The sequence below is a fragment of the Methylocella silvestris genome (genome assembly GCF_002891535.1).
Taxonomy (GTDB): Bacteria; Pseudomonadota; Alphaproteobacteria; order Rhizobiales; family Beijerinckiaceae; genus Methylocapsa; species Methylocapsa silvestris_A.
Genome location: NZ_PDZR01000013.1, coordinates 1 through 57,671, shown reverse-complemented (window position 1 = coordinate 57,671; position 57,671 = coordinate 1). Strand labels below are relative to the sequence as shown.

The following is a 57,671-nucleotide window of genomic DNA, read 5'->3' as shown; positions in this document are numbered from 1 at the left end:
ACGGCGACGTCGGCTATTATTGCGCCGGCATGAACAAGCAGGCGACCGTCATCGTCAACGGCAACGCAGGCCTTGGTCTTGGCGAGAACATGATGTCGGGCCTCATCTATGTGAAAGGCGACGTCAGCCAGGCGGCCGGGGCGACCGCGCATGGCGGCGCGATCGTGATCGAGGGCAATGCCTCCGGGCGCTGCGGCATTTCGATGAAGGGCGTTGACATTCTCGTCAAAGGTTCGATCGGTCCGATGTCCGCCTTCATGGCGCAGGCTGGAACGCTCACTGTCTTCGGCGACGCCGGCGAGGCGCTCGGCGACTCGATCTATGAGGCGAAACTTTACGTTCGCGGCTCGGTCAAGAGCCTTGGCGCCGACTGTATCGAGAAACCGATGGAGGATATCCATCGCGCGGAGCTTTACGAAAGACTGAAGCTCGCCGGCGCGGCGGGCGAGGTCGATATCGGCGACTTCAGGCGCTATGGCTCGGCGCGCGCCCTGTATCATTTCCACGTCGACAATGCGGGGGCCTATTGATGAACGACCAGACTCGCGTCCCGCGGACCCTGCCGCGCTTTTCAGCGACCTTCGATCCGCAGACAACGTCGGAAATCCGGCGCGCGGCGGCGACCGGCATCTACGATATTCGCGGCGGCGGCGCCAAGCGCAAGGTTCCTCATTTCGACGATCTGCTTTTTCTCGGCGCCTCAATGTCGCGCTATCCGCTTGAAGGATATCGCGAGAAATGCGGCACGTCGGTCGTACTCGGCGCGCGTTTCGCCAGGAAGCCGATCGAGCTGAAAATTCCCGTCACCATCGCGGGCATGAGTTTTGGTTCGCTGTCGGCCCAGGCCAAGGAAGCGCTCGGACGCGGCGCTTCCGCCGTCGGGACCTCGACGACCACCGGCGACGGCGGCATGACGCAGGAAGAGCGCGGCCATTCGTCGATCCTCGTCTATCAATATCTGCCCTCGCGCTATGGCATGAACCCTGACGATCTGCGCCGCGCCGACGCGATCGAAGTGGTGGTCGGCCAGGGCGCGAAGCCCGGCGGCGGCGGCATGCTGCTTGGCCAGAAAATCTCGAAGCGCGTCGCGGCGATGCGCACGCTGCCGGAAGGCATCGACCAGCGCTCCTCGTGCCGCCATCCTGACTGGACCGGCCCGGACGATCTCGAAATCAAGATCGAGGAGCTGCGCGAAATCACCGATTGGGAGAAGCCGATCTATGTCAAGGTCGGCGCCTCGCGGCCCTATTACGACACAGCTCTCGCGGTGAAGGCGGGCGCCGACGTCATCGTGCTTGACGGCATGCAGGGCGGCACGGCGGCGACGCAGGAAGTCTTCATCGAGCATGTCGGCATTCCGATTCTCGCGGCGATCCGGCCCGCTGTGCGCGCGTTGCAGGACCTTGGCATGCATCGCAAGGTCCAGCTCATCGTGTCGGGCGGCATCCGCAACGGCGCCGATGTCGCCAAGGCCCTGGCCCTTGGCGCGGATGTCGCCTCGATCGGCACCGCGGCGCTGATCGCTCTTGGCGACAACGACCCGCGTTTTGAGGCCGAATATCAGGCGCTCGGCACGACGGCAGGAGCTTATGATGATTGGCATGAAGGCCGCGATCCCGCGGGCATCACGACGCAGGATCCGGAACTCGCAAAGCGGCTCGACCCCGTCGCGGCCGGCAGAAGGCTCGCGAACTACCTTTCGGTGTTGACGCTCGAGGCTCAGACCATCGCCCGCGCGTGCGGCAAGAGCCATGTGCATAATCTCGAGCCCGAAGACCTCGTCGCGCTGACGGTCGAGGCGGCGGCGATGGCCGGCGTTCCGCTGGCCGGAACGTCATGGATTCCGGGAAGCCCGGTGGGCTAAACTTTGGCGTCGCGAGCAAGACTGCGCATCAACAGGGCGGATCTATCATGTCGAAGCTTCTATCCGAAGTCGCCAAGGAGCGCGGCGTCAAGAATTTCCTCGTTTCCTACACTGACCTGTTCGGCACGATGCGCGCCAAGCTGGTGCCGGCCCGGGCGATCGACAAGATGGCCCGCGACGGCGCGGGATTTGCGGGCTTCGCGACATGGCTTGATATGACGCCCGCCATGCCCGATCTGTTTGCGGTGCCTGATCCCGCAAGTCTGATCCAGCTGCCGTGGAAGCGCGAAGTCGCCTGGCTCGCCGCCGATCTCTATATGGACGGCAAACCGGTCGAGCAGGCGCCGCGCGGGGTTTTAAAGAGCCTGATCGGCAAGCTCGGCGAACTCGGCTATGAGATGCGCGCCGGCGTCGAATGCGAGTTTTTCCTGCTCGCGCCGGATGGGACCTCAATCGCCGACGGCGCCGACAAGCAGACGAAATCCTGCTACGACCAGCTGGCGCTGATGCGCCGCTACGACGTCATCACCGAGATCTCCGAAGCGATGGACGAGCTCGGCTGGAATCCCTACCAGAGCGACCATGAAGACGCCAACGGCCAGTTTGAAATGAACTGGGAATATGACGAGGCGCTGAAGACAGCCGATCGCCACGCCTTCTTCAAATATATGGTGAAGTCGCTGGCGGAAAAGCACGGCATGCGCGCCACTTTCATGCCAAAGCCCTTCGCCGCGCTGACGGGCTCGGGTTGCCACTCGCACGTCTCGCTGTGGCGCGGCGAGGACAACGCCTTCGAGGACGAAAAAGGCGAACTTGGCGTCTCCGACCTTGGCTATCGATTCCTTGGCGGCCTCATGGCCCACGCCGACGCGCTCTGCGCGCTCACCAACCCGACCATCAATTCCTACAAGCGGCTTAGCGCTCCGCGCACCGTGTCTGGGGCGACCTGGGCCCCTGCCTCGGTCACCTACACCGGCAACAACCGCACGCATATGATCCGCATCCCGGAAGGCGGGCGCTTCGAGTTCCGACTAGCCGACGGATCGGCCAATCCTTATTTGCTGCAGGCGGCGATCCTCTGCGCGGGTCTCGACGGTCTCAAAACCAACCGGCATCCCGGCGAGCGGTCTGATTTCGATATGTACGCCGAGCCGCATAAATGCAACGGCGCGAAACGGCTGCCGCAGAATTTGCTCGACGCCCTGCGCCTGTTTGAATCCTCGCCCGTCGTCAAGGAAGGCCTTGGCGAAGCCTTTGTCTCGTCCTACGCCAAGATGAAGCATCAGGAATGGCAGGACTTTACCCGTTATCTGACGGATTGGGAGCGTGAACAGACGCTCGACTGCTGATCGGACGCGGCGGCGATCGCCGCGTATGATCTTCTTCAGGTCTGCTTTCCGCGGGCCATCGCGCCTGCTACGGCGAGGCGCGCACAGGATATGACGCATGACATTCTCCGGCTTTCAGCTACTCAGGAACGCGCTGAACGGCGGGACCGGCTGGACGCCGCACTGGCGCAAGGCCGAACCGAAACCCGCCTATGATGTCGTGATCGTCGGCGGCGGCGGCCATGGCCTTGCCACCGCGCATTATCTCGCCAAGGATTTCGGCGTAAATAATGTCGCGGTGATCGAGAAGGGCTGGATCGGCTCCGGCAATGCCGGGCGCAACACGACCATCATCCGCTCGAACTATCTGCTGCCCGGCAACATCCCCTTCTATGAGCTTGGCATGAAGCTATGGGAAGGGCTGGAGCAGGATCTCAACTACAACGCCATGGTCTCGCAGCGGGGCGTGCTCAATCTCTGCCATAGCGACGCGCAGCGCGACGCCTTCGCGCGCCGCGGCAACGCCATGCGCCTGCATGGCGTCGACGCCGAGTTGATCGACCGCGAAGCGGTGAGAGGCATGGCGCCCTATCTCGATTTCGACAACGCGCGCTTTCCGATTATTGGCGGCCTCGTCCAGCGACGCGGCGGCACGGCCCGTCATGACGCCGTGGTGTGGGGCTATGCCCGCGCGGCCGATAAGCGCGGCGTCGACATCATCGAGAATTGCGAAGCGACTGGGCTCCGGAGCGAAGGCGGCAAGATTGTCGGCGTTGAAACTACCAAGGGGTTTGTCGGCGCAAATCGTGTCGGCCTGTCGGTCGCCGGCAACTCCTCGCGCGTCGCTGCTCTTGCCGATATGCGGCTGCCGATCGAGACCTATGCGCTCCAGGCGTTCGTCACGGAAAGCATCAAGCCGCTGATTGATTGCGTCGTCACCTTCGGCGCTGGGCATTTCTACATTTCGCAATCGGACAAGGGCAGCCTCGTCTTCGGCGGCGACCTCGATCCCTTCCCGTCCTATGCGCAGCGCGGCAGCCTCCATGTCTTTTCCGACGTCGCGGAAAACGCCATGGCGGTGATGCCGATGCTCGGGCGGCTGCGCATTCTGCGCAGCTGGGGCGGCGTCATGGACATGAGCATGGACGGCTCGCCGATCATCGACGCAACGCCGATCGAAGGGCTGTTCTTCAACGGCGGCTGGTGTTATGGCGGGTTCAAGGCGACGCCAGCGGCGGGCTTCTGTTTCGCGCATCTGATCGCCAAAGGCGAGCCACATCAGGCCGCGGCGCCCTTCCGGCTTGACCGCTTCGCGACCGGGCGCGTCATCGATGAAAAAGGCGTTGGCGCAACGCCAAATCTACATTGAGCGCGGCCCGCGCCGCATATCAACAAGGCTAGATGCATGCTGATCAACTGTCCCTATTGCGGACCCCGTGATCTTCTGGAGTTCACGGTCAAGGGAGAAGCGCGCGCGCGGCCGGACGCCGCCGCCGATCTCGATAGCGAGGCATCGCGCGCGGGTTTCGTCGACGCCGTCTACCTCCGTGACAATCCCGCCGGGCGCCACAAAGAGCACTGGCTGCACGCCTCCGGCTGCCAGAGCTGGCTTGTGATTGAGCGCGACACGCGAACGCATGAGATTTTTGGCGCGTCCCTCGTCGCAAGCGACGCGGAAGGCGCAAAATCATGAGCGGCTTCCGGTTGGCGGACGGCGGGCTGATCGACCGCTCGCGTCCGCTGAAATTCACTTTCGACGGCAAAGCCTATACGGGATATGCGGGCGACACGCTCGCCTCGGCGCTCCTCGCCAATGGCGTCAGGCTTTTTGGCCGCTCCTTCAAATACCACCGTCCGCGCGGCGTGCTCTCGGCCGGCCATGAGGAGCCAAATGCGCTGGTCGAATTGCGCGAAGGCGCGCGGCGCGAGCCGAACGTCAAGGCGACGGCGGTCGAATTATATGACGGCCTCGTTGCGCGCAGCCAGAATCGCTGGCCCTCGCTGGCCTTCGACGCCATGGCGGTCAACGGCCTGCTGAAGCCAATCTTCTCGGCGGGCTTCTACTACAAGACGTTCATGTGGCCGGCGTCCTTCTGGGAGAAACTGTACGAACCCGTCATCCGGCGCGCCGCCGGCCTTGGCCGCGCCAGCGGCGTCGAAGACCCGGACACATATGAACGCTCGAACGCTTTTTGCGATGTGCTCGTGGTCGGCGCCGGGCCTGCCGGTCTGATGGCGGCGCTGACCGCCGCGCGAGCCGGGGCGGACGTCATCCTTTGTGAGGATCAGCCGCGCGTCGGCGGCCAGCTTCTGTCCGATCGCGAGTTCATCGACGGCAGGCCTGCGCCCGAATGGGCCGTCTCCGCCGCCGCCGAACTGGCCGCGCTGCCGAACGTGCGGATCATGCTGCGCACAACCGTCACTGCCGCCTTCGACGGCTGCTTCGCGGCGCTGGAGCGCGTTTCGGATCATTATCCGGAGCCGTCCGCATTCCAGCCGCGCCAGCGTTTCTGGCGCATCGTCGCCAAGCGCACGATCCTTGCTGCGGGCTCAACCGAGCGGCCGCTTGCCTTCCCGGACAATGACCGGCCGGGGATCATGTTGTCTTCCGCCGTGCGGACCTATCTCAACCGCTTCGGCGTCGCCGCCGGGCGCGTGGCGGCGATCTACACATCAACCGATGATGGATGGCTCACGGCGCGCGATTTTCTGCGCGCGGGTTTGACGCCTGTTGTGCTCGTCGATACGCGCGCGAGCGCCCCCGCCGCCTTTGCCGATGTGGCGAAGGCGGTTCCCATCATGCTCGAAGGCGCAGTCCTTGGGACGGAGGGCGCCAAAGGCCTCAGCGCGATCATCGTTGCGGCGGGCGGGGCGCAGAAGCGATTTGAGGTCGACGCGCTGGCCGTGTCGGGCGGCTTCAATCCTGCGATCCAGCTTGCCAGCCATTTCGGCGGCAAGCCGAGCTGGTCCGAAAATATTTCGGCCTTCCTCGCAGGCGGGACGGCTCAGGGCGTCGAGCCGGCCGGAGCCGCGGCCGGCGTATTCGGGCTCGCGGAGATTTTCGCCGAGGCGGCGGCGGCGGGCGCCGCGTGCGCGGCGGCGCAGGGTTTTGCCGCGCCCGCGCCAAAGCTGCCGACCGTCGCGCAGACCTCGACGGCCGGCTCGCTCGCAGCATGGCGGCCAAATCCAGCCAAGGACGGCAAGATTTTCGTCGATTTCCAGCATGACGTCACGGCCTCCGACGTCGTGCTCGCCCATCGCGAGGGCTATCGCTCGGTCGAACATCTGAAACGCTATACGACGCTCGGCATGGCGACGGAGCAGGGCCGCACCGCCAATATCTCAGCGCTGGCGATGATGGCGCAGTTGACGGGGCGCACCATCCCCGAGACGGGCGTGACGCTGGCGCGGCCGCCGGTGGTTCCGCTCGCGCTTGGCGCGGTCGCCGGCGATCATCGGCGCGGCGCCTTTCGGCCCGTGCGGGAAACGGCGATCCACGCTCTTTCCAGCGAGGCCGGCGCGCCCTTCGTCGACGTCGGCCAGTGGAAGCGGCCGCAATATTTTCCCATTCCCGAAGACGCGGACCTCGCCGCGACCGCCGCCCGCGAGGTCGAAACGGTGCGCACCCGCGTTGGCGTCACCGACGTCTCGACGCTCGGCAAGATCGAAGTCTTGGGCGCGGACGCCGGCGTCTTCCTCGACCGGGTCTGCGCGACGCGCGCGAGTGCAATCCGGCCGGGCCGCTGCGGCTATTTCGTCATGCTGCGCGAAGACGGCTTCATGATGGACGACGGGATGATCGCGCGCTTCGCGCCGGACCATTTCCTCGTCTACGCCTCGACGGCGCACGCCGCTTCCGTCTACCGCCACATGTTGTTTTGCCGTCAGGCGCTGTGGCCGGAGCTTGACGTCAACCTCGCGGCGGTCACGGACGGCTGGGCGCAGTTCGCCATCGCCGGGCCGCGCTCCCCTGCCGTCGTGCAGGCGCTGGTCGATGCGCCGCGCGCCATCACGCGGACGGTCTTTCCGCCGATGTCGGCGGCAGAGCTCACGATCTGCGACGGCGTCCCGGCGCGGCTCTGCGCGCTCTCTTTTTCGGGCGAGCGCGCCTTCGAGGTCGCGGTCCCCGCCGGCTACGGCGCCGCGCTGTTCAGGCGCATTCTGGACGTTGGCGCCGCCTATGGCATTGCGCCCTATGGCAGCGAAGCGATGGGCGTGATGCGCATCGAAAAGGGCCATCCGGCGGGCTCCGAAATCAATGGCCAGACGACCGCCTATGATCTCGGCCTCGCCCGCGCCCTTTCGAAGGACAAGGATCATATTGGCCGCGTGCTGTCGGCGCGTCCGGCGCTGAACGATCGCAAACGCGCGCGTCTCGTCGGCCTGACGCCGCTCGACCCGAACGATCGGTTGCGCGCCGGCGCCCATGTGGTTGAAACAGGCGTCGCGCCTTCGGCCGCAAGCGATCTCGGCTGGCTGAGCTCTGCCGCCTGGTCGCCGACGCTGCGCTCCTTCATCGCGCTCGGCTTCGTCTCCGGCGGTCCCGACCGGCTCGGCGACGAGGTCCGCATTTTTGACCCCGTCCGTGGCGGCGATTGCGCGGCGCGGATCGTCGCGCCCTGTTTCTACGATCCAAATGGCGAGCGCCCGCGTGTCTGACTCATTTACCCTCCCCGGCCTCGCGCTGGATCTCGTCCCCCATTATCTCCGTCCCGGCCGCAGTGGGCCGCCCGGCGCTTCGGGCGTTGTCCTCACATTGATCGCCGACGAAGACCGCTTCAATATCGAGGCGCGCCGGGGCAGTGCGGCGCAGCTGTTGGCGTCGCTTGCGAACAGCTTTGGCGCGGCCCCCGTCAACGGGCCGAAAACCATCGCGGCGGGCGGCTTCGATTTCGTTGGGGTAGGCCCTTCGCGCTGGCACGCCATTTCGCGCGGCGACGGGCGAGCAGAGCGGCGGGCGGCGCTTGCCGCGGCCGCGCTTGAAAGCGCGACCGTGCTCGACGTCTCGCATGGCTTCGTCACGTTCCAGCTTTCGGGGCGAAGCGTCGTCGAGGCGTTGGCGAAGTTGGCGCCGATCGATCTTGGCGAACAAGGTTTCGCGCCTGGCGCCTGCGCCATGACGCAAATCCACGGCATGAGCGTGCAGCTTCGGCGCAGGCTCGATGGCGGATTTTATGAATGCGCCGTTCCGCGCAGCTTTGCCGGCAGCCTATATCATGCGTTGACGGACGCTGCGCTTCGTTTCGGGTTGACGGTCGAGCCGGCGCAAGCCGTGATCTGATCTTTCGCGAAAGCCGAGGGGCTTCCTGTGGCCGGGTGTTTTCATTCGGCCGGGAAGCAGGCTAAACCGACTCGCGAGTCTTAATGTTTTGGCGAGGGAGACGCATGCATGGCCGATGTCCGCGTGATTTGCGCGATCGGACGGCGGGGACAGCTTGGCCTCAACGGGCGCCTGCCGTGGGAAGGCAACCCCGGCCGCGAATATAAGGCCGACGTCGCGCGCTTCTTCGATCTGACGCGCGGCCATGTGCTGATCGCGGGGCCCCGCACCATCGCCTCTTTTCCCGATTGGGCGCGGCCGGAGCGCACGCTCGTCGCCGTGCGCTCGAGCGATGAACCCGAAGAGGTGATTGGCCGTTTCCCAGGCCGCGTCATATTTATCGGCGGCGGGCCCCCGGTGTGGAGCGCCTATGCCCGCTTCGTCATCCATTGGGACGTGACGAAGCTGCCCTATGACGGCGAAGCCGACCGCTATCTCGATCCGGCCTGGCTCACCGCCGGGTGATCGAACGCAAGGAAAGACAAGGGATGGCCACGGAGCCGACCGGAAAAACGGCGCTGATCGTCGGCGCGTCGCGCGGCCTTGGCCTCGCCATGGCCGAGGCTTTTCTCGCGCGCGGCTGGCGCGTCATCGCCACCTTGCGGGGAACGGCGCGGACGCAACTCCATGATCTTGCCGCCACGGCCGGCGGCGCGTTGGAGATCGAAACGCTCGACGTCACGTCGCAGGATGAGCTCAAAGCGCTGGCGCAAAAATTGGCGGGCCGCAAGCTCGATCTGCTGTTCGTCAACGCCGGCGCGCTCGATGATCCGCCAAAACCGATCGGCGAAGTCACGACGGACGAGTTCATACGGCTCATGTTGACCAATGCGCTCGGCCCGCTCCGGGTCGTCGAGGCGTTGAAAGGCTTCGTTCCGCGCGATGGCGCGATTGGCGTGATGTCCTCCGGGCTCGGCAGCGTCAGCCGCAATGTCGGCGGCGGCTATGAGGCCTATCGCGGCACAAAGGCGGCGCTGAACACCATGATGCGCTCCTTCGCCGCGCGGGCGGGAGGCGAGCGCGCCATTCTTGTCATGGATCCCGGCTGGGTGCGCACGGATATGGGCGGGGCCAATGCAGAGCTTGCCGTCGAGGAGAGCATCCCGCGCCTTGTCGACACGATCCTCGCGAACGCCGGAACGCCGGGCGCAAAATTTCTCAATTATCGCGGCGAAACCGTGCCCTGGTGAGCGGCCTCAACTTGTCCTAAGCCCGGCGGCGGACATCAGGGCGCGCAGCAGAAGCGCGACCACGCCAAGAGCGGCGACGCTCGCGCTCCAGATGAGGACCAGCCAGCCGACCCGGCGCAGCCAGAGCTTTCCCGGGCCGGACACGCGAGACTCCGTCTCGCGGCTCAATGATAGCCGTCTCCGACCTTCACCTTGCCGCGGAAGACGTAATAGGACCATGCGGTGTAGGTCAGAATGATCGGAACAATGAACAACGCGCCGACGAGAGCGAAGCCAAGGCTTTGCGGCGGCCCGGCGGCGGCCCGGATCGAAAGGTCGGGCGGGATGATGTTCGGCCAGAGGCTGATGCCAAGCCCGCTATAACCGAGGAACAGCAGAAGCAGCGCGAGCACGAAGGGGGCGGAATGCGTATCCCGCTTGAGGAAATGGAGAATGCCGAAGGCTGCGGCGAGGACGAGAACGGGAACCGGCGCAAAGAAGAATAGATCGGGCAGAGTGAACCAGCGCTTGAACACGGCCGGATGGGCGAAGGGCGTCCAGATGCTGACGATGGCGATGACGGCGAGCAGCGTCAGGGTGATCGGCCGCGCCAGTTCGATCATGCGCCGCTGCAGATCGCCTTCGGTCTTCATGATGAGCCATGTCGAGCCGAGCAGCGCATAGGCGACGGTGAGGCCGACGCCGGTGAAGAGGCTGAACGGCGTGATCCAGTCGAAGGCGCCGCCAGTATAGGAAGGGCCCTCCACCTTGAAGCCATTGATCAGCGAGCCGAGCGCGACGCCCTGAAAGAACGTCGCCGTGTAGGAGCCCCAGGCAAAGGCGTGGGTCCAGAACCATTTGTGATCCGGGTCCGCCTTGAAGCGGAATTCGAAGGCGACGCCGCGCCAGATCAGCCCGGCGAGCATCAGCACGAGCGGCAGATAAAGGGCGCTGAGCACGAAGGAATAGACGATCGGAAAGGCAGCGAGCAGCCCGGCGCCGCCCAGCACCAGCCAGGTTTCATTGCCGTCCCATACGGGGGCGACCGTGTTCATCATGCAATCGCGGTCCCTGTCGTCCTTGACGAAGGGAAAAAGGATGCCGATGCCGAGATCGAAGCCGTCCATGACCACATACATCATGAGGCCGAAGGCGATGATCACGGCCCAGATGATCGGTAGATCAATGCCCATCGCGTGGTCTTTCAAAAAAGCGCTGGCGGATGATGAATTGCGTCGTCAGATCGAAATGTCCGGAGCGGCCGAGAGCGGCCGCGAGGGCCGCTCATGCAGCGGGGTATTGCCGCTGAGGTCGATATCGGGCGTCGGCCGGTCGGGGCCAAGGTCCTGCGGCCCGACGGCGATCAGCTTCAGCATGTAGTAGAGGCCGGTTCCGAACACGATGAAATACATCACGATGAAGACGCCGAGCGTCAGGCTCAGCGCCAGCGCCGAATGGTTCGACACCCCCTCGGAGGTGCGCATCACGCCATAGACGACCCAGGGCTGCCGGCCGATCTCGGTGGTCAGCCAGCCGGCGAGAATGGCGAGGGTGCCGGACGGACCCATGACCACGGCGAAGCGCAGGAACAGCCGCGAATCATAAAGATCGCCCCTGAACCGCTGCCAAAGGCTCCAGAGCCCGAGCAGCAGCATCAGCATGCCAAGCCCGACCATGATGCGGAAGGTCCAGAATACGACGGTCGAATCCGGCCGGTCGGCGGCGGGGAATTCGGAGAGGCCGCGGATCTGGCCGTCCCATTCATGGGTCAGGATCAGGCTGCCGAGGTGGGGAACCTCCAGCTTATATTCGGTTTCCTGCTTGGCCATGTTCGGCCAGCCGAACAGGATCAGGGGAAACCCCTTGGCGCCCGGCTCATTGCGCCAATGGCCCTCGATGGCGGCGATCTTGGCCGGCTGATACTGCAGCGTGTTCAGCCCATGCTGGTCGCCGATCTCGATCTGGATCGGCGCGACGATGAGGACCATCCACATCGCCATAGAGAACATCTTGCGCACCCGCGCCGTGTTCTCGCCCCTCAAAAGATGCCAGGCGCCCGAGGCGCCGACGAGCAGCGCGGTGGCGAGATAGGCCGCAACCGTCATATGCGCAAGCCGGTAGGGAAAAGATGGGTTGAAGATCACCTTCAGCCAGTCGACCGGCACGACCCGCCCGTCGATGATCTCAAATCCTTGCGGCGTCTGCATCCAGCTGTTCGAGGCGAGAATCCAGGTCGCCGAGACAAGCGTGCCGAGGGCGACCATGAGGGTCGCGAAGAAATGCAAGCCAGGTCCCACCCTGTTCCAGCCGAACAGCGCGACGCCGAGAAAGCCGGCCTCGAGAAAAAAGGCGGTCAGCACCTCATAGGCGAGCAACGGACCCGTGACGCCGCCGGCAAAGGCCGAGAAATAGCTCCAGTTGGTGCCGAACTGATAGGCCATGACAAGGCCGGACACGACCCCCATGGCGAAGTTCACGGCGAAGATTTGCGACCAGAAACGATAGAGGTCGCGATAGGCCCTGTCCTTCGTCCACAGCCAAAGCCCCTCGAGCACAGCGAGATAGCTCGCAAGGCCGATGGTGATCGCCGGAAAAATGATGTGAAAGGAGACGGTAAAGCCGAACTGGATGCGGGCGAGATCGAGAGCGCTCAAGCCAAGCATTAACGGGCCCTTTATTAGCTTCTTCGACGGTCGGTCGCTGCGACGCTTTCGCCCGGGGCGGCCAGAATTTCGCGGACTATAATGGAAGAGTGCGGCCTTGTATCAAGCAGGTCCGCGAAAAAATCGCTCCCGCCGGCAGCGGAGGAGGCCGGCGGCGGTCAACGCCCCCCAACCCGAGGGGAAGATCGTGGACGAAGGCCACGCGCCGCGACGACGGGACGCGGGGCTGGCTTATGTCGATCGATGTCGATCAGCCTTTGCGGATCTTCGCGCGGCGGTTTTTCAGCTTCGTCCGCTCGTTCTGGACGTGCGCTTTCTTGAGCAGGTTCATGCCGATTTCGGGGCTTGGCTCACCGTCGATATTGATGGTGGCGAGCTTTTCATCGATTGCCGCGATCGCCGAGGTGATATCGGCCGCCTCGGCGGCGGCGAAGGCGGCGCTTTTCAATCTGACGCCGACCGCCTCGCCGTTCTCCTCGATAAAAGTGATTCCGGCCTTGTCGAACGCCGCCACAAGCTTGATGGCGATTGCCGAGCCGCCATCGATCTCGGCGTCCTCTACCTGGAGCTGCTTGATTTTGGCCAGCGACGCGCCGGCCTCCTCGGCCAGTTGCTCCTGCGACCAGTCGAGCAGCGCGCGGGCCGCCTTGATCTGGCGGATTGAAATTTTGGAGGGCGTCAAGGCGATGTTCCTTCTGATGCCAAAATATAGCATGAGAGCGCGCGGCAAAGCTGATGTTTTCGGAGCGCGCGCCGCATCCTGCGCCGCGGCCGATCGCTCGCCAATGGCTGGGCGAGAAACTGCGACTAGGGCGCGACTGCGCCGTTCTCCTTTTTCCAGGCGTCAAGGCCGCCCGCAATATGGCGGGCGCTTTTGAAGCCGGCGTCCTGCGCGGCCTGCACGGCCATCGCCGAGCGCTCGCCGAAAGCGCAGTAAAACAGGATTGTCTTGCCCGACGCAGCCAGCTCATGCAGCGCGCCGCCGGGACGGATGCTTTCCTGCAGGTCCGGATAGGGCGCATGCAGCGACCCCGGAATGATTCCGTGCTTTTCGCGCTCGCGCTTCTCGCGCAGATCGACAATCGCAATGTCGGAGCGCCCGACGAGCGCGAGCGCCTCGGCCGCCTGCGCCGCCCAGCCCTTGCGCGCAATCTCCTCCTGGTGGAGGCCGACGCGCATATTGGCCGGGACCGCGACGTCCATCATTTTCGGGTTGGGCAGGTTGAGGTTGTTCATGAGGTCGACATATTCGTCGACGGAGCGGACCTTGAGGCGAGGATTGAACAGTCTTTCTTCGCCGATGGTCGACACGGTGTCCCCCTTATAGTCATGCGCTGGATAGACAAGCGTCTCGTCCGGCAATTTCAGCAGCCGGTCGAAGATCGAGTGATATTGCGCGCGCGGGTCGCCATTTTGGAAATCGGTGCGCCCGGTGCCCCGGATAAGCAGCGTGTCGCCGGTAAAGACGCGGCCCTCAAGCAAGAAGGAATAGGAATCGTCCGTGTGGCCCGGCGTAAAAAGCACGTCGAGGCTCAAACCTTCGATGTCGATGCGGTCGCCTTCGGCGACGCGCATGGAGACCACGTCGGCTTTGGTCTGTTCGCCCATCACCGTTACGCAATGCGTGCGGTCGCGCAATGCGCCAAGGCCCGTGACATGGTCGGCGTGCAAATGGGTGTCGACGGCTTTGACGAGCTTGACGTCCAGCTCGTCAACGAGCTGCAGGTAGCGGTCAACCTTTTCCAGCACGGGATCGATGATCAGCGCCTCGCCACCCGGCCGGCTGGCGAGGAGATAGGTATAAGTGCCGGAAACATGATCGAAGAGCTGGCGGAAGATCATCGGCGGCTCCTGTGATGTTCCGATTCAATAGGTTTGGCGGGAACAAGCATGTTCTATTTCGCCATGGCGGGCGAGAGGTCAAATGCTGCCGGCCGCAGACCTCATCAAGACCGCCCCCGCGCATGCTTGGACGCGTCGCCGAACCAAGGCGTGCTTTAATCGGAAGGCCGCGCGGCCAGGGCCTTCTTCTCCGTCTTCGTCCGCGTTGAGGCGAGAAAGGCAGGGTTCTGCTGATTTTGCAGATAATCAGCGAAGAGGCCGGTAAATTTCTGAAATTTGTACTGCATGATGAAGCTGCGCTTCTTCGCCTTTTTGATCACCGACGAGGGATTGAAAAACCCGCGCGCATTCTCCTTGGTCAGGACGAACGGCGGGTATCCCTCTCTGGCCAGCACGTAGGACATGATGAGCGCGCCGCTCCGGTGATTGCCTTCGATAAAGAGTTGCGGATCGCTGAGGATGCGATTGAATACGCCGGCCGCGCGCCGCCACACGCTCTTGCCGCGATTCAGGGCGTACCAGTCCATCACATCGCCGATGCCGGCGCCGGGCTCGTCGTAGAAGCGCGTCGCCGTGGCTTCAAGCAGGCGGTGGTGACGCTGGACGACCTGCGGATCGGCGCCGCAAAGAACGACGGCGTTCAATTTCAACCAATGGTTCAGCTGGCCCATCGCAAATATATCGACGCGATCGGTCAGCAGCTGATCGACGAGGGCGTAGGCCTGCATCATGTTTTCGATCACCTCGTCGTCGAGGGAATCGCGCCGGTCGAAAAGCTCTTTGTTGATCTGAGGGAAAACACGCTGAACCTCGCGAAGGGCGGCTTCGATTGCGGCGAGATTGAGCACGCTCATATCGCTTGCGACCTCCTGGGCGGGAGCGACGGTCGTCTCCTAAAGATTCGAAACGGCGGTCTTTCCGAATCCAACGCGCGCCCGATCGGCCGGATGGCTGCGGTAGAGCAGGAGCCAGCTGTAAGTGACAATCGGATAGGCCTCCCTGCCGACGGGATTTGTCGTCGCGCCACTCAATGCATCGATTCCGGCATCACAGGGTAACGCAGTTGCCGCGGTCCGGGTTTCCGAGGTCGGCGCGACGAACTGTCCGCTCTTGTTCTGCAGCGTCGCCATCGGCAGGCAAGCCGATGCGCGAAACCATATTCAGCATAGCCGATCGACCCTTCGCTGATCTTGATCCGCGCCCCGACGCCCTCGTTGCCGCGCGCCGGCATCGCGCCACGCGGCCAGGAAACGACGGTCTGAGGGACCGCCTTGACGGCAAGGTTCAGCTGAATTCGCCGCGCAGATATTTCTTGGTCATGTCTTCCCGCGGGGCGTCAAACAATTGGTCCGTGTCGCCGATCTCGACGAGATGTCCCGTGCGCCCGCCTTGCGAAATGTCGACGGAGAAGAACGCCGTCACATCGGCGACGCGCCGGGCCTGCTGCATGTTATGGGTGACGAGCGCGATGGTGTAGTCCTTCTTGAGCTCCAGCATCAGCTCCTCGATGCGCCGCGTGGCGATCGGGTCGAGCGCCGAGCAGGGCTCGTCCATCAAGAGCACCGTCGGCTCGGTGGCGACCGCCCGCGCGATGCAGAGACGCTGCTGCTGGCCGCCGGAGAGGGAAAGACCGCTCGCTTTCAGCTTGTCTTTCACTTCGTCCCAAAGCGCCGCGCGGCGCAGCGCATGTTCGACCTTTTCCTCGGCGTCGCCCTTGAAGCGGTTCAGCCGCAGACCGAAGGCGACATTGTCGAAGATGCTCATCGAGAACGGATTGGGCTGCTGGAACACCATGCCGATATGGCGGCGCACCACGACCGGATCGACGCCGGCGCCATAAATGTCCTGACCGAGGAAATGGACCTGGCCCTCGAGCCGGAAGCCCTTGATGAGGTCGTTCATGCGGTTGAGGCTGCGCAGGACGGTGCTCTTGCCGCAGCCCGACGGGCCGATGAAGCCGGTGATCTTGCCTTTCTCGATCGGCACGACGCTGTCGCGCACCGCGAGAAAGGCGCCGTAGAAGATTTTCTGCACCGAGCAGGAAATTGCGACATCCGGACTAGCCGCCGGCTTTGGACGTTCGAGCGTGGCGACGTCGGACATGAGTTGGCTCCTTAGACCTGCGGACGGCCGATGAAACGGCTGAGAATGTTGAAGCCGAGGACGATCAGGACAAGAACAAGCGAGGCGGACCAGGCGAGTTCGATCTGATTGTCGAACGGCATGCTTGAAAAATTAAAGATGAGGATCGACAGCGAGGCGGTCGGCTCCGTGACGCTGCGCAGCCAGTAATTGCTGAACAGGGCCGTGAACAGCAGGGGCGCTGACTCGCCGGCGACGCGGGCGACGGCGAGGATAATGCCCGTCACCACGCTCGGCAGCGCCGTCGGCAAGGTCACGCTCCAGACCACCTGCGCTCTTGTGCAGCCCATTCCGATCGCCGCGTCTTTCATTCGCTGCGGCACCATCCGCATCGCGCCTTCCGCGGTCAATGTGACAGTTGGCAGCATCAGGACGGCAAGGGCGATGCCGCCGGCCAGCGCCGAATAGGATCCCATGACGATGACGACGGCCGCATAGACGAACACGCCGGCGAGGATCGAGGGGAAGCCGGTGAGGACTTTGGACAGAAACCGCGCCCAATTGGCGAGATGGCTGTCCGGGCGCAGCTCGGCGAGGTAAATGGCGGCGAGAAGCGCCAAGGGTATGCTGAGCGCCGAGGCGATCGCCACAGTGACGAGCGTGCCCTGGATCGCGTTGCCAATGCCGCCGCCGATTTCAAAGCCGGCCGGAGGCAGCTCCGTGAAAAGCTCGGGGCTGAGCCGGGCGCCGCCCTTCACCAAGAGCATGTAGATCACGGAGAGGAGCGGAACGGCGCCAAGCGCGGCGACCAGCCAAGTCCCGCCCGTGAGCAGGACGCTTTGCATCGCGCGCAGCTCAAAGGGATTGCGCTGCAGGTTGATATTGGGAACGACGGCCGAGGCGGCTGCCTGTCCGGCGCTGAGAGGGGGCTCGCTCACGACAGACATTAGGCCTTCACCATCTTCCGCTGTGTCCAAAGCAAAATCAGCGTGCCGATGACATTGACGATCAGCGTGATCGCCAGCAGCATCAGGGCCGCATACATCAGGGCTTGACGTTCGACCTGGGCGGCTTCGGGAAAGTTCGACGCCAGCAGGGCGGCGAGCGTATTCGCCGGAGAGAACAGCGAGAGCGAGATCTGGTTGGCGTTGCCGATCAGCATGGCGAGCGCCATGGTCTCGCCGAGGGCGCGGCCGAAACCGAGCACGAGCGCGCTGGAAATGCCCCCCGACGCCGTCGGCACGATCACCTTGAGGATCGCCTCCCAGCGCGTCGTTCCCATGCCGTAGGCCGCCTCCTTGATCTTGTAAGGCACCAGACCGATGGCGTCCTGCGAGATGGCGGCGACCGTCGGCAAGATCATGATCGAAAGCACGATCACGGCCGGCAGCAGGCCGGGTCCGCTGAGCGAAGTGGAAAAGAAGGGGATGAAGCCGAAGTGATCGTTCAGCCAGTTTGCGCCGGGCCGCACGAAAGGGATGACGACGAAAATGCCCCAGAGGCCGAACACCACGCTCGGGATCGCCGCCAGCATTTCGATCAGGGTGCGGAAAGTGACGGCGAGGCGCGGCGGCAGAAAATCCTGCGTGAGGAAAATCGCGATGGTGACGCCGACGAAGCCGCCGATCAGCAGCGCCAGCAGCGAGCTGTAAAGCGTTCCCCAGATCTGCGGCAGGATTCCGAAGGTCGAGGTCTGCACGTCCCAGCTCGTGCCGACAAGAAAGCCGGCGCCGTTCCGCTGGATGGCAGGCAGCGCCTGATGACCGATCTGGTAAAGGATATAGGCGACGAGAGCAATAATGGCCACGGCGCCCAGCGTCGAGACCACGACGAAAACGCGATCAACCAGATAGGCTGCGGCGGAAGGCGGGCGCGATAGCGACCGGCTATCAGGTAAGACGAACTGGACAGTCAACTGGCGCCCCTCGAAAACTTGAATGACCTGGAAGCCGCGCCGCCGCTGCCAGCGGCGCGGCGTTCATAGACTTATTGGATCTTGGCCGCCGCGGCTTTGACCTTCTCGATCACGCCGGCCGGCAGGGGGATATATCCCATGCTGTCGGCGAGCTTCTGGCCCTCGGTCAAGCCGTAGGCGACGAGCTTGCGCAGGTTCTCAGCCTTTTGCGGATCCTGCTTTTGATAGAACAGCATCCAGGTGAAGCTCGCGATCGGATAGGCCTTGGGGTCCTTCGGATCGTCCACCCAGGCGATCAGATCCGGCGGAAAATCGACGCTCGCCAGCGCCAGCGGTCCGCCTTCGCCGCCCGCCGCGACATAATTGCCGGCCTTGTTCTGCAGCAGGGCGACGTCCGCCTTGGTCAGCTTGGCGTAGCCCCATTCGATATAGCCAATCGCGCCGGGCGTCTGTTTGATGGTGGCCGTCACGCCGTCGTTTTTCGGCGCGGCGACGATCTTGTCGCTCTGCGGCCAGTTCACCGTGGTGCCAAAGCCGACCTGATCCTTGAACGCCGGGCTGATCGCCGAGAGGTGCTTTGTAAAGACGAAGCTGGTGCCGCTGGCGTCCGAGCGCCGCACGACGGTGATGGGCATATCGGGCAGCTTGAGGCCGGGGTTCGCCGCGGCGATGCGCGGATCGCTCCAGTTGGTGATCTTGCCGAGGAAAATCTCAGGGTAGACGTCGCGCGGCAGCTTCAGATCCTTCGGCTGGCCGGGAAGATTATAGGCAAGCACGATTTCGCCGGCGGTCATCGGCAGCAGAACGACGCCGTTGGCGACCTTCGCGATCTGCTCCGGCGTCATCGCCGCGTCGCTGGCGGCGAAGTCGACCGTAGCGTTGGTAAGATCCTGGATGCCGGCGCCGCTGCCCTTGGCCTGATAGTCGACCGTCACGCCCTCGGTCGCCTTGCTGAACCCCTTGAACCATGCCGAATAGATCGGAAAGGGAAAGCTGGCGCCCGAGCCGATGAGCCGCAGGTCCGCCGCGTCGGCCGAAGAGACCTGCGCGGCGAGCAGCAACGCGCCGGCGAAGAGCGACTTAAGTTTTATCGAGCGTAGTTCCATGTTTTGGATGCCTCTGGCGATGAATTGTTCCAGACCGTATTTGCGAGACCTTTCGGGCCGCTCATATCAAGTCCTTGGCGTCGAACATGCCCCGCCCGCGGGCGCGGAGGGAGCAGGCAGTAGTCGCTTCGCCGGCGCTGACGCATCGTTTTGACGCGACAACCCCACGGTACAGCTCAAGTCGATCGTCTTGATTGACCCGTTTTTCGGCGTCGACGCAGCGTCCGCCAGATGCCCCGAACCGTAGCCGCGCCTTATGACAGGTGGATGACAATCAGACCGCTTCGGCGCCGGAAACGGCCGGCCGCCAAGATCGCGGCGCGGCGCTAATCCGCAGCGTTCGCCATTTTCGCCGCGGCTTCCGCCAGCTTGCGGGGCGCGGAGCCAGCCAGCGCCTTGCCTCGGCCGGAGAGGCTCGGATTGGTCATGAAATAGGTTTGCGCGCTGAACGGCGCTTCGCCTTCGCCGCGCATGACGCGCCGGCTCGACCCGTCCGAAAGGATCGTCCAGCTCTGCTCATTGTCGAGAAGATTGGCGAGCAGCACCTGTTCCAGCACCTGTTCGTGCAGGGTTGGATTGGTGATCGGAAACAACGTCTCGACCCGCCGATCGAGATTCCGCGGCATCAGATCGGCCGAGGAAATATAGACGGCGGCGTCGGGATGGGGCAGGCGATGGCCGTTGCCGAAGGCGTAGATGCGGGAATGTTCGAGGAAACGTCCGACGATGGATTTGGCGCGGATGTTCTCCGAAAGCCCAGGAACGCCGGGCCGAAGACAACAAATGCCGCGCACGACCAGCTCGATGTCGACGCCGGCGCCGCCCGCCGCATAAAGCGCGTCGATGATTTCGGGATCGGCGATGGAATTGCACTTCAGCCAGATCGCGCCGGGCCGGCCGGCCGCAACATGGGCGACCTCCGCTTCGATATGCTCGAGGAGCCGGCGCTTGGCCGAAATCGGCGAAATCGCAAGGCGCTCCAGCGCCCCTGGCGGGCTCGAGCCGGTGATGTAGTTGAAGACGCGGGCGACGTCGCGGGCGACGGCGGGATCGGCCGTGAAAGCCGAGAGATCGGTGTAGATGCGGGCGGTGATCGGGTGATAATTGCCAGTGCCGATATGGCAGTAGGTCACGAGGCCGCCGGCTTCCTGCCGCACCGCCATGGAGAGCTTGGCGTGGGTTTTCAGTTCCGGAAAGCCGAACACGACCTGCACGCCGGCGCGCTCCAGCGAACGCGCCCAGCGGATATTGGCTTCCTCGTCGAAGCGCGCCTTGAGTTCGACGAGGGCGGTAACCGACTTGCCGGCTTCGGCGGCCTCGACGAGCGCCTTGGCGATCGGACTGTCCGATGAGGTGCGATAGAGCGTCTGCTTGATTGAGACGACATTTGGATCGCGCGCCGCCTGCTGCAGGAACTGCACGACGACGTCGAATGATTCATAGGGATGATGGACGATGATGTCCTTTTCGCGGATCGCTGCGAAGCAATCGCCGTTGAATTCGCGGACGCGTTCGGGGAAACGCGGCGCGAAGGACGGGAATTTGAGGTTCGGCAAATCGGCGCCGACGAGTTGCGAGAGGGCGCTCAGCGCCAGCATGCCGTCCTGAACGACGACCTCCTCCGGCGGCAGGGCGAGCTGTCCGGCGACGAATTCGCGCAAGGACGCCGGCATGGCGCCATCGACTTCGAGCCGGATCACCGAGCCGCGCCGGCGCGCCTTGATCGCCGCCTCGAACACCTCGACGAGATCTTCGGCCTCCTCGGCGAATTCGATGTCGAGGTCGCGAACGACGCGGAACGGCCCGATTGCGCCAAAGTCGCAGCCTGGAAACAGCCGGTCGGCGAAATGCGCGGCGATCTCCTCGACCCGAGCGAACCGCGCCTCGCCGCCAGCGCCGTCGTCAAGCCGGAAGAAGCGGGCAAGCTTGGCCGGAAGGCGCACGAGAGCCGAGAAGGCGCGCAGATCGGCCCGCTGCACCACTTCGAGCGCAAGCGATAATTCGAGATTCGGAATGAAGGGAAATGGACGCGACGGATCGATCGCGATCGGCGTCACCATGGGGAAGATGGCGTCGGCGAAATAGCCTTCGAGCCGCGCGAGGTCCGCGCCGGTCCAGGCCGCCTGACCGATGATCGCGACGCCCACGGCCTTGAGTTCTTGCCTCAGTTCGCTCCAGACCTGTTCCTGATCGGAGGTAAATTGCGCGGTCGACGTCCGGATCTCGGCGAGCAGCCCGGCCGGCGTCAATCCATCCATGGACGGGTTGGCATGGCCGGCTTCGACCTGTTCGATGACGCCCGACACCCGGACCATGAAGAATTCGTCGAGATTGCTGGCGGAGATCGACAGGAAGCGCACGCGCTCGAGCAGCGGATGGGAGACGTTTGAGGCTTCCTCGAGAACGCGTCGATTGAAGGCGAGCCAGGACAGTTCGCGGTTGATGAAACGCTTCGGATCGTGTGCAATGTCGCCACGGAAGGCCGCGGCGTCGGCGACGCAGTCCGTTTCATCCATGCGCTCGACCGAAGTTGTCATATTGGCTCCATTGCCGCCCCCCAGGAGGCGGGTTCCGGCGGCGGCGGCAATTCACCACGACAGAGTGACAAACGCATGACGGGCTGTCGCGATCGGCTTGCAACGGCTTGAGGCGCCCCAATTCCGATTCTGCGATCTGGCGACCACGCGGAATTTCTTTGGCGCGCCGCGCCCGCGCCGTGTGCCGAGCGAAGACAGTCCTGCCGCGCCGCCGCCGTTCATGGCGTCGAGGAGGCCGGCCCCGGCGAGGAATGACGCTCAGGGTGGACGAAAGACGCAAAATCTGTGCAATAGGCGCTCCATAAAGCAGAATGGTCCGTCGCAACGATGGGGGACCGATGGACGTCAAGACGACAGATTTGCCGGGCGTCCTGGTTTTGAAACCGCGCCGGTTCGCCGACCAGCGCGGCTATTTCGTTGAAACCTACAATCAGCGGACCTTCGCCGAGGCGGGCGTCGACGCACAATTCGTCCAGGACAACCAGTCCTTTTCGGCCAAGGCCGGAACGATCCGCGGCCTGCATTTCCAGCTGCCGCCAGCGTCTCAAGCCAAGCTTGTCAGAGCGGTGCGCGGCGCGATCTTCGACGTGGCGGTCGATCTGCGCGCCGGCTCGCCGACGTACGGGCGGTGGATCGGCGAGACGCTCACCGCCGGCGGCGGCGAACAATTGCTTATTCCACGCGGCTTCGCGCATGCGTTCTGCACCCTCGAGGACGATGTGGAAGTGGCCTATAAGGTCGATGATTACTATGCCCCGACCTGCGAAAGCGGATTGATCTGGAACGATCGCGACCTCAAGATCGAGTGGCCTCTTGAGGCCGGCGGCGCCTTCCTTTCCGACAAGGACGCCAAGCTCGGACGTTTCGCGGATTTCGTTTCGCCGTTTCATTTTGACGCTAGCGCGCCATGAATGACGCGGCGCCGAAACGGATTCTCGTGACGGGAGGCGCCGGCTTCATCGGCTCCGCCGTGGTGCGTGAGATCATCGGCGAGACGGCCCACAGCGTTCTCGTCATCGACAAGCTGACTTACGCCGGCAATCTTGATTCGCTGGAGCCTGTTGCGGCCAATCCGCGCTATGACTTTATCCGCGCCGACATTGTCGACGCGCCGCGAATGCAGGCGGTTTTTGCGCAGTTCCAGCCGGATATCGTCATGCATCTGGCGGCGGAGAGCCACGTCGACCGCTCGATCGACGGTCCCGGCGAATTCATCCAGACCAATGTCGTTGGAACCTTCACCCTGCTGCAGGCCGCCCTGGCTTATTGGCGCGCCCTGCCCGCCGCGCGGCAGGCGTCGTTCCGTTTCCACCACATCTCGACCGACGAGGTGTTTGGCTCGCTCGGGCCGGAGGGCTTTTTTGTCGAGACGACGGCCTATTGCCCGAATTCGCCGTATTCGGCGTCAAAAGCCGGGTCGGACCATCTCGTCAACGCGTGGCGGCGCACCTATGGATTGCCGACGGTGCTCAGCAATTGCTCGAATAATTACGGCCCCTATCATTTCCCCGAAAAGCTGATCCCATTGACGATCATCAACGCGCTCGAAGGCAAGCCTTTGCCGGTCTATGGCGCCGGCGCCAATATTCGTGACTGGCTCTATGTCGAGGACCATGCCCGCGCGCTGTTGACCGTTGCCTTCCGAGGCGCCGTCGGCGGCTCCTATTGCATCGGCGGCCACAATGAGAGAAGCAATCTCGACGTGGTCCACGCCATCTGCGCTCTGGTCGACGAGCTTGCGCCGGATCGCGCCATCGGGCCGCGCGCCGGGCTTGTGAGCTTCGTCTCGGACCGGCCCGGCCATGATCTGCGCTATGCGATCGATCCCAGCAAAATCGCCGCAGATCTCGGCTGGAGGCCGCGTGAGACATTCGAGTCCGGGCTGCGGCAAACAGTTCAATGGTATCTTGAACATCGCGACTGGTGGGAGCGCATAAGGACTGGCGTCTACCGCGGCGAACGGCTTGGCGTCGCATGATCCTGATTTTTGGCGCCGGCGGTCAGGTCGGACAGGAGCTTCAGCGGACCGCATTCGCCAAGGGCGTCGCCTGCAAGGCGCTGTCGCGCCTGGAGGTCGATATCGCCAACGCAGCGGATGTCGCCCGCGCCTTGGACGAAACGGCGCCGACCCTCGTCGTCAACGCCGCCGCCTACACGAAAGTCGATCTCGCCGAAACGGAAATCAACGCAGCGCAGCGCGGCAATGAGATCGGACCGGGCGTCATAGGCAAGGCCTGCGCCGCGCGCGAAACACCTCTGATCCATCTCTCGACCGACTATGTTTTCGACGGGACCAAAATAGGCCCTTATATGGAAAGCGATCCCCTTGCTCCGCTCGGCGTCTATGGCCGCACCAAAGCGGCCGGCGAGTCCGCCGTGCGCGACGCCGCGCCGTTGCACATCATTTTGCGCACCTCATGGGTCTATGGCGAGTTCGGCAATAATTTTTTGAAAACCATGCTGCGCCTCGCAAGAGACCGCGACGAGCTGCGCGTCGTCGCCGACCAGCATGGCTGCCCGACCTCAGCGCGCGATATCGCCGTCGCCATCCTGCGCCTCGCGCCGCGGCTCGAGACGGGCTCCGATTTATATGGCCTCTATCATTTCGCCGGCGTTGGCGCGACGAGCTGGCACGGCTTCGCCAGCCGCATCGTCGAGGCGCAGGCGAACATCACCGGCCGGCGGCCAAAGGTTACGGCGATCGCGACAGCCGACTATCCGACGCCGGCGCGGCGGCCGGCCAATTCCGTTCTCGACTGCAGCCTGTTCGTGCGAAAGTTCGGTTTTGGCGCTCACCACTGGGGCGAGGAAACCGATGCTGTCGCGCAAGCGCTCACCGGCAAGAGTTGAATTTAATCGACCAGCAGTGCGCGGCGCAGACGTCCGGCATTTCATAAGCCCGAATTTCACAAGACCGCGGCGGCAAGAGGCGATCGATCATGCGTAAAGGGATTATTCTTGCGGGAGGGTCGGGGACGCGTCTGCATCCGCTGACGCTGGTGACGTCCAAGCAACTCCTGCCCGTCTACGACAAGCCGATGATCTATTATCCGCTGTCGACCTTGATGCTGGCCGGAATCCGGGAAATCCTGATCATCTCGACGCCGCAGGATCAGCCGGCCTTCCAGCATCTTCTCGGCGATGGAAGCCAATGGGGCATTGAGCTCGCCTATGCCGTTCAGCCGGCTCCAGACGGGCTTGCGCAGGCCTTTCTCATCGGCGCCGAATTTCTGGACGGCAAGCCGGCGTGCCTTATCCTTGGCGACAATCTTCTTTACGGCCACGGCCTGTCGGAAACGCTGCGGCGCGCCGCAGCCTCAATCGGCGGCGCCACCGTTTTTGGCTATTCGGTCGACGAACCGGAGCGCTACGGCGTCATCGAATTCAATGAGGCGGGCGACGTTCTGTCGATCGAGGAGAAGCCGCAAAAGCCGAAATCCAGCTGGGCGGCGATCGGCGTCTATTTCTACGACGCCGACGTCGTCGAACTGGCGCGCAGCCTGAAGCCGTCGGCGCGCGGCGAACTCGAAATCACTGATCTCAACAACCTCTACATTCGGCAGAATCGATTGAAGCTTGAAAGACTGGGACGGGGCTTTGCCTGGTTCGACGCCGGCACGCATGACTCCCTCATGGAGGCGGCCGAGTTCGTCAGAGTCCTGCAAAAACGGCAGGGCCAGCTGATTTCGGCGCCGGAAGAGGTCGCCTATCTCAACGCCTGGATATCGAAGGATGCTTTCGCCCAGCTTGCGATCAAGCTCGGCAAAACCAAATACGGCCAGCGCTTGATCGACCATTTCAAGGCCTGACGCCGCCGCCGTTATTTGACGAAGGAATAGGCGGCAAGGCCGGTCGTCGTCGGGCCGGAGATCAGGCCGACGACTTCCATGACTTTCTGCGCGTCGGTGATCGGCGCATTCGAGACGTAAAGCAGATCGCGGTTCTGGATGCGGAAGCCCTGGGCGACGAACAGGCTCGCCGCGTCGCGCAGGTTCAGCCGGTAGACGACCGGCGTCAACTGATGCGGCGCCGCGATGGTCGTGTTCGGGTTGAGCGCGCGAACGACGCTTTCAGGCTCGAAACGGAAGATGAAGACGCCAGCGGGATCGGAACGAAAATCCAGCAGGCCGCCGGCCTTGGCCAGCGCCTGCGACAGGCTGATGCCTTCGGCGTCGAAGGGAATCTCGGCGTTGCGGCCCGTCGCGCCATAAGCGATGAAGGTTTGCGGATCCCGGATCAACGTCAACACGTCGTTGGGGCGCAGGAAGATGTTTTCTCGTGGATCGGACGAGACGCGCGTCATCGCGACGCGAACTGTTTCGCGCCCGCGCGAGAGCTGAACATAGGTTTCGTTCACCGGAGCGCGGATTCCGCCCGCCGTTGCGATGACGTCCATGACGCGATCGCCCCTGACGCTCAGGGGCACGCGCGCGCCATTGGCCACTTCTCCCGTGACGGTGACGCTATTGCTGACCGACCTTGGCATATTGATCAGAACCTGCGGCTCGATCGCCTTGCCCGCAAGCGCGCGTTCGACAATGATCTGCACCTCTTGCGTCGTGCGGCCCGCCACCCTGACGCGTCCAGCGTAAGGAACGCTGATCGAACCGTCGCGGCCGACGATCTGATCGGGAATGGTCGAACTCTTTGAGCCGGTGCTGAAGCGGTCGCTAACCAGCGGAGCCGAGAATAACCCGCCGGCGCCGGCCTCCCATATAGTCACGGAAACTGTATCGCCAACGCCGATTTTTGGTTCGACCGAAGGTCTGTAATCGCCAAAATGGGCCAGAAAACTGTCGGCTTCGCGGTGGCGCAAAATGTCAAGAACGGAGGAATTGATGTCGACGACTTCGTAGCGTTGGAAGCCGGGATAGGAGGATTGGGCCACGACATCGTCGTTGCTCGGCCCCGCTCCAGGCAGAATCGTCGCGCAGCCGGTCAAAGCGATCGCGATCGCGCCGGAAAGCAGAATGCGCGCGACATTTGCAAAGTCATTCCGCATTCGCGATCCACCCATGACAGCCGAGATTTATCATTGCCGGCGGCTCGAAACCACAGCGAAGCCCCGTCCCTGCGGCGTTAGCGGGAAGCTGTAGCAAATAGGTCACAACAAACCTTTGCTCAAAATATGTCCGCGTTTTGGCCTCCCCTCAGAATGGAATGGTCCAGCCTATTCGACAGACGGGCCGGCGCACTCCATAAAAGCGCTGAAACCGGTTGAGCAAACGCTTCGCGACCATGCCGCTGAAAATCAAGACTCTTAAGGCTCTACCGTATCTTGCCGAGCTGATTGCGCGCAGCCGGATTTTCGACGCGGACTGGTACAGAAAGGAATATCCCGCCTTCGAGACAGGCGAACTCAGTCCCATCATGCATTATCTGGTTGAAGGGGCTTTCGAAGGGGCGCGGCCGCATCTCCTCTTCGATCCCGATTGGTATCGAGCGACGGCGTGTTGCAAAGCCGCCAACCCGCTGATCGATTACATCAAATATGGCGCAGCTGCGGGACGCGATCCGTCGCCTTATTTTTCATCCGCCTATTATCGCAAAAGCGCTGGCGCCCTTCACGGTCTGACGCCGCTCGGCCATTTTATTGCCTATGGCCTGCCCGGCAACGCCTCGCCAACACCGCTGTTCGACCGCGACTGGTATCTTGCCCAAAATCCTGACGTCAGGCGGGCAGGTTTCGATCCCTTCCTGCATTTCGTCGCCTCCGGCGCGCGCGGCGGACGCTCCCCCGGCCCGCTGTTCGACGCGCCCTGGTACCTCATGAAAAATCCCGGCGCGCGCGACGCGGGCATCGAGCCTCTGCGTCATTATCTTTCTCGCGGCGCCGCCGAAGGGCGCAGGCCTCATGAATGTTTCGACCCCCGATTCTATGTCGCTCACGCGCCGCAGGCGTCGGTCACGCTGGAGCAGGCCTTGACCGACTATGCGGATCAGGGGCGCGCAAACTGGCGCAGCGCTGACGCCGCATTGCCGCCGCCTGGCTCGCCTGTCGCTGTTTTTGACGATTTTCCCTGGCGCCGGGCCACGAGGGCTGAGCGTCCTCATGCGCCTTTTCCTGTTCTCATCATTGACCTTGTCGGGGCCGCCACGGCCGCTCTCTGCGCTGTGCTGAGACAATTGCCGCAAGTGGATCTTTACGTCGTCGCCAACATGCCTGACGCGACTATGCGCGAGGGCGTCGCCATGCTCGATCTGTCGCTGCCAAATCTGGCGCCGCTCGAACCCGGCATCGTCCTCGACCGGCTCCTGCGCGCACTTAAATATCGCGATCCCGGAGCCCTCGTCATCGAGGCGAATGGCGCAACCGCATCGCTCTCGCCCCTCTGCACAGAACTTGCTCTTGCGCATCATCAGGTCGACGCCTCGAGGCAGCTGACCACAGCGGATTGGGCCGAGCTTCTGCGCCGCAAAATCGACTATCGCGAAACGCCGCGGCCGACGATTTCCACAATCATTCCGAATTACAATCACGCGCGCTATCTCGACGAGCGTATCGGCTCGATCCTCGCCCAGACCCTGCCGCCCGACGAGATCATTTTCCTCGACGACGCGTCGGACGACGAAAGCCTCGCAATCGCACAACTGTGGCAGGCGAAATCGGCCATTCCATTCACGATCATCGCGGCTGACGCCAACAGCGGCTCGCCTTTCAAACAATGGGCCAAAGGCGCATTCCAGGCCCGCTGCGAGCTCGTCTGGATCGCCGAGAGCGATGACAGCTCCGATCCCCGTTTTCTCGAGCGAATGGTCGCGTCTTTCCGAAATCAAAATATCGTACTCGCCTACAGCGACTCCGAAACGATTGGAGCCGAAGGCGAAACGCTTGCCTCAAGCTGCCGCTTCTACACGGATACGCTGGATGAGGCGAAATGGTTGTCCGGGTATGTGGAAGACGGCGCGCGCGAAATCACGACAGCCCTCGCTGTCAAGAACACAATTCCAAACGTCAGCGCGGTTCTCTTCAAGCGCGCCGCGCTATGCGGCGTCCTCGAAACCATCCAGAGATTTCACTATTGCGGCGATTGGGCGGCCTATGTCGCATGTCTGCGGCAAGGCGCCGTCGCCTTTTGCCCTGAGGCCCTGAACAGGCGCCGGCAAGACCCCCGCAGCGTGACGCAGGATGGCGAACGCGGAATGCTTGCCGTGCAGGAGGCGCTCGCCATCAAGCGGCCGATCCTGCAAGACGCCGCATGCGCGGACCGGATATTTTGGCTGAGCCTCGCTCAGACAATATTCGAATATGAGGCGCGATCGGCTGCGCTGCTTCCTGTACGTCCCGCCTTCACAGCCAATACGGATCTCGCCCGATCGCTTGATGATATGTCAGATATCATCGCAAAGCGACGCTCCGGCTACGCAGAACAGAAGCGGGAGGTCGCCCATTTTCTGCATAATCTGGCTGATTGCGACGTAACGCTGGATAAGGCCGGGCGGCAAGCTCTCATTGCCCGCGTCATCATCGAGTTGGGGGTGCTGGCGAAAGACTTCGGATAGGTCGCTTGCCTGCCCTACTTGCTGCGGGCGACGACGATATCCTGAAAATTATGGATGGCGCCTTCGACATAGGATTCAATGTCGAACCATTGCGTCCAGACGGCGTCGATCCATTTCCGGTTCACGAAGGTAATCCCGTAATCATAAGCCTGCGATGTCAGATGGCCGGACTGAAGCGTAAAGTGAAACCCGTCTCCCTCGCTGAGGGCGAGGCTCGCCGCCTGAAGCGCATCGGGCGAAATGCCCAAAAGACCGAGGATCGCAGGGTCGGCCGACGCCCGTTCGATCGCCTTCTGCCCGTGGAGGGTGAGCATCAGCAACGCGCCGGGCCGCGTGACGCGATGCAACTCCGCAAGATAGAATCGATGGTCTTCCTCGTTCATGTGGGTGAAGACGGAGATACTCACCACAGCGTCGAAGCGTTGATCCCCGCAAGGCAACCGCTGGCGCGGCGTTGTGTGCAGAGCCTTGACCCAGGGCAGATTGGCGCGCGCCCATTGGATCATGCGAGGATCGACGTCAACGCCGACGTAGACGCCGCGATAGCCTTTGAAAAGCCGCGCCACGCGTCCGACGCCGACGCCGAAATCGAGCCACGCGCGATAGGCGTGGAGATCTGTCGCATGGGCCGACGCCAGCGCCCGCATGATGTCGACGCCATGCCGCGCGAAATCCTCCGGGCGGCTCAATCCCGAGGTTGCCTGCATCAGATCGAGCGGCGGGAACGGCGCTATGGTTTCGCGCGCGGCGTCACCCAGATCAAGGGCGGCTTCGTTGTGGGCGAACCATGACTCCAGCGCGCCTTCAAAGCCGAGTTCAACGGCGGTGTTGGCGGGCTCGCCGAGGGCCGGCGCGTCATTCTCATGATCTACGTCAGATAATCCATAAGCGCGATACATCGACAGAACGTCCTTCGCCATGTCGGCTGGCGTATGGTCGTAGAACGTCGCGGCGCTGAGACGCGTCGCCAATGCCGGATCGTCGGCTGCCCTGCACAGGACCTCGGTCAGGCTTGCGACGTCGCCGCGCAAAAAATGGAAACCGTTGCGGCCGTCCTCGACAAATTCCGTCATCCCGGCCACGTCAGAAATGATGACCGGCGTGTGGGTGGCGAGCGCCTGCAGGAGAATGAGCGGGCTGTTTTCGTACCAGGTCGAGGGAATGATGAGATAATCGAGATCGCCAAGCGCATGCGCCAGCTCCGCGCGCGGCAGGATACCGGGGAATGCGACGGCAAGACCCTCGGCCTTTTGCCGCAGCGTGGCGTAGTAGGCCGGATCCTGATCGTCCGGTCCCCAGATTTTCAGGGTCAGATTCGTCCGGCCGCTCGCGCGCAAGGCGTCGAGAAGGAGATGCGCTCCCTTGTGGGGAAACAACTGGCCGATGAAGCCGAGCTTCAGCCCGCCGCCTTCCACGCGCAGAGGTTTTGGAGCGCGATCGATGTCGACGCCGAAATGGCTGACATGCATTGACGCCGGAAAGCCATTGTCTTGATAGGCCTGTTTCAGGAAAAGCGTCGGCGCGATCGCTTCGCAATAGACGCCCATCGCCTCGCGCAGGATATCCGGCCGCGCGACAATGTCATTTGGCGTGAATCCGGCAATGCTGAATGGCTCGTCCTGCCGCTCGCCGAGCCTTGCAAGCTGCTTTGAGACAAACGGGCGCAAACGCGGATCGGCGCCGAGCCGCGTCAGCGGCTTCGCCTCCGGCCTTGCGCCGACAAGCTTCAGGAAACAGGCGATGCAGTTGGCCCGCGCCGCGTCGGGACCGGCGCAGAGTTCGCCCTGTGCGTCTTCAAGCCTGTTGTTGTAGCAGAACCCGAAGAAATCCGTGAGCGTGGCGAATGTAGGAACGCCCATCGCGCCCGCAACGTCAAGCAGCGCGGTTGTATGGCTGATAAGATGGCAGACATGGATGATGTCCGGCGCGATCTTGCGCAACAGACGCTCATGCAGATGACGCAGCGCCGGCTGCTCATAGGTGTCGCGGACGCCGCGATTGGGAAAAAGATTCTTGTCGATCGAGACGACGCGGACGCCCTCATAGATTCGCTCCTCGACAAGCTCCTTTTGCGCCGGCTCGCCCGCGAGCGTCGCCGTCACGACGACGGGCTCCTGGCCAAGCGCGATCAACTCCCTGGCGAGCGTCAGCGTATAGGCTTCGGTGCCATAAAAATGAGTTGGGAAAAAGCAATGGACGTAAAGCGCAATTCTCATCAGTCGCCCTTCACGCCGCGCCGCCCGCGAGGCTTATCAAGGTGCGCGCCACCCCCTCCTCGAACGAAACCCGCGCCGACCAGCCGATTTCGCGCCGCGCGCGCGAGGGATCGAGAATTGAGAGGGGCGTATCGAACGGGCGAGCAGGCCGGCGCTCGACTTTGACGGGTCTGCCAAGCTGTGATTCGAGACAGGCGATGATATCGTTCAACGAGCGTCCTTCTCCGCTGCCAATGTTCAGCGTTCTCGACGAATCTTCTGTTCGCGCGGCGCGGATCAGCGCATCAACCGCATCGTCGATATAGACGTAATCGCGCACCGTCGAGCCGTCGCCGAACAATATGATCGGCGCTCCCGTCAGGGCGGCCTTGCTGAACTGGGTGACGGCGCCAAAAAGCCGCGCGGAATTTTGCCCCGGTCCAAAAAGATTGCCGATCCTGAGTGAAGCCGGGCGCAACCCGACCGTGTCGGCGAAAAGGTCGAGATAAGCTTCGACCGTGCGCTTCGACAGGCCATAGGCCGAGATCGGATTCAGCGGATGATCCTCGCTCGCCGGCGCCTGCCGCAGCCGGCCGTAGATCGCCCCGCCCGACGAGGCGAAGATAAAGCGGGGGGCGGCGCCCGGCGCAATGCTCTCGATGAGGCGCAGGGAGCCGACGATATTTGCGCGCGCGTCCTCGGCGGGGGAAAGGCTCGCCTCCGATGGAACCGTCGACCAGGCCAGATGATAGATGCAATCGACGCCCGACGTGATTTCCCGCAGCGGCGCGGCGGGATCGGCAAGGTCGATGCGGCGCCAGGTCAGACGCGGATGGGCTGCAAACGGGCTCTGCCCGCGCCCGGCGGCGATCACGCCCGCGCCGGACGCAAGGAGAACTGGAACGAGGGCTCGCCCGAGAAAACCGCTGGCGCCGGTAACGAGGGCTTTGCCCATCATGATCGCGGCGCTCGCCTACAAGGGAAAAAGAACGGCGTCAGGAAGGCCGGGCGCCATATCGAAATCCCCCGGCGCAATATCGCGGTAGAGGCTGCAATAGGCGGCCGCCATCGCCCCGACTGAAAAACGCGCCTTCGCGATCGCCTGATTGCGCCGCCCGAGCGCTTCGATCCGGGCGCGGTCGTCAAGCAGGGCCACAATGATCCCGGCCGTTTCATTGAGGGTTTCGCCAAGGGTTTGGCCAAGCGTTTGGCCAAGGGTTTCATCGTCGCCCAGAATTTCCGGCACGGCGCCGATGCGATAGCCCGCCACCGCAAGCCCGCAGCTCATGGCGAAGGGAATGACCTGCCCAAAGCTTTCCTGACGCACCGGCGCGACGAAAATCTTGAAGCGCGCCAGAAAAGCCGGCAACTCCTCATAAGGCGCGTAGCCGGAAAATTCGAAATGCGGCAGCAGCCCTTCTTCGATCACGCGGCGGCGGAAATGCGCAAACAGCGAGCCGTCGCCGATGATGATCGCGCGCGTCGCCGGGCGTTTCTTGACGACCGCGATAAACAGTTCGATCGCCTGTGCGTTGAGCTTGTCATTTTCGAGCCGGTAGATCATGCCGATCGTGTCGAAGGCGCCCGCGGCCGGGACGGTGGGCCGAGCGAAACGGTCAAGATCGATGCCCGGATAAATCACCCTTGCCGGCGCCTTGGAGCCAAAACGGTCGAGGACGCTTTGCGAGACAAAGACGTTGCAGGCGACCGGCGCATCGGCAAAGGGCGTGACCGGCGTGTTGACGTTCTGCACGACGGGACATTCAAACTCGGCCGCGACTTCAAAGATGGCGCGATACCAAGGCTCGTCGACGTCGCCCCAGTAGTGAATATGGACAAGATCCGGGCGGAACCGGCTGAAGGTGGCGCGCACCACATGCCGCGAGACCGGCTGAGGCGCCAGCCGGATGGTCATTCCCTCATGCGCGCCAGACGGCGGCAAGGAGGAGGTTATCGTCTCCATTTCGATGCGATGGCCGAGATGGTCGTAGAGATCGACGACGAGTTGCGTCGATCCTCCAACCCAGACATTGGCGATCGCGTGCAACACTTTCGGGCGGCGCGCGAGCCCCATTCTCTGGCGCGGCCGCACGACGTAAACCGGCGGAGGGAAAAAACCGGACGAGCGCCGCAAATTGCCCCAGAACGCCGCGCGGTCGAGCCGCCGCGTCCAGGCTCCGCTTTCCGGATCAAACGCCAGACGCGTGGCGCGAAAGCGCGCGTCCTCGATCGTTCTCAGCGCCACAGGCCAGCGCCAGAGCAGCGCGACGGTTTTCCAGATCAAGAGACAGAGACCGATTGCCAGACGCGGCGCGAGGCGAAACAAGGACGCCGCCTGCAGTAAGGGCTTCAGCCTCGCGAGGCGGGCCTCGACGTCGGCGAGATGATCCTGCACGATGATAAGCTCGCGCTTCAGCTCCCTCCGTTCGCGGGCCGCGTTTTCAACGGCCTCCGCCTCGGCGCCGACGCGCGGACCTACAGCGAATTCGGCCACCGTTCCTCCATGCCGCTGCTGAATTGGCCGGCGCGACGCGGCGGCAAGATCGAGGCTGCGCAGCGCGTAAAGCTACAGTTTATAACAACGATTTAACGCATTTTGCGAGGGCGCGATATCGGAGCGCGCCTGTCAGGGCGCAAAAGGTCAGATAGCGCTTTTGCGCAGGCGGGGCAACGAACCGGTCGGCTCACGCCAACTGAGGCGTGAGGCTGAACAGGGAAAGGCCGGGATGATAGCAGGGGTCGTCGCGCAGGCGATCGGCCCAGCGGTCAAGCATATAGGCGCGCTCGGCGGCATGGGCGCCGAGCCGGCGGAAGGTCGCTTTGCCCCGACTCGCCGACTCGAAATGGGTGAGGCGCGCGAGGGGCGTCCAGAGCGTCTGGAATCCCCGTTCCTCAAGCCGCAGGCAGAGATCTATGTCGTTGAATTCGATCGGCAGATGGATTTCGTCGAAGCCCCCGACAGCTGCGAATTTACTCTGCTCGACGGCAAGACAGGCGCCGGTGACGGCCGAGACTTCATGAACCGCGTCATTGCGGCCAAGCCAGCCCGGCGCGCTCGCCGCAAGTCCGGCGTCGCAATGGCCGGCGCTTTCGCCCAGGCCGAGTACGATCCCTGCATGCTGGATGCGTCCGTCGGGATAGAGCAAGAGGCAGCCAACCGCGCCGACGTCCGGGCGGCGCGCCTGAAACGCCAGCTCGCCGAGCCAGTCGCCTTCTGTAATTTCAACGTCATTATTGAGGAAAACCAGCACCTCGCCTGTCGCGACGGCGGCCCCGAGGTTGCAAAGACGGGAGAAGTTGAAGGCGCCCGGAGAGTCGATCCGGCTCACTCTTTTGTCGCGCCCAGCCGCGCGCAGCGCCTCCAGCGCGGCAGGCTCCGTGCTGCCATTGTCGACCAGCACGAGATCGAAGGCGGGGTAGCGGGTTTTCGCCAGCAGGCTTTCCACGCTCTGCCGAAGCAGAGGAGCGCAGTCGCGGGTCGGCATGATGATGGTCACATGCGGGGCCCTGGCTGTCGGCGGCCGGGGCGAAGAGGGGCGGGTCGGATTCGCGCGCGGCCGGGTTTCGATCAACGGACGCGGTATGTGGGCGACTTCGTGACGGGTGAGGCCGCGCAGAACCTCTTTGGCGAAAGCCGCCTCCTCGAAGGCGGGTAACGACGCCAGACGCGCGCGGGCAAGAGAAAGCCGCGCCAGCAACAGCCGGCCGACATAGGGTCGCGCCGTTTCGAGATTGCGGCTCCATTCCGGTTTGAAAACCGGCTCCGGCCCAAGATCTTCATCGCAATAGGCGGCTGACGCACGTGCGTCCCGCGCCATCGTTTCAATGAAGCAGGCGAGCGCGTGAGGCGCGAGACGATCGCCGAAGCCGATAAATCCAGCAAGATCGCGATCCTGGCCGTGGAGCAACTGGCCGCCGCAGGCCCCGATCCGGGCGTCCTCCGCCGCCAGCGCCGCGATCTTCTCATCAGCGCCCGCGACCTGGAGCGACCAATGCGGAAACATCTGGCCCCGCAGGCTGTCGAGCGTCGTTTCCACAACTTCCGGCGGCGTATCGGCGTCAAGGCGCGCGTGGAGCCTGACCCTCGGCGCGGCTGTCCAGTCGCAGCGCGGACGCTCCAGTTCGCGCCAATCCGGCGGGGCCGCGAGTCGGTCGCGATAGGCCGGCCACTGTGACCAGGGCGTGTGTTGCGTCGCCCAGCGGAAATTCAGCTCAGCCTCCGGCCGCCAGCCGAGCGCGAAGGTGGCGAGCGCGCTAAAGAACCGGCCACGATCTCCTGCCCAGCCGCGGCGAAGAACATCCGCGGCGGGGACCGGCTCAATCGCTTCCAGAACGAAGCTGAACCGGCCGGCGCGGGCGACAGGCGAGATCCAGACCGCCGTCGTTCCCGCTGGCGCGGTAAGGAGCCCCTCGCCGCGCCCCAGCACGGGACCGGGGAGCAAACGCCATCCGATTTCCGCGCCACCGCGCCGGAAGCTGATGATGGGGCGCACGGGACGATCGAAGAAAGAGAGCCGGTAGCGGAGCCTGAACCAGCCCGAAGGCGGAACTAGCGCCGCAGGCTCGATCGCCAGAAAGGGCCGCCCGCTCAGCGCCTCGAAATGCGGCGCGTCTCCTTCAACGTCCCGCGCGGGCACAAGCGAAGGAACCGGCGCAGGGGTCCGTCGAGGCCCGGCCATCAGCGCGGTCAGGCCGAAGCGGCGGGCGCTGGCGCGAGGACGCGTCTTGCCTCGGCATAAACTTCCAGATCCTGCTCGATCAGGACGCGGGCGGCGCTCATTTCGCGCAAGATGTCGGCAAATCCGGTTACTGTCTTGCTCGGGCCGAGCGCGACGAAAGGCAGCGGCTCCGGCAGGTCGAGAACCGCGCCAACAAGGCCGAGAAAAGAATCGACATCGTCGCGCAGCCCGACAGCGTCAAGTTCGGCGAGAGAATCGAGCGCGGCGGCGGGCGCGGGATTGGGCGGCGGGTCGAAGGCGTTTGGAGCCGCCAGTTGATAGACGAGCGGATTATAGAGCAGCGTGCGCAATTCGTCGGTGGCGCGCAAGAGCAGGCCCTCAAGCGCCACGCTGTCGCTGAGATCGACGTGACGGATATGCCCGGCGCAGCGCTGCAAGGCGGGCATCAAGGCGTTGGCGTTCGCGGCCGCCTCGGGAAGCGACGCCCACTTCAGGATCAGCAGCCGCTCCGACATTTCCTCGAAGGGATCGCGCAGCAGCATGCCGACCTTGAAGCCGCGATCGCGCAAAAGCGGCTCCCAGACGCGCCAGAAAATGCGGCCCGATGCAAAGATGGAATTGCTGAACGGGATGGCGAAAATCGACCGCGTGGTTTCCTCGGGGAGAAGTTCGAGGGAGCGGTAAGGCATCTGAAAGCGGCCGATCAACATTTCGTCGAGGTTGGAGGAACGGAACAATTGCGTTTCGAGGCGCAGGAATTTGCTGTCGATGCGATTGTCCGCCGTATGCCGCCGATAGATCAGCACATTGTTTTCGCCGTCCCTGATCTCGAGATGGGCGGCGGCGCCAATCCCGGGACAGTTCGATTCATCCGCCACAAACCCGCAGACGCCGCTGTTGTGAAGGCCCTGCTCCTTCAGCAAGGGGCGGTAGACGAAAGCGTCGATGGCGATATGATGCTCGGGATCGAGATGAACGATGATCCGCGGCGTCGCCGCCGGATTGTCCGGCATCAGCCAGCCGATGATCCTTTCGCCCATATCTTCGTCGATGCTGAATAGCATTGGCTTCCCGAACTCCTCGGCGGCGCGGCCGCCTACAGGGCTCCGCTTCGCGAGATCGCGACGATTTTGGATTCGGATCCATCCAAAATCATGAAACATGATCGATTCCAACTGTTTGGGTTATTACGCCCCAGCTTTTGGATCTCTACTGATTTCTTGTCGGCCAAATGGGGTCATTCGGTCGGAAAGCGGTCCACAAAACGCTCTAATCCAGATGCATCCGATCCCGAACCCCCGCGATCAGCAGCATCATCACGACCCACAGTCCGAAGGCGCTGACGCCGACGAAGGCGACCGATCTGGCGCGGCGCGGATATTCCGCGATGTCCGGCTTTTGCGGCGGGACGAAGGCCGCGAGATAGACGTGCTGGCGCTCGGCTTCCTCACGCGCTTTCTCATAAGCTGCCAGCGCGACCTCAAGAAGACGCTGCGAAAAGCGCCGCTCCAGTTCTTGCTGTTCGAAAAGCGAGATCGTTCTGGCGGCGGTTTTAGCGTCGCCATTCTGGCTGGTCATCGCCTGAGTCTGCGCCAGGATCTGCGCGTCGAGCGCCTTGATCTGCTCCAAGAGCACCCTTTGTTGCGGCGCATCTGATGAGACAATTTTCAGATTGGCGTCGCGCTGGCGCTCCAGCGCAAGCTTTTCCTTGACGACGCCGAGCAGCGTCTTCGCCGCGAGATCGATCGTCACCTGCGGATCGACCGTTCCTTCCTGATTGCGCACGTCCCTAAGGCCGGTCAGCGCAGCGGCATAGCGGACGCCGGCGCGCTCCACCTCCTGCCCGGCCATCGCGAGGGCGTCCTTGCGCGCCCGCCTGGCGACGTCGTCGATCATCCGTTCGGTCGCTTTTTGCAGCGCCTGCGCAATCGCCATCGCATCGTCCGGAATGAAGGCAAGGACGCGGACGAGGACCAATCCGGAAACGCGATCGACATTGACGGAGATCATCGACTGCCAATAGTCCCACAGCCGGTCGTCATTGCCGGATGCGTCAAAGCGCGACAGAAAATCCGCCTGCGGGCGCGAAAACATGGCGCGCAAGGAGATGCTGGCGTTGAGGTCGCGGACCGCATTGCGGCTGCGCAGATAACTCGCCGCCATATAGGGCAGGCGCCCGATGTCGCTTTGCCCTCCCTTGCCGAGGAGCATCGAGACCATATCTTGATCGGGGACAAGATCGCTCGCCGTGCGGATGCTGAAGCGGAATTCGGCCGCATATTTGTCCGCGGCGATCAGCCCATAATAGACGCCGGCAATCAGAATGGGCAGCGCCACGCAAAGGGCGAAGGACAGTTGATGCCACCGCCACGAGCCGAACTGATCGATTGGAACCGAAACGCGGCGTAAATCCTCGCGCAGGACAAAATGCTCGACGGCGGATTCTTCCGCCGTGCCGGCCGGATGGCGGTCGTCTGGTTGGCGTTCGAGGCGCGTCTCGCTCATGCAAGCATCGCTTCGCCGAAAATCCGGTCTGATTCAATCGCCTGGGGACACTCTTGTCGATCGGACCGAGTCAATCTGCCCCGAATATGCTCCAGCGCGTCACGCGAAGCAGCAGTCATCTCGCGTGATCGCGGACGCCGGCGACGGTCAGGCAGACGACTGACCAGATGGTCAAAGCGCCGATAAAGATCATCAGAATCGAGAAGCCGCGTCGGGGAAACAAAGAACTTTCTGGCGTTGTCGGGTCCTCGATCGAAACCAGATAGATATGATGGCGGTTGGCGTCCTCTCGCGCATTTTCAAGGAGCTTTTCGGCAACCTCAACCCTTTTTTCCGCGATATTCTTGTCAACCTCCAGCCGGTCGTAATCGGCGAGGGCAGCCGAAGCTGTTGTGGGATCGCCGCCGCCAGCGGTTATCCTGGCTTCGAGCGCGGCGACATGCGCCGACAGAATGTCGTGGTCGGATTCCAGAATCTTGATCTGAAGCGCGTTGGCGTCGAGTCCGCGTCGCGCGCTCGTCAGCTTCACTTCGACTTCGATCAGATCGCGGCGCAACTCCGCGACGGTTTCGCTTAAGGAGTGGGCGTCGTCGAGAGGATCGATCGCCATTCGCACATTTCTGAACTGCTCTAGGCGCGCGCGTCCCGCGGCGAGCTTGTCCATCGCCGCTTTCACCTCCGCCTCGCCGCGCTCGGTCAGGTCGCGGCGCATGCCATCGAGCAGCTGATTGACGACGATGTCGCAGCGGGCGCGAATGGCGGCGGCGAGACGGACTGAATCCGCGCGCGCGAAGGTTTTCACCCTGACGGTCACGATGCCGGAGACGATCTCCACTTCCGGAACGACCGCCCGGCGCCAGTATCGCAGAAAATCCTCCCGCGATTGCGCGGGATCGAAGCGCGCGAGAAAGTCGGCGCCGGGGGAGCTGAATATGGCGCGCAGATCGATTTCCGGCGCGAGATCATCGATGATGGTGGGGCTGCGGATATAGTCGGCGACGAGAAAAACGTCCTGATTGGTGTTGAGGGAGGCGAGCGCGCCAAGTCCAGAGGACGCCAGCGCGTCGCCGCCCGGCAGCGTCTCGGTCGCGCCGCGGACGGCGAATCTCATCTCGGAGATAAATTGATCCGACGCCAGAAACTGAAAATAGACGAAGCTGGCAGCGACTGGCAGAACCACAAGAATGATGAAACTACGCCAGAAGAGCCCTCTGTCGTCCTCTTCGGCGTCTTGCGCCACGATTGCTCGGCGCCCAAATCCCGGCCGGGCGCTGACGGCCATGGCGGCAAAGCGCCGAATTGTCAGCCGAACGACTGCAGGGACGCCAAAAGCGCCATCTGGGGCGCCCGCCTGCAACTGCGGGCCCGGCAGTTTTTCCCCCGCAATCTCCGGACTGATCTTGACCATCACAAGAACCAATCGCCTCGCGGCTCCGGAGGCAAGTGATTAAAGATTGCAGTGGAAAAACCGCGGGGAGCGCGACGCTTCAGCAGAATATTTCCGGCGAAACACAATGTTGAAATCTCCGTTAATAAAACTTTACTGACGCGGCAATCTATTCGCATTGATCTGAACATCCACACCCATGTTTGCACCCCCTCACTGCCCGGATTTTACCAATCCGATCGGGTTCGATCTCGCGTCATTTGCCATTTGTATGCTCTGTCTGCCGACATCCTTGTCGCTGTTTAGACACGACCTTTGCGCACAATCTATCAAGATTGATCAACATTTCATCATGCCAGTTCCGGCGACCGTTAAGAAACATCTCAATATAGCCGCCAATGCAGCGATCACAGGACAATCAATCGCATCCATAAGGCAAGAATTTGTCGATTCTTCGCCCTTGACGCTCGCAGAGTTCGTGGGGCAGAAGAAGATATTATTGTAGATTGTCATATCATCAATTTCGTTTTTGCTCCGCTTATCAGGGAGAGCTCCGTCCACATGGACCCACTGAAGGCCGGTTGTGTTTATGAAAAATAGCAAGGGGGACCGACTTACGCGGGCGGCGGAGAATAACGCCGAACCCGTAATCATCGGACGCTCATGCAGACTGCCCGGCGCCAACTCTCCCGCAGAGCTTTGGGATCTTCTGTCGGCGGGGCGATGCGCTGTATCGCGTATTCCCCCGGATCGATGGTCGCTGGAGCGGCTCGGCCATCCGCGCGAGAGGGAGCGCGGCCGTAGCTATACCTGGGCCGCCGGCGTCATCGACGATCCATGGGGATTCGACCCGGCGGTATTCGGCATTTCCCCGCGCGAAGCCGAGCAGATGGATCCACAACAGAGGCTGTTGCTGGAACTCTCTTTCGAGGCGCTCGAGGACGCGGGAATTGCGCCTTCGTCGCTTGCCGGCACGCAGACCGGCGTCTTTATCGGGGGATCATCGCTCGATTACGGCAACATGCGGCTGCACGACCCCGCCGCCGCGGACGCCTACTTCGCCACCGGCAATACGCTGGCGGTGCTGTCCAACCGGATTTCCTATGTATTCGACCTGCACGGGCCGAGTTTCACCATCGACACGGCGTGCTCGTCGTCGCTCGTCGCCCTCGACGCCGCCGCCGCCGCGATCCGGAGCGGGGCGATCGACACGGCGATCGTCGGCGGCGCCAATGTGCTGGTCAGTCCTTTCGGCTTCATCAGCTTTTCGCAAGCCGCCATGCTGTCGCCGACCGGCCTTTGCCGCGCCTTTTCGGCCGACGCCGACGGCTATGTCAGGGCCGAGGGCGGCGTTGTATTGGTGTTGCGCGCGCAACATTGCGCCCGCGCCAATGGCGACCGCGTTCATGCCGTGATCGCGGCGTCAGCGGTTAATTCCGACGGCCGCACCAACGGCATCTCCCTGCCCTCGGCGTCAAGCCAGAGCGCCCTGCTGGAGCAGATCTACGGCGGCATCGATCCAGACGATATCGCCTTCGTCGAGGCGCATGGCACGGGCACCCGCGTCGGCGATCCGGTCGAGGCCGAGTCGATTGGCGACGTGCTGGGCCGTCGCCGCCGCAATCCGCTGCCGATCGGCTCGATCAAGACCAATATCGGCCATATCGAGCCGGCGTCCGGCCTCGCCGGCGCGATGAAGGCGATGCTGGCGCTTGAACATGACGAATTTCCGCGTTCGCTCCATTGTGACGAACTCAATCCCGATATCCCCTTTGCTGATCTCAATCTGTCCGTCAGCGCCCGGCCGGCGTTTTTGGGGAAAACCGGCCGGGTTCGCTACGCTGGCGTCAGCTCCTTTGGCTTTGGCGGCACGAACGCCCATGTCGTGCTCGCCGATCCGCCGACCGCCGCGCCGCGCCGCGCGTCGACCGTCGTCGCAAGGGCGCCCCGGTTCCTGATGCTGTCCGCCCAGAGCGAGACCGCCCTCGCGGAGCTCGCGCGGAGCTATTCTGCGCGGCTGAAGGGCGCAGACCCCGTGTCTTTCCAGCGCATCGTCGCGGCGACAGGACACCGGCGCGAAAGCCATTGCGAACGGCTCGTCATCCCGGTCGAGTCGCCAAAATCCGTGGTCGAGGCGCTCGACAAGGCGGCGCTGGCCCCGACCGTTCAACAGGGCCCGGCCGCGCCGACGCTGATCACCGCCTCCGCGATCAAACGCGACGCTCCGGTCGCTTTCGTCTTTTCCGGCAACGGCAGCCAATGGCCGGGAATGGGTCAGCACGCCTATGAGGCGAACGCGCCCTTCCGCGCCCGCTTCGATGAAATCGACGCGCTGTTTCGGCCGCTCGCCGGCTGGTCGCTCGCGGCGATGATGTTTGATGCCGATATCGCCACAAAACTGCGCCAAACCAGTATCGCCCAGCCGCTGGTGTTCGCCATCCAGGCGGCGACGGCGCATTGCCTCCTCGCGCTCGGACTTCGCCCGTCGATGGCGCTTGGGCACAGCATGGGCGAGGTCGCGGCCGCAGAGGCAGCCGGCGTCCTCGACCTTCCGAGCGCCGTGCAGGTGATCCATTACCGGAGCCTGCGCCAGGAACTCGTGCGCGACGCCGGCGGCCTTGCCGCGGCGTTCGGCTCGCGCGAAACGGTCGAAGCCCTCGTCGCAGGCATCCCGGACCTTGTCATCGCCGCTCACAATTCGCCGCGTAATTTTACGGTTAGCGGTCCGTTTGCCGCGCTTGACGAATTGGCCCGGAGGAGCCGCGCCGCCAAGGCGCGCGTCCGACGTCTTGACCTCGCCTATCCGTTCCACAGCGAACTCATGCAGCCCGTCGAGGCCCCGCTCTACGCCGATCTCGCCGCGCTGGCTCCGACGTCAGGCCGCATCACATTCATTTCGACGGTCGCTCCGGGCCTTTGCTCCGGCCCCGAACTCGACGCCGTCTATTGGTGGCGCAATGTGCGCGAACCGGTCCTGTTCATGGAAGGGATCGAACAGGCGGTCCGCCTCGGGGCCCGCGTCTTCGTCAAGATCGGCCCTGGTGGCACGCTCGTCGCCGACATCAGGGAGACCGCGGAAAACGCCGGCGCGGCGATCGCCGCCTTCCCGGTGCATCACCAAAAACCGACCGGGGAAGACCCCTTTCGCCGCGCCTTCGCCGAAGCCCTGGCGCATGGCGGGGCGGTCGACAAGACCATTGCGTTCGGCGACGATCCTGGCGTCGTCGACGGACTGCCGGCCTATCCCTGGCAGCGCAAATCCTATCGGGTCGGCGAGACCCCCGAAATGTCGGGACTGCTCAGCGTCTGCCGCTGGCATCCGCTGATCGGCGCGCGTCTGTCCGCCGATTCCCTCGAATGGCACGGGCAGATCGATCCGCTGCTCGTCCCGGCCCTGGCCGATCACCGCATCGAGGGCCAAATCCTGTTGCCGGGCGCGGCCTTTGCCGAAATGGCCCTCGCCGTCGCGGCCGACTGGCTCGGCTCGGCGACCGCTGCGATCGAGAACCTCGAAATCCACCAGCCGATGATTTTCCCGGCAAACGCCACGCGCCAGAGCCTCTGCCGCGTGACGCCCATGACCGGCGCGATCGAGATCCTCAGCCGCCCGCGCCTGAGCAACACGCCCTTCGTCCTTCACGCCAAAGCGAAAGCGATCCAGAAGCCGGGGCCAACGCCTGGCGCGCCGATGCCGAAAGCGCGGGACAAGACCATTTCCGGCGCCGAGCTTTACGCCGAAGCGTTGCGGTCCGGCCTCGAATTCGGGCCGGCTTTCCGGCAGGCCGCGTCGGCCGCCCGCAGCGGCAAGACGTCGATCATCGTCAATCTCAAGGCGGCGGCCGCGGACCCGCGTTACGGCCTCGATCCCGCCCGCCTCGATTCCTGCTTCCACGGCCTCATCCTCATCTTTGCGGATTTGACGCGCACGAGCCACACGCCAGCCTATCTGCCGGTCCGGTTCGGCGAAATCAGGCTGGATCGTCCAGGCGCGCCAATCGCAAAGGCGCATATCGAAATCAAACGCTGCGACGCGCGCGCCATCGTCGCCGATTTTACCCTCGTCGACGCCAATGGCGAATTCATCGCCCGGCTGCGCGACGCCAGGTATCAGGCTCTGCGAGCGCCGCAGCATAGCAGTCTCGCGGCGCATTCCGTCGTCCAGTCCCTGCCGCTGGCTGAGGAGCCAACCGCGACGCGCCGCGATCCTTCGCTAACGCCGGGCCTTCTGACGCAGGCCGCGAAGCCGGAGACGGACGTCGCTGCAGCGAGATCGCTGCCGGCCGACCTCGTGCTGATCGAAGGCTGGGCGGCGGCCGCCGCCTATCGTCTTGCCTCGGCGCTCGCTGCGAGCGGCCGGATCGCTCCCGATCAGCTCATCGCCGCCGGCCGCTTGCCCGCCGCGCATCGCGACTGGATCACCAATCTTCTGAAGGCGCTGGCCGACAGTGGTCTCGCCGAGGCGGACGGGGCGGCCTATGATCTCGCCCAAGATATCGATCTTCCGGACCCCGATGAAATTCTGCAAACCTTTGCCGCCGATCATCCAAGACGGTCGGCCGAGCTCCTCCTCGCCGCTGGCGCTGGCGCGGCGATGGAGGCGCTTGCACGTGGCGAGGCGGCGCCTGCCCCGAGCGAGTCAGCGATCGAATCCTTCGAAATTGGTTCGCTCGCCGTCGTCGCCGCCGCCGATCTCCTCGCCGATTTGCTGCACAGACTATCCGACGCCTGGCCACGCGACCGGGCGCTGCGCATCCTGCAGATCGGACACGGGCCGTTGTCCTCGCACGCGGTCAAACTGGCTCTTCGCCATGGCGGCCGGCTCACTATCTTCGAGCCCGATCAGGGCCGTCTGCAGCGCGCGCGGCTCGCTTTTGCGCGCGATGTTCGCGTCATCTTTCTCGACAGCCTCGACGCGGCGCCAAATGGCGGCTTCGATCTTGTCGTCGCCGCCGACGCCCTTCATCGCATTGCCCCGACCAAGGCGATTCTGACGCGCATTGTCGAGATCATGGCACCCGAAGGGCTGATCGCGGCAATCGAACCCGAGGCCTCGCTTTTCCGCGATCTCGTCTTTGGCCTCAAGCGCCGCCAGTGGGTCGGCGCCGACCAAAATGGAAGCGTCCCGACCGCTGGCGAATGGTCCGGGCGGATTGCCTCGGCCGGGTTGAGCGGCAATGGCGCCGAGCCCATCATGACGAAAGCCGGACGGGCGATCCTCATCTCCGGCCAAAAGCCGAAAGCGGCGACAAAGCGGAGCGTTCCAGCGACGGCGCTTATCGCCTCGGACGGAGGCCTGCAAACTGGCGAGATCGCGGCGGCGCTCGCCGCGCGCCTGATCGCAGCCGGCGTCGAATGCGCCATCGAAAATGCCGGGGCGCTTGATCGAAGCCAGCCCTTTGAAGCGATTGTTTTTCTCTGCGGCGTGGCGCGGTCCGGCCAAAGCTCCGTCGACCATCTCGCGGCGCGCTGTCTCTCGCTGAAAACATTCGCCGAAAGTCTTGGTCGCCAAGCAGGCGTCGGCAAGCAAAAGGCGCGGCTCTGGATCGTGACCCATGGCGCGCTCAGCGCGTCCGACGAGGCCTCCCCGGTCGAGGCCGGATTTTGGGCTTTCGCGCGCAGCTTCGCCAATGAATTCCAGGGGCTTTCCATCCGCCGCGTCGACATCGCGCCGGGACTCCCGCCTTCGATCGAAGCGGAGCGCCTTGCCGACGTCATTGTTTCCGGAACCGCTGAAAGCGATATTGTCGTCGATCAGCGTTCGACCCGCGTGGTTAGGCTGCATGCGCAAGACCGCGGCCACGCGCCGGAGCACTGGGAGCCTGCCGCCGCCAGCCGGCTTGAAAAGGGCGAAGGCGCCGGGCTCGACCGGATACGCTGGACGCCGATCGACCGCACGCCCCCGGGTCCAGGGCAGATCGAGATTGCGGTTGCCGCAAGCGGCCTCAACTTCCGCGACGTCATGTGGGGCCTGTCCGTGCTGCCCGACGAGCTTCTCGAGGACGGCTTCGCCGGTCCGACGCTCGGCCTCGAATGCGCCGGCCACGTCGCAGCCGTCGGACAAGGCGTCACGGGCTTCAACGCGGGCGATGCGGTCGTGGCTTTCGCCGGGGGCGCCCTCGCCAGCCATGTCACGGTCGACGCCAATCTGGCGGCGATGGTCCCGGCCGGCCTTTCGCTTGAGGCTGCGACAACGATTCCCGTCGCCTTTCTGACGGCCTATTACGCCCTGATCGGCTGCGCGCGTCTTGCGCCCGGCGAATGGGTGCTGATCCATGGCGGCGCTGGCGCCGTCGGTCTGGCTGCGCTGCAAATCGCGCGCTGGCGTGGGGCGCGGGTCATAGCCACCGCCGGCTCGCTCGAAAAGCGCGACCTCATCAGAACCCTTGGCGCCGAACATGTCTTCGACGGGCGCTCCGGCAATTTCGTCGATGAGGTGCGGCGCGTTTCCGGCGCCGGCGTCGCCGTCGTTTTGAACAGCCTTTCCGGCGAGGCGATGGAGCGCAGCATCGGCCTGCTCGAACCGTTCGGCCGTTTTATTGAACTCGGCAAACGCGACTATCTCGCCAATACCCATATCGGGCTGCGGCCGTTCCGCAAAAACCTGTCCTATTTGGGCGTCGATCTCGATCATCTGATCCTGGCGCAAGCCGAAAAGGGCCATCGCCTGTTCGAGGAGGTAATGGGCCTCATCGCCGAGGGCGAATTCTCGGCGCTGCCCTATCGCAGCTTTCCCGCCAGCGAATTCATCGACGCCATGCGGCTGATGCAGCAGTCGGGGCATATCGGCAAGATTGTCATCACCCCGCCAAAGGCGGACGCCATCCGCATTCCGCCGCAAGGCCGGTTCGCGGTCGCGCCCGACAAAACGCATCTCATCACAGGCGGCTTTGGCGGCTTTGGCCTTGAAACCGCGCGCTGGCTCGTCGAACGTGGCGCGCGCCATCTGGCGCTCGTCGGCCGCAGCGGCGCAAACACCCCTGAGGCGCGCCAGACTCTCGCTGACTTCAAGGCGGCTGGCGTCAAGGTTCACGTCGCGGCGCGCGACATCTCCAACGGCTGGGAGGCGAGGGCGCTGATCCAGACCATCGCCAAAGAGATGGCGCCGCTCGGCGGCGTGTTCCATGCCGCGATGGTGCTCGACGACGCCCTGATCGTCAATCTCGAGGCCCAGCAACTCAGAAAAGTGCTGGCGCCAAAAGTTGCTGGCGCGGAGCATCTTGATCGCCTCACCCGCGGCCTCGCGCTCGATTATTTCGTCCTGTTCTCATCGGCGACAACCGTCATCGGCAACCCCGGTCAAGGCGCCTATGTCGCCGCCAACGGCTTCCTCGAAGGGCTCGCGCGGCAAAGGCGCGCCGCCGGGCTGCCGGCGCTCGCCGTCGCCTGGGGCGGCATCGAGGATGTCGGCCTTCTTGCCCGCAATCATTCGCTGAAGGAGACGCTGGCGAGCCGCGCCGGGGTCAAGGGCATGGGCGCAAGGCGGGCTCTTGATCTGATGAGCGAAGCGCTCTCGCGCTCAAGCTCCGGCGAGGACGACGCCATGCTCGTCATCGCCGACATAGATTGGGCGACGGCGCGGACCCACTTGCCGCTGTTGTCGTCGCCGACCTATGCCGAACTCATTCGCGAAGACGAAGCCGCCGAAGCCGACAAACGCGAAAAGATCGACGTCGCCGCCCTCCTTGCGACGCGCGCGCCGGAAGAAGTTCGCAAGACAATCGTCGAGGTGATCGTCGAGGAGATCGCGCATATCCTGCGGCTGCCGCTGGAAACGCTGAACCGCAGCAAGCCGCTGTCCGAGATCGGGCTCGATTCGTTGATGGCGGTTGAGCTTGGCGTCAGTCTCGAAGAGCGGCTTTCGCTCGAAGCGCCATTGTCGACCTCGGCAGGCGGCTTCAACGTCGGAGAGCTTGCCGATCATATCATCGGGTCTTGCGTCCATGCGACGAGCGAAGAGTCCGCCATCGCCAAAAATCTCGCCGAGAAACATCTCGGCAAGGCGATCGCGGCAAATATGGCGCCGCTGACCGCCATCGTCGAAGACAAGAGCCGCGATCTGACGCAGATCCTACGGTAAATTTGATGGGCTGTCCCGTCGCGTTCGACATTACGAGACTGGCGACGCGCGTTTTGAACCGCACGCCAAACGGCATCGACCGGATCGATTCGGCCTTCGCGCGCCGGTTTCTCAGCGCCCCGGCGCCTGATCGTTTTGCCATGATGATGGCCTTGCAAGGCCCGCGCGTCATCGCCGCCGCCGGCGCCGCCGATATCGTCAATGGCATTTTCGCACATTGGGGTGAAGACGAAGCGCCTGACGCCGACGAAAGCTATCGCCGCATCATCAAATGGATTTCAGGCGAGGCCAACACATTCGAAGGCGCCGAACGCGTGGCGCGCGGGCGCACCGGACAAGCCGCCGGCGTAATCCGCTGGCTCGGACATCATGGCTTTCCCGTCGGCAAATCTCCGGCCGCGGTCTTGCCCAAAGGCGCGCGTTATCTCAACGTCAGCCAGTTTCCGCTGTGGATCCCGAGATATTTTCGCTGGCTGAAGCAGCGCCCCGACGTCCGCGGCGTCTTTTTCATTCATGATCTGCTGCCGATCGAAGCCCCCGAATATTTCCGCAAGGCTGAGTATGAACGCCATATGCGCCGCCTCGCCAATCTGGCGGAGTTCGGCGCCGCGGCGATCGTGACGACGCAGGTGGTCAAGGAGACGCTGCAACGTCATCTCGCGCCGCTCGGGCGAGCCGATATGCAGATTCTGGTTGCGCCGATTCCAGCCTCACCGATTTTTGCAAACCGCGCCGCGGGGCCGCAACCGCTGTCAGGCGCGCCCTATTTCGTCGCCTGCGGCACCATCGAGCCGCGCAAGAACCATCTTCTGCTGTTGCATGTGTGGCGCGAACTTGCGCGCCGCGACGGGGCGGGAGCGCCAAAACTCGTTTTGATCGGCGCGCGCGGGTGGGAGAACGAAAACGTCGTCGACCTCCTCGAACGCTGCCGGGCGATCCGCCCTCATGTCATCGAGGCCTCGGGCCTTTCGACGCCGAGCCTGAAAGCGCTGCTCGACGGCGCGCGCGCTCTGCTGATGCCGTCTTTTGCCGAAGGCTTCGGCTTGCCGATCGCCGAGGCGCTGGCCGGCGGGACGCCGGTAATCGCGTCCGATATCGCGACTTTTCGCGAAAGCGGCGGCGGCTGCGTCACGCTGGTCAGCCCGATCGACGGCGAAAAATGGCTGGAGACGATCCGCGCCTTCGCGGCGGCCGGATCTCCCGATCGCGCGGCGGCGGAAATGCGGGCGAAGCGCTTCGAGGCGCCGAAGTGGGACGATTATTTCGCAACGGTCGAGGCGTTTCTGGCGAGCCTATAAGGGGCTCGTCGGGGCATAGCGCTGATTGGAATGCGACTTGGAGAGCAGATCAGTGACGGCAGGTTTGACGCTGGCGGATGCGGCGCTGGCCGGGCGGGCGTCCTCGCGCCGCAAGCGGCTCGCAACCTTGTATGTGTTGACCACGAACAAAGACACGAAGATCGCTCCGACGAGGGAGAATACGAGATCATAGGCCGAGAACGCCTGGCCGGCGATCATGATCTTCGAAGGGCCGGACATATACATCCAGAAATTGATCAGGATGAGGCCGAGGCGAAGTTCGGTTGGTCCAAGAGCAAGGAAGGATAGCTGGAAACTGCCGGACACGTGATTATACAGGAACACATACATGCACAGCAGAAAATAGCCGATCAGCACGAACAGCGCCACGTCGAGACGAACATAGGCTGACAACCCGAGGCCCGCCAAAATCAAAAGATTGCACAGGGCGTCGACAGTGTGGTCCAGAAAATAACCGTAGCGCGGCCGCTCGATATGGCGGAAGCGGGCGAGGCTGCCATCGAGCGAGTCGCCAAACCAGTGGACGAAGAACCCAAACGTCGCGAGCCAGAAAAAAGCCGGATCAAACCGGCTGCCGACATATCCCGCCAAAACAACAAAAGCGCCGAAGACGCCCAGCGCCGTCAGTCCATCGGGCGTTACGGCGCCCGGTATACGCGCGCAAATCCAGTTCAGAATGGCGCGCTCGCGTCGGGCGAGAATATTGGCCTGAACGCGAATCGTCGGTTGCGCCCTAATCCTTGATGCTGTCTCCTGCCCGAGACCGATCGAATGGGTCAAAAGCCGTTCCCCCGACTTACGCGTTACATCACGGTATGCTCTTAATTACATGATCGCAGCTTCCCCAAGCGCGACCAAGGCCCCTCATTCGCCTGCGGCAAAATAGCCGCGCACTGTGTCAAAAAAAAGCCATGTCTCTCACAATCGCCATAGTTTTCCTCATCTGGATCGTGATCGAGATCGTGAGCACGCTGTCCGCGTGGCGCTACACCTGGGGCCTGCCGCGCGCGGAAATTCCAGGGCGAACGCCGTCCGTCGCTATTATCGTCGCGATCAAGAACCGCTCTGCCGTTGCCGCCGAATTTCTCATCCGCCTGCGCGCCCAGGCCTATCCCGACTACCGCATCATCGCCGCGGTGGAATCGACGGATGACCCAGCTTTCGCTCTTCTCCGTGAGGCGGAACGCGAGCCCGGCGCCAGGATCGTCACGATTGTGGCCGGTCCGGTCCAGCATGGCGGTCAGAAGGTCTGGAACCTGCTCGCCGCCCTCAAGGCGATCACGCCTGCGGATGAAATCATCGCCTTTACCGACGCCGACACGCTGCCATCGGCCGAATGGCTGCCGCGGCTCGTCTCGTCGCTGACCGACGCCGGATATGACGCTGTGACCGGCTATCGCTGGATGATCCCGACTGACGGCCGCATCAGTTCGGCGGTCGTCGCCGCCGCCAATGCGTCAATCGTCACGACGCCCCGCATTCCGGCGGTCATCAATCTCTGCTGGGGCGGCGCGATGGCGCTGCCCCAGACGACCCTCGAGCGGATCGACATCGGCGCCTATTGGCGCGGCGCGATCAGCGACGATCTGCAGATGACAAGGGCGCTCGGCGCCGCCCGATGCGCCATTTTTTCGCCGCGCCAGAGCCTGCTCCTCTCCCCGGTCGAGATGGGCTGGGAGGAGGCCTTCGCGTTCGGCCGGCGGCAATACCGCCTGATGCTGACGCATGTTCCGCTGCTCTGGTTGTTCGCCGCTTTTGTGATGGCCATGCCAGCCGTCGCCGCCATCGCCGCCGCCGTTCTGGCGCTTCAGGGATATGTCGGCGCGATCGCCGCGCTGATCTTTTCGATCGGGCTCGGCGAATTGCGCTATTGGAACAGGCGACGCATCGTGCGCGCGCTGTGGCCCGAGACGGCGCATGCCGACCTTGCCACTTATTGGCGGGTCGAGCGGTTCATGCGGCCTTTGTGGCACGGTTTTCATCTCGTCTGCATTTTCGCGGCGCTGGGCTCGCGCCGCATCTCCTGGGCCGGCTTCGACTATCTGGTGCGAAGCCCCCAGGACGTGGTGGTGCTGAGCCGGCCGACGGCGCGGGACTAAAGTTCCATTTCATAGACCCTGAAGGTGCGCGTATGGCGGGCCGGCAGGCTGGCGACGAGATTGAGAATCGCGTGGTTCGTCTCAAGCATCCAGCTGATTTCCATCTCCTCGACTTTGGCGCGCCGCGCCTGTTCGATCGCCTGCGCCAGCAGCAGCAAAACCGCCATCGATCCGATCCGCCTACCGCGCCAGCGGCTTGCGACGCCGATCATCGGCAGGCGCGTCATCCGTGTGCCGCGCCCGTGGATCCTGCCCAGCATACGCGCCCAGCCAAAGGGCAGCAATTTGCCGTTCAGTCCCTGCAGCGCCTCATTGACGTCAGGGATCTGCGACACGACGGCGATGTCTTCGCCTTGCCATTGCGCCATCCTGATCCATGAGGGTTTGGAGACCGGCAGCATCAGATTGGCGATCATTCTGGCTTCGGGCGGACTGACCGGGATCGAGCTCCAGTTGTTCTTCCAGGCGTCATTGTAAAGGTCGAGGACGCGCGGAAACTGCGTCGACCATCGCAGCAGCGAGAGGCCATAGGTCTTGATCTCGCCGGCCAGAGGGAATCGGGCCGCGAGCCTTGCGACGCGCTCGGGAAAATCCGTCTCCGCAATCGTGCAGACATAAGCGAAAAGATCCATCGCCTTGCGCAGCCCCAGGGCTTCAAGATGCGCGCTGTAGAAGGCTGGCGCATGGTTGGTGCGCACGACATGGGGCTCGTCAAAACCGTACACAAGCAAGCCGGTTTCATGATTGACCGAGAGGCTGAACGGCCCGCGCATTCGGTTGAGCCCATGGCCGCGCAGAAACGCGCCGGCCCGCGCGATCAGCGCCGCGAAAACGGCGCGGTCGTCGATCGCCTCGATCAGGCCGAACTGGCCGCAGCCGTCGTGATATTTTTCAAGATGAGCGTGATTGACGATCGCGGCGATCCGCCCGACGGGGGCGCCGTCGCGAAACGCGACAAAAGCCCGGATGTCGTTTTCAAGCATCAAAGGCGAGGTCTTGGGATTGAAGATCCATCCCATCTCGTCGGAAACCGGCTCGACCCAGCGCGGATTGCCCGCCTGTCCGCGCCGCGCCGCTTCAATGAACGCCTCGATATCCGCGGCGCTTCCAACCTCGCGGACCTCCAGGCGGCTCAAGCGCCCTCGCCCTTCGCCGCCCCTGTGACGGCGCCGAAAAAGTCGCTCTCGCCGATCGCCTCGATCGACTCAGCCACGGCGTCGACCGCGAGGCAAACCTGTTCCGGGCTATGCTCCGACGTCAGGAAGAAGCGCAGCCGCGCAGCGCGTTCGGGCACCGCGGGATGGATGATCGGCTGCACATTGACGCCGCGCTCGTAGAGTTTCTGGCTGAGCGCGACGGCCGAGACAGAATTGCCGACCAGAACGGGAATGATCGCGTGCCCGGAACTCGCGCCCGTATTCAGGCCGCGCGCCCTGGCCCTGTCGAGAAACAGGCGGCAGACCTGCCGCAGACGCTCCACCCGCTGGGGTTCGCGGCGAAAAATCGCCAGCGCCGCGACGGAGGCGGCGGCGAGCGGCGGCGAGAGTCCGACCGAATAAACAAATCCGCCCGACATGCATTTCAGATATTCGACGAGTGACCTCGGCCCGGCGATGAAGCCGCCGCACCCGGCCAGCGTCTTGGACATCGTGCCCATCCAGATATCGACGTCGCGCGGATCGACGCCGGCATGTTCGAAAAGGCCGTATCCACTTTCGCCCAGAACGCCGAGCCCATGCGCCTCATCGACCATCAGCCAGGCGTCATGCTTCTGTTTAAGCTCCACGAGCCGCGCCAGGTCGGGACTGTCGCCGTCCATGCTGTAGAGGCCCTCGACGACGACCAGCGCGCGTTCGAACTGGCCGCGCAGGGAGGTCAGCAGGGCGTCGAGGGCGTCAAGATCATTGTGCGGAAAACTGCGGCGCTCGGCGCGCGACAGCGCTGCGCCGAGAACAATGCTGTTGTGGGCGAGAGCATCATGCACGATGAGATCTTTCGGCCGCATGATCGCGCCGATTGTCGAGACATTCGCGCCATGGCCGCTGACGAAAACGACGCAGTCCTCCTGCCCGTAATGGGCGGCGAGATCCCGTTCCAGCGCGCGATGTGCCGGACGCTCTCCGGCGACGACGCGGCTCGCCGAGGCCGACGTCCCAAAGACGTCGATCGCCGCATGCGCGGCGGCGCGAACCTCCGGATGCTGGTTCAGCCCAAGATAATCATAGGACGAAAAATTGACGAAGCGCTTGCCGTCGATCACGGTCGTCGCCCCAGCCGCCGTCTCATGCAGCCGGAAAAACGGATTGTCGAGGCCGACGACGGCGGCCATGGAGCGCTGCAGCCTCAGCTCCTGGTAGCCAGGCAGAGTCTGGAAATCCATCACGCCGGAGCGGGGAGCGTGCTGTTGTGGCGCCGGGGCGGCCTCGGTCTTCGGCGCAACGGGATGGGCGCCGAGACGATTGAGGACCAATCTGTCGAGCCTTTGGCGATCCTCATCGTCGAGGCCCGATTTCTTGCGGGGCTTCATAGTGAGATCCGGTGCGTTAAAGAAAACAGGCCAGGCGGCGCCCCGCTTGGCGTAAAATCCTCGGCGAGCGGCAGAAACGGCTACTCTCAATACAGGATAACCCCGCAAACGTCCATTTGCGGGAGGCGGCAAGGCTGCTAAGCAGCGCTGCCCGGCCCGCGCCGATTCTTTTGTGTTTTCTGCGCAAAGCCATCCTAATCCAAACGCCCCCGCAACGTTACTTCGCAGGTTTTCTTGTCCGTTCCTGAAGCGACAACCGATTACCCCCCTTGCCCGGTCACGGGCGAGCCGGCGACAGCTCTGATCCAGATTGTCAGTTGCGAATTTCTGGCGCGGCTGTGGGAAATTGAATTTAGCGTCGACGCGCGCCCGAGTTTCGGCGGGGCGACTCATCTTTCGCTTTGGCGCTCGCGCACAGGGATGATGTTTTTCTCGCCGGCGCCTGTCGGCGACGCTGATTTCTACAAAGCTTTCTACAAGACCCTCGGCCCCAAATTACTCCCAAGCGAAAGCCGCCCCCGCGCCGAATTTCAGCTCGCCGCCAACCATATCGCGGCGGGCGCGCGCGTTCTTGACGTCGGTTGCGGCTTTGGCGGCTTTCGTCCTTTTGTCGCGCACGCGGATTATCTTGGCCTCGATCCGCATTTTTCCGGGGAGGCGACGGACTGGTCGCTGTCCGAGAGTCTTGGCGCGCATCTCATCAAGAACGCCGGCGCCTATGATGCGGTCTGCGCTTTCCAGGTGCTTGAACATGTCGCAAGACCGGCGGATCTCTTCGCCGAAATGACCGCGGCGACGAAACCCGGCGGCCTTGTCATCGTCGGCGTTCCGCACGTCCCCTCGGCGATGACGCGCATCCCGAACTTCCTGCTCAACGCGCCGCCGCATCATTTGACCTGGTGGAGCGAGGACGCGCTGCGGGCGCTGGCGGCCAGAAATGGCCTTGCCGTCGAGACGATCCAGCCGGTTGCATGGTCGGAAATGGACAGCTTCGTTTACTGGATCGAGCGCTGCTCGCCGGTGCGCTGCCGCGAGATCTATTTCAAACACGCATGGTCCTGGCACGCGGCGGCTCTGACCGGCCTCGTTCTGGGCTATGTCGCGAACAAGCTTCTCGGGCCGCCACGAGAGACAAGGGACGAAGGCGCCGGCCTCTTGCTGGCGGCGCGCAAACCACAGGCGCGTTGACGCCCGTTCGAAACTTCGCAGCTTTCCCAGCCGTCACGCTCTCAATGCACCTTTCGGTAGAACTCGATCGCGTCGTCGAGATCGCCAAAGGCCAGCAGCTTGCCGCGATGAAGCACAAGGCCGCGTTCGCAATAGGCTTTGATAGTGCCGATATCATGCGACACCATGATCATGCTGCTGCGGCCGCGCTTTTCGTCAAAGGCCTGCTTCGCCCGCAAGGCGAAACGCGCATCGCCAACGGCGGTGATTTCATCAACAAGATAGCACTCGAAATCCATCGCCATCGAAAGGCCGAACGCCAGACGGGCGCCCATGCCGGACGAATAGATGCCCACCGGCATATCGAAATAATTGCCAAGCTCGGCAAAATAATCGACGAATTCAATCACGCGCCGCGTGTTGGCGCCGTAGATCCGGCTGACGAATTTGACGTTCTCCCGCCCCGTCATCGCCGGATGGAATCCGCCGCCAAAGCCAAGCGGCCAGGACACGCGCACGTCGCGCTTGATATCGCCAAAATTGGGCAGTTCCGTACCGGCGATCAAACGCATCAGCGTCGATTTTCCGGCGCCGTTGTGGCCGAAGATGCCATATGAATAGCGCGTATCGAAGGTGTAGGTGACATGGTCGAGAACGACCTTGCGGTGGTTTTCCGTTTTGTAGATCTTGGTGACGCCGGACAAGCGGATCATCGGCTCATCCGGCAAGCTTGCGCTGCGTCGCACGCCAGGCCGCCATCCCTGCAACATATAGCAGCGCCGAGGCGGCGACGCCAAGCAGGCTGTACACTAACCGATGCGGGCCGCTCGCCTCATAGGCGAGAACCGGATGGACGAATGTCGCCAGATAGACTTTCTTGCCCTCCGCGTTGACGCGCGCCCGTTCAAGCGCCGCCGCCGTCAGCGTATATTGCTTTTCAGCGATCTGGCGTTCGAGTTCGAGTTCATCGAAACGTGTGATCTTGCCGGAGAGAGTTTGGGACGACGACCCGTCCTGAGACGTCACCTGGTCTTCGAGGCTCGCGATTTGCTCGCCGATCACATCGACGCGCGCGCGCATAATCTGCACCTGCGGCGCGTCGGCGCCGACATTTGCGCGCCCGGCCGCGGTGATATCCTGCTCGAGGCGAATTTTTTCAAAGCGCAGCTCCGCCACCAGTTTGCCGATGCCGTCCGCCGTCCGCCGCGGATCGAGGGTCGCCTGGGTATTGCGAAGATCGCGCAGCGCCACGCGCGCCGCGCTGAGGCGCGATTCGGCGCGCGCAAGCTCCATCCCGGCCTGGGCGACCGCATCGTTGAGCGCGCGCGTCGAGAGGCTGTTGACCAGACGCTCGCTCAAATCGACCGTGGCGTCGGCGATCTTCAGCGCGTCTTCGGGCGAAAAGGCGCTGACCTTGACCGTTACAATTCCGGACGGCGACTCGATCGACGTTTTCAGGCGCCAGACCCAATATTTGACAAAGGCTTCGATCGGCTCGTCCGCGTTGAAGCGCGAAAGCCAGTCAATGGAATGTTTGGAATAGATCGCGCGAAGATCGATCTCCCGCTCAAGCGCTTCGACGATAGCCTGGCTCTTGACGTAATTGGAGACGATGAGCGAGTCCTGAATTTGCGTGAAAGAGGCGAGGCCGGTCAGCGCCGAGATAGCGTCGGTCGAGACGCGCTCTCCGCCCCGCACCGCAAAACGCGCCTCGGAAGTATATTCGCTCGATGCGATCAAAGAGAAATAAATGACCGACGCGACTGCCGGAACGACGAACAGGACAAAAAACCCGATCAGCGCGCCGCGCGACCGGCGGATCTGGCTGAAGCCGTGGTGGCCGAGGCGCACGCCAACGGCCCAGGACGGCCGCGTGATCCGCTTGCCCTTGACGAGGCGCAAGCCGCGCGCCGAGCGCCGCCATTCTTCCGCCGCGCTGGCCGCTCGGTCAAGCGCGAGGGCATGAGCCTTGGCGAGCGCGCCGGACTTGACGGCAGACGCGTCCGCTCCCCCGCCGCTCACTTCGGCCTGTCCCATGCGTCACTGGTTCGCTTTTCCTGCATCGCCGCGGACATTATCTTGAAAATGATGAAATGTGGAGCCTCGACAGCTTGCCCTGGAAGAAGGATGACGCTGCGCGAAGCCGCCGAATGAAGCGTCGACGCTCTCTGGAGCCGCATCGGAAAATTGGACAACCGCTTTCCGTCGCACGATCAAGTCAATTATGTCGGCCGCCCAGGCGACAGTTAACCGGACGGATTAGGTCCTGTTGACAAATACCCTCATCCATAGTCGGACGGCGGCGATGAGGACGAAGCCGCGGTAGCTTTCGGCGGTCTTGTCGTAGCGGGTCGCCAAGCGGCGCCAGTTTTTCAGTTTGTTGAAGC

General features: G+C 63.5%; 43 protein-coding genes and 1 pseudogene (1 of these 44 running past the window's edge). 18 read left to right on the top strand and 26 right to left on the bottom strand.

What is annotated here, in order from left to right; translation table 11 throughout:
* From CR492_RS12195 to CR492_RS12155, 9 genes are all read left to right on the top strand, one after another.
* Window positions 1-530, top strand: the 3' portion of a protein-coding gene (locus tag CR492_RS12195) for a protein glxC (RefSeq protein ID WP_102844029.1). Its footprint begins 178 nt before the window's first position; the window shows 530 of its 708 coding nt (coding positions 179-708); its start codon lies beyond the left edge, outside the window; its stop codon occupies window positions 528-530.
* On the top strand, window positions 530-1,864 hold the full coding sequence (locus CR492_RS12190; RefSeq protein ID WP_102844028.1) for an FMN-binding glutamate synthase family protein: 1,335 nt from the start codon (window positions 530-532) through the stop codon (window positions 1,862-1,864). The genes CR492_RS12195 and CR492_RS12190 overlap by 1 nt, the downstream gene beginning before the upstream one ends.
* Before the next feature lie 47 nt (window positions 1,865-1,911).
* Entirely contained in the window at window positions 1,912-3,213 is a 1,302-nt protein-coding gene (gene glnT, locus CR492_RS12185; RefSeq protein ID WP_102844080.1) for a type III glutamate--ammonia ligase, read from the top strand.
* A 97-nt stretch (window positions 3,214-3,310) separates the two neighbouring features.
* A complete protein-coding gene (locus CR492_RS12180; protein WP_102844027.1) occupies window positions 3,311-4,561 on the top strand; it encodes a sarcosine oxidase subunit beta family protein in 1,251 nt (416 codons plus the stop codon).
* Between the two features lie 36 nt (window positions 4,562-4,597).
* Complete coding sequence (locus CR492_RS12175) at window positions 4,598-4,885, top strand: sarcosine oxidase subunit delta (protein ID WP_102844026.1); 288 nt, start codon at window positions 4,598-4,600, stop codon at window positions 4,883-4,885.
* The gene (locus tag CR492_RS12170) at window positions 4,882-7,851 is read left to right on the top strand and encodes a sarcosine oxidase subunit alpha family protein (RefSeq protein ID WP_102844025.1); all 2,970 of its coding nucleotides are present in this window, start codon (window positions 4,882-4,884) and stop codon (window positions 7,849-7,851) included. The genes CR492_RS12175 and CR492_RS12170 overlap by 4 nt, the downstream gene beginning before the upstream one ends.
* A complete protein-coding gene (locus CR492_RS12165) occupies window positions 7,844-8,473 on the top strand; it encodes a sarcosine oxidase subunit gamma (protein WP_180982528.1) in 630 nt (209 codons plus the stop codon). Before CR492_RS12170 ends, CR492_RS12165 begins: the two co-directional genes overlap by 8 nt.
* 108 nt (window positions 8,474-8,581) lie before the next feature.
* A complete protein-coding gene (locus tag CR492_RS12160) occupies window positions 8,582-8,977 on the top strand; it encodes a dihydrofolate reductase (RefSeq protein ID WP_102844023.1) in 396 nt (131 codons plus the stop codon).
* A 23-nt stretch (window positions 8,978-9,000) separates the two neighbouring features.
* Complete coding sequence (locus CR492_RS12155; RefSeq protein WP_102844022.1) at window positions 9,001-9,702, top strand: SDR family NAD(P)-dependent oxidoreductase; 702 nt, start codon at window positions 9,001-9,003, stop codon at window positions 9,700-9,702.
* Between the two features lie 6 nt (window positions 9,703-9,708).
* Here the strand turns inward: CR492_RS12155 and CR492_RS12150 are convergent, their stop codons facing one another.
* The 12 genes from CR492_RS12150 to CR492_RS12095 form a co-directional block, all read right to left on the bottom strand.
* Window positions 9,709-9,846, bottom strand: coding sequence for a DUF2474 domain-containing protein (locus CR492_RS12150; RefSeq protein WP_102844079.1), 138 nt, complete (start codon window positions 9,844-9,846; stop codon window positions 9,709-9,711).
* A 20-nt stretch (window positions 9,847-9,866) separates the two neighbouring features.
* Complete coding sequence (gene cydB / locus CR492_RS12145) at window positions 9,867-10,874, bottom strand: cytochrome d ubiquinol oxidase subunit II (protein WP_102844021.1); 1,008 nt, start codon at window positions 10,872-10,874, stop codon at window positions 9,867-9,869.
* A gap of 45 nt (window positions 10,875-10,919) precedes the next feature.
* A complete protein-coding gene (locus CR492_RS12140; protein WP_102844020.1) occupies window positions 10,920-12,344 on the bottom strand; it encodes a cytochrome ubiquinol oxidase subunit I in 1,425 nt (474 codons plus the stop codon).
* A 250-nt stretch (window positions 12,345-12,594) separates the two neighbouring features.
* Entirely contained in the window at window positions 12,595-13,026 is a 432-nt protein-coding gene (locus tag CR492_RS20810; protein WP_180982527.1) for a hypothetical protein, read from the bottom strand.
* A 125-nt stretch (window positions 13,027-13,151) separates the two neighbouring features.
* Window positions 13,152-14,186: an MBL fold metallo-hydrolase gene (locus CR492_RS12130; protein ID WP_102844019.1), complete on the bottom strand. Its 1,035-nt coding sequence runs from the start codon at window positions 14,184-14,186 to the stop codon at window positions 13,152-13,154.
* Window positions 14,187-14,341: 155 nt separating this feature from the next.
* The gene (locus tag CR492_RS12125) at window positions 14,342-15,040 is read right to left on the bottom strand and encodes a hypothetical protein (RefSeq protein ID WP_102844018.1); all 699 of its coding nucleotides are present in this window, start codon (window positions 15,038-15,040) and stop codon (window positions 14,342-14,344) included.
* A 39-nt stretch (window positions 15,041-15,079) separates the two neighbouring features.
* The gene (locus tag CR492_RS12120) at window positions 15,080-15,316 is read right to left on the bottom strand and encodes a hypothetical protein (protein WP_102844017.1); all 237 of its coding nucleotides are present in this window, start codon (window positions 15,314-15,316) and stop codon (window positions 15,080-15,082) included.
* A 154-nt stretch (window positions 15,317-15,470) separates the two neighbouring features.
* Entirely contained in the window at window positions 15,471-16,289 is an 819-nt protein-coding gene (gene pstB, locus CR492_RS12115) for a phosphate ABC transporter ATP-binding protein PstB (protein ID WP_102844016.1), read from the bottom strand.
* 11 nt (window positions 16,290-16,300) lie between these two features.
* On the bottom strand, window positions 16,301-17,215 hold the full coding sequence (pstA, locus tag CR492_RS12110; RefSeq protein WP_102844015.1) for a phosphate ABC transporter permease PstA: 915 nt from the start codon (window positions 17,213-17,215) through the stop codon (window positions 16,301-16,303).
* Complete coding sequence (pstC, locus tag CR492_RS12105; RefSeq protein ID WP_102844014.1) at window positions 17,215-18,183, bottom strand: phosphate ABC transporter permease subunit PstC; 969 nt, start codon at window positions 18,181-18,183, stop codon at window positions 17,215-17,217. Before pstC ends, pstA begins: the two co-directional genes overlap by 1 nt.
* 71 nt (window positions 18,184-18,254) lie before the next feature.
* Window positions 18,255-19,289: a phosphate ABC transporter substrate-binding protein PstS gene (gene pstS / locus CR492_RS12100; RefSeq protein ID WP_102844013.1), complete on the bottom strand. Its 1,035-nt coding sequence runs from the start codon at window positions 19,287-19,289 to the stop codon at window positions 18,255-18,257.
* Window positions 19,290-19,615: 326 nt separating this feature from the next.
* Complete coding sequence (locus CR492_RS12095) at window positions 19,616-21,805, bottom strand: RNA degradosome polyphosphate kinase (protein ID WP_102844012.1); 2,190 nt, start codon at window positions 21,803-21,805, stop codon at window positions 19,616-19,618.
* Window positions 21,806-22,164: 359 nt separating this feature from the next.
* Here CR492_RS12095 and rfbC point away from each other — a divergent pair, with 359 nt between their 5' ends.
* From rfbC to rfbA, 4 genes are all read left to right on the top strand, one after another.
* Window positions 22,165-22,737, top strand: coding sequence for a dTDP-4-dehydrorhamnose 3,5-epimerase (gene rfbC, locus CR492_RS12090; protein WP_102844011.1), 573 nt, complete (start codon window positions 22,165-22,167; stop codon window positions 22,735-22,737).
* Window positions 22,734-23,804, top strand: a complete 1,071-nt coding sequence (gene rfbB / locus CR492_RS12085) for a dTDP-glucose 4,6-dehydratase (protein ID WP_102844010.1) — start codon at window positions 22,734-22,736, stop codon at window positions 23,802-23,804. Before rfbC ends, rfbB begins: the two co-directional genes overlap by 4 nt.
* Window positions 23,801-24,676: a dTDP-4-dehydrorhamnose reductase gene (gene rfbD / locus CR492_RS12080; RefSeq protein ID WP_102844009.1), complete on the top strand. Its 876-nt coding sequence runs from the start codon at window positions 23,801-23,803 to the stop codon at window positions 24,674-24,676. The genes rfbB and rfbD overlap by 4 nt, the downstream gene beginning before the upstream one ends.
* 89 nt (window positions 24,677-24,765) lie before the next feature.
* Entirely contained in the window at window positions 24,766-25,635 is an 870-nt protein-coding gene (gene rfbA, locus CR492_RS12075; protein WP_102844008.1) for a glucose-1-phosphate thymidylyltransferase RfbA, read from the top strand.
* Between the two features lie 11 nt (window positions 25,636-25,646).
* Here the strand turns inward: rfbA and CR492_RS12070 are convergent, their stop codons facing one another.
* Window positions 25,647-26,828 (bottom strand): polysaccharide biosynthesis/export family protein, encoded by a 1,182-nt coding sequence (locus CR492_RS12070; protein ID WP_102844007.1) that lies wholly within the window; start codon window positions 26,826-26,828, stop codon window positions 25,647-25,649.
* Between the two features lie 215 nt (window positions 26,829-27,043).
* Here CR492_RS12070 and CR492_RS12065 point away from each other — a divergent pair, with 215 nt between their 5' ends.
* Window positions 27,044-29,329, top strand: coding sequence for a glycosyltransferase family 2 protein (locus tag CR492_RS12065; protein ID WP_102844006.1), 2,286 nt, complete (start codon window positions 27,044-27,046; stop codon window positions 29,327-29,329).
* 14 nt (window positions 29,330-29,343) lie between these two features.
* On the opposite strand, the gene CR492_RS20805 is transcribed toward CR492_RS12065, so the two are convergent.
* The 7 genes from CR492_RS20805 to CR492_RS12025 all read right to left on the bottom strand — a co-directional run bounded on the left by CR492_RS20805 (window position 29,344) and on the right by CR492_RS12025 (window position 40,116).
* Window positions 29,344-31,545 (bottom strand): glycosyltransferase, encoded by a 2,202-nt coding sequence (locus tag CR492_RS20805; protein ID WP_180982526.1) that lies wholly within the window; start codon window positions 31,543-31,545, stop codon window positions 29,344-29,346.
* Between the two features lie 10 nt (window positions 31,546-31,555).
* The gene (locus CR492_RS12055; protein WP_102844005.1) at window positions 31,556-32,482 is read right to left on the bottom strand and encodes an NAD-dependent epimerase/dehydratase family protein; all 927 of its coding nucleotides are present in this window, start codon (window positions 32,480-32,482) and stop codon (window positions 31,556-31,558) included.
* Between the two features lie 15 nt (window positions 32,483-32,497).
* A complete protein-coding gene (locus CR492_RS12050; protein WP_146030252.1) occupies window positions 32,498-34,018 on the bottom strand; it encodes a glycosyltransferase family 4 protein in 1,521 nt (506 codons plus the stop codon).
* Window positions 34,019-34,208: 190 nt separating this feature from the next.
* Window positions 34,209-36,203, bottom strand: coding sequence for a glycosyltransferase family 2 protein (locus CR492_RS12040; protein WP_102844002.1), 1,995 nt, complete (start codon window positions 36,201-36,203; stop codon window positions 34,209-34,211).
* Window positions 36,204-36,211: 8 nt separating this feature from the next.
* Complete coding sequence (locus CR492_RS12035; protein WP_146030251.1) at window positions 36,212-37,267, bottom strand: hypothetical protein; 1,056 nt, start codon at window positions 37,265-37,267, stop codon at window positions 36,212-36,214.
* A gap of 205 nt (window positions 37,268-37,472) precedes the next feature.
* Entirely contained in the window at window positions 37,473-38,708 is a 1,236-nt protein-coding gene (locus CR492_RS12030) for a hypothetical protein (protein ID WP_102844000.1), read from the bottom strand.
* A gap of 115 nt (window positions 38,709-38,823) precedes the next feature.
* Window positions 38,824-40,116, bottom strand: a complete 1,293-nt coding sequence (locus CR492_RS12025) for a hypothetical protein (RefSeq protein WP_102843999.1) — start codon at window positions 40,114-40,116, stop codon at window positions 38,824-38,826.
* Window positions 40,117-40,684: 568 nt separating this feature from the next.
* Between CR492_RS12025 and CR492_RS12015 the strand changes: the two genes are divergently transcribed.
* Both CR492_RS12015 and CR492_RS12010 read left to right on the top strand, forming a co-directional pair.
* The gene (locus CR492_RS12015; protein ID WP_102843997.1) at window positions 40,685-48,172 is read left to right on the top strand and encodes a type I polyketide synthase; all 7,488 of its coding nucleotides are present in this window, start codon (window positions 40,685-40,687) and stop codon (window positions 48,170-48,172) included.
* A 5-nt stretch (window positions 48,173-48,177) separates the two neighbouring features.
* Complete coding sequence (locus CR492_RS12010; RefSeq protein WP_102843996.1) at window positions 48,178-49,470, top strand: glycosyltransferase family 4 protein; 1,293 nt, start codon at window positions 48,178-48,180, stop codon at window positions 49,468-49,470.
* On the opposite strand, the gene CR492_RS12005 is transcribed toward CR492_RS12010, so the two are convergent.
* Entirely contained in the window at window positions 49,465-50,271 is an 807-nt protein-coding gene (locus tag CR492_RS12005; RefSeq protein ID WP_102843995.1) for a CDP-alcohol phosphatidyltransferase family protein, read from the bottom strand. The two genes, CR492_RS12010 and CR492_RS12005, sit on opposite strands and share 6 nt — an antisense overlap.
* Window positions 50,272-50,402: 131 nt before the next feature.
* On the opposite strand from CR492_RS12005, the gene CR492_RS12000 reads away from it, so the two are divergent.
* A complete protein-coding gene (locus tag CR492_RS12000; RefSeq protein WP_102843994.1) occupies window positions 50,403-51,590 on the top strand; it encodes a glycosyltransferase family 2 protein in 1,188 nt (395 codons plus the stop codon).
* Here CR492_RS12000 and CR492_RS11995 read toward each other — a convergent pair.
* On the bottom strand, window positions 51,587-52,726 hold the full coding sequence (locus CR492_RS11995) for a hypothetical protein (protein ID WP_102843993.1): 1,140 nt from the start codon (window positions 52,724-52,726) through the stop codon (window positions 51,587-51,589). The two genes, CR492_RS12000 and CR492_RS11995, sit on opposite strands and share 4 nt — an antisense overlap.
* Window positions 52,723-54,117, bottom strand: a complete 1,395-nt coding sequence (locus CR492_RS11990) for an aminotransferase class I/II-fold pyridoxal phosphate-dependent enzyme (protein WP_102843992.1) — start codon at window positions 54,115-54,117, stop codon at window positions 52,723-52,725. Before CR492_RS11990 ends, CR492_RS11995 begins: the two co-directional genes overlap by 4 nt.
* A 234-nt stretch (window positions 54,118-54,351) precedes the next feature.
* On the opposite strand from CR492_RS11990, the gene CR492_RS11985 reads away from it, so the two are divergent.
* Window positions 54,352-55,305, top strand: a complete 954-nt coding sequence (locus tag CR492_RS11985) for a class I SAM-dependent methyltransferase (RefSeq protein WP_102843991.1) — start codon at window positions 54,352-54,354, stop codon at window positions 55,303-55,305.
* Between the two features lie 41 nt (window positions 55,306-55,346).
* Here the strand turns inward: CR492_RS11985 and CR492_RS11980 are convergent, their stop codons facing one another.
* The 3 genes and pseudogenes from CR492_RS11980 to CR492_RS11970 all read right to left on the bottom strand — a co-directional run.
* Window positions 55,347-55,997, bottom strand: coding sequence for an ABC transporter ATP-binding protein (locus CR492_RS11980; protein WP_102844078.1), 651 nt, complete (start codon window positions 55,995-55,997; stop codon window positions 55,347-55,349).
* A 4-nt stretch (window positions 55,998-56,001) separates the two neighbouring features.
* On the bottom strand, window positions 56,002-57,321 hold the full coding sequence (locus CR492_RS11975; protein ID WP_102843990.1) for a hypothetical protein: 1,320 nt from the start codon (window positions 57,319-57,321) through the stop codon (window positions 56,002-56,004).
* A 222-nt stretch (window positions 57,322-57,543) separates the two neighbouring features.
* Window positions 57,544-57,671, bottom strand: a pseudogene (locus tag CR492_RS11970) (IS5 family transposase); the annotation flags it as partial.

Coding starts and splice junctions, on each gene's coding strand:
- CR492_RS12170 (WP_102844025.1), top strand. CDS start 4,882: ATGAGCGGCTTCCGGTTGGCGGACGGCGGGCTGATCGACCGCTCGCGT.
- rfbD (WP_102844009.1), top strand. CDS start 23,801: ATGATCCTGATTTTTGGCGCCGGCGGTCAGGTCGGACAGGAGCTTCAG.
- CR492_RS12030 (WP_102844000.1), bottom strand. CDS start 38,708: ATGAGCGAGACGCGCCTCGAACGCCAACCAGACGACCGCCATCCGGCC.
- CR492_RS12000 (WP_102843994.1), top strand. CDS start 50,403: ATGTCTCTCACAATCGCCATAGTTTTCCTCATCTGGATCGTGATCGAG.
- CR492_RS12155 (WP_102844022.1), top strand. CDS start 9,001: ATGGCCACGGAGCCGACCGGAAAAACGGCGCTGATCGTCGGCGCGTCG.
- CR492_RS12120 (WP_102844017.1), bottom strand. CDS start 15,316: ATGGCGACGCTGCAGAACAAGAGCGGACAGTTCGTCGCGCCGACCTCG.
- pstB (WP_102844016.1), bottom strand. CDS start 16,289: ATGTCCGACGTCGCCACGCTCGAACGTCCAAAGCCGGCGGCTAGTCCG.
- CR492_RS12180 (WP_102844027.1), top strand. CDS start 3,311: ATGACATTCTCCGGCTTTCAGCTACTCAGGAACGCGCTGAACGGCGGG.
- CR492_RS12095 (WP_102844012.1), bottom strand. CDS start 21,805: ATGGATGAAACGGACTGCGTCGCCGACGCCGCGGCCTTCCGTGGCGAC.
- CR492_RS20805 (WP_180982526.1), bottom strand. CDS start 31,545: ATGAGAATTGCGCTTTACGTCCATTGCTTTTTCCCAACTCATTTTTAT.
- CR492_RS12055 (WP_102844005.1), bottom strand. CDS start 32,482: ATGATGGGCAAAGCCCTCGTTACCGGCGCCAGCGGTTTTCTCGGGCGA.
- CR492_RS12070 (WP_102844007.1), bottom strand. CDS start 26,828: ATGCGGAATGACTTTGCAAATGTCGCGCGCATTCTGCTTTCCGGCGCG.
- CR492_RS11980 (WP_102844078.1), bottom strand. CDS start 55,997: ATGATCCGCTTGTCCGGCGTCACCAAGATCTACAAAACGGAAAACCAC.
- CR492_RS12130 (WP_102844019.1), bottom strand. CDS start 14,186: ATGATCTTCCGCCAGCTCTTCGATCATGTTTCCGGCACTTATACCTAT.
- CR492_RS12025 (WP_102843999.1), bottom strand. CDS start 40,116: ATGGTCAAGATCAGTCCGGAGATTGCGGGGGAAAAACTGCCGGGCCCG.
- rfbA (WP_102844008.1), top strand. CDS start 24,766: ATGCGTAAAGGGATTATTCTTGCGGGAGGGTCGGGGACGCGTCTGCAT.
- CR492_RS12125 (WP_102844018.1), bottom strand. CDS start 15,040: ATGAGCGTGCTCAATCTCGCCGCAATCGAAGCCGCCCTTCGCGAGGTT.
- rfbC (WP_102844011.1), top strand. CDS start 22,165: ATGGACGTCAAGACGACAGATTTGCCGGGCGTCCTGGTTTTGAAACCG.
- pstA (WP_102844015.1), bottom strand. CDS start 17,215: ATGTCTGTCGTGAGCGAGCCCCCTCTCAGCGCCGGACAGGCAGCCGCC.
- CR492_RS12035 (WP_146030251.1), bottom strand. CDS start 37,267: ATGCTATTCAGCATCGACGAAGATATGGGCGAAAGGATCATCGGCTGG.
- CR492_RS12010 (WP_102843996.1), top strand. CDS start 48,178: ATGGGCTGTCCCGTCGCGTTCGACATTACGAGACTGGCGACGCGCGTT.
- CR492_RS12160 (WP_102844023.1), top strand. CDS start 8,582: ATGGCCGATGTCCGCGTGATTTGCGCGATCGGACGGCGGGGACAGCTT.
- CR492_RS12040 (WP_102844002.1), bottom strand. CDS start 36,203: ATGGCCGGGCCTCGACGGACCCCTGCGCCGGTTCCTTCGCTTGTGCCC.
- CR492_RS12015 (WP_102843997.1), top strand. CDS start 40,685: ATGAAAAATAGCAAGGGGGACCGACTTACGCGGGCGGCGGAGAATAAC.
- rfbB (WP_102844010.1), top strand. CDS start 22,734: ATGAATGACGCGGCGCCGAAACGGATTCTCGTGACGGGAGGCGCCGGC.
- glnT (WP_102844080.1), top strand. CDS start 1,912: ATGTCGAAGCTTCTATCCGAAGTCGCCAAGGAGCGCGGCGTCAAGAAT.
- CR492_RS12175 (WP_102844026.1), top strand. CDS start 4,598: ATGCTGATCAACTGTCCCTATTGCGGACCCCGTGATCTTCTGGAGTTC.
- cydB (WP_102844021.1), bottom strand. CDS start 10,874: ATGGGCATTGATCTACCGATCATCTGGGCCGTGATCATCGCCTTCGGC.
- CR492_RS11975 (WP_102843990.1), bottom strand. CDS start 57,321: ATGGGACAGGCCGAAGTGAGCGGCGGGGGAGCGGACGCGTCTGCCGTC.
- pstS (WP_102844013.1), bottom strand. CDS start 19,289: ATGGAACTACGCTCGATAAAACTTAAGTCGCTCTTCGCCGGCGCGTTG.
- CR492_RS12140 (WP_102844020.1), bottom strand. CDS start 12,344: ATGCTTGGCTTGAGCGCTCTCGATCTCGCCCGCATCCAGTTCGGCTTT.
- CR492_RS12190 (WP_102844028.1), top strand. CDS start 530: ATGAACGACCAGACTCGCGTCCCGCGGACCCTGCCGCGCTTTTCAGCG.
- CR492_RS11990 (WP_102843992.1), bottom strand. CDS start 54,117: ATGAAGCCCCGCAAGAAATCGGGCCTCGACGATGAGGATCGCCAAAGG.